Genomic DNA, 57,141 nt, shown 5'->3' with positions numbered 1-57,141 from the left:
CTTCCCACATCCTGGGCTTTCGTCTCGTACTTGGTGGTGGGGCGGACGACGGAGATCGGCAGCGCGGGGCCGGACTCGCCACGGTCCACGCGGCGCAGCCGCGGTTCGGCGTCACCGACTTCGGCGATCCACTCGGCGTACCCGGCATGGTCCGTCGCGACGTGCAGGACACCACCGGGGCGCAGCCGTTCGGTGATCAGACCGACCGTCGCCGGTTGCAGCAGCCGGCGCTTGTGGTGGCGCGCCTTCGGCCACGGATCGGGAAAGAACACCCGCACACCGCTGAGCGAAGACGCCGCGATCAGATGCTGCAGCACGTACACCGCCTCGCCGCGGATCAACCGGACGTTGGTCACCTGCTCGCGGTCTAACGCGCTCAGCAATTGCGCCAGCCCCCGCCGGTAGACCTCCACGGCGATCACGTCGATGTCAGGCTCGTCTTGCGCCATGGCCAGCGTCGATGTGCCGCTCCCGCAGCCGATCTCGAGCACTAGCGGCGCCTCGCGGCCGAACCAGGCGCGGGTGTCCAACGGCCCGATGTCTGGATAGTCCGCCCCCAGCGACATGCCCAGCTGCGGCCATAGCCGCTCCCAGGTCTCGCGCTGGGCGCTGGACAGGGCGGAACGACGTGCGCGGAACGCGGTGACCGGTCCGCCGGGTAGGGCTCCCGCGGGTAGGGCATAGCGCCCGGCGACTCCTTGCTCGGAGATCCCCACGCCGGGTTGCGAATGCATTTGTCCATCGTGGCCCATGAACCGGCGATGTAGCCGCACGTGGTCCAGATTGATACCCAACAGTTGCCTACAGCTGGTATCAGATAGACGGTTAACTCGCATCTACACGCCGCAAGTGCCACGATTCGCTTGCGAAAACGAGCCGGGTCGGGTCGGATCGACCCGGCGGGATACGAGGGGACAGGGGGCACCAGATTTTCGTCGATGAGCTGGCGCGATTTGCTGCCGCTGCCGCTGACGTGCGGGTGACGACGATCGCCGAGGTTGCTGCCGCGCCGTTGCGGGTGATGGTCCGCGGACGTGGGGGAGTTGGCTGCAGCACGGTCGCACGTGCCCTGGACCGCGCCGGCAACGTGTCGGGCATCCGCGCGGCCGAATCGCATCCCGGCGTGCCAGACGTCGTGGTTTACGTCACCACCGAGGTGGTCAAGCCCGAGGACGTCGAAGCGATCGGCGCGATCTCCGCCCAACACCCGGTGTTGACGGTGCTGAACAAAGCCGATTTGGCCGGTTTCGGCGGGGACGGGCCGATCGCCGCGGCGCGGGCCCGCTGCGCGCAATTTGCCGAAATCCCCGGGCTGACCGGGATACCCGTGGAGCCGCTGAGCGGCTTGCTCGCCGTGGCCGCGCTCGATGATCTGCACGACGCATGGGTCGCGCTGCGCGGGCTCGCCACGGGTCCTGAGGCGTTATTGAAAGACCTTTTCGACGGCTGCTTCGCCGGGTTTCTGGATGCGGACTCTCCGGTGCCGGCCGAAGACCGGTTGCGACTGTTGGACACCCTCGACCTGTTCGGCACGGCGCTTGGGGTGGCCGCGGTCCGTAACGGCTGCTCAGCCACCCAACTGCGGGTCCTGCTACGCCGAGTTAGCTGTGTCGATGCCGTCGTGGGCAGGGTCAATGCCCTCGGTGCCGAGACGCGTTACCGACGGGTGCTCGACGCCGTCGCGGCATTGGAGGCGCTGGCTGTTGCCGAAAAACGACTCGGCATCAGCGACTTCCTGGCGCACGACGACACAGTGCTGGCACGGATGGCCGACGCCGCTGACCTGGCGGACACTGCGGGGATGGCCGTCGAGCCGGAAGTCGGGGACGTTGGGGGCGGCGCCGATCCTGCCGCGCATTTGTCGCGGGCAGTGCGTTGGCAGCGGCTCGGCGTTGACGGCCCGGTTAGTGAGGTGCACCGGTCCTGCGCCGCGGACATTGTCAGGGGGTCGCTTCGGTTATGGTCGCAGGCCAGCGAGCATGGAGAGTCATGGTGACCGACGCGGCTGACGACCCGGCCAGCCAGGTGGACGCGCTGGTGGCCGCAATCGGCCCCCGGCTGGACGCGCCTGCCATCAACCGCCGCGACGTGGTGCTGGTGACGGGCCCGTGGATGGCAGGGATAAGTAGTGTCGTCGCGGCGCTACGCGAACGGCTGCCGCAGCACAAGTTCGTCGAGTCGACGGATCTGGGTCCCGGCGACGCCCCGATCGCGGTGGTGTTCGTGGTTTCCGCTGCGGCCGAGCTGACCGAATCCGACTGTGCGCTGCTCGACGCCGCCGCCGAGTACACCGATGTGGTGATCGGGGTGGTGTCCAAGATCGATGTCCACCGCACCTGGTGCGACGTGCTGAACGCCGATCGCGACAAGCTTGCCGCGCACGCGCCGCGCTATGCGCGGGTGCCCTGGGTCGGCGTGGCTGCGTTGCCCGAGGTCGGCGAGAAGCGGGTCGACGAGCTGGTCGGCGCGGTCGGGAGACAGCTCGCCGAATCGGACATCGCCCGCCGAAACAGGTTGCGGTCGTGGGAATCCCGGCTTCAGACGGTGACGAAGCGCTTCGATCGGGATGCCGACGGCGCCGGCCGTCGGGCCCGGGTTGACGCACTGCGCGAGCAGCGCAGCTGGGCCCTGCGCGAGCGGCGACAGTCAAAAACCGAACACACGATCATGCTGCGCGGCCAGATCCAGCAGGCCCGCGTGCAGTTGTCCCACTTCGCCCGCAACCGCTGCTCGTCGGTGCGCGGTGAGCTGCAAGAGGACGCCGCGGGTCTGTCGCGGCGCAACATGCCCGGCTTCGAGGAATATGTGCGCGGCAGGGTGAACGACGTGGTCGCCGAGGTCAGTGAGGGTACCGACGCGCACCTGGGCGACGTGGCGCAGGTGATGCGTGCGCCGCTGGACCTGCCGGCGCCGGAGAAGCTCCCCAGCGTCGAGGTTCCGGCCGCACCGTTGAAGTCGCGACGTCAGGAAACGTGGCTGATGGTGCTGTTGGGCGTCGGCTTCGGCCTCGGGGTGGCGCTGACGCTCAATCGCCTGCTGGCCAGCCTGGCGCCCAGGCTCGCCCCGTGGCTGGCCATAGCCGGGTTCGTGGCGTGTCTGGTGATCGGTGTGGTGGCCACGGTCTTGGTGGTGAACATCCGCGGCCTGCTGCGCGACCGGGCCGTGGTGGACCGCTGGGCGGGTGAGGCGACCGAGTCGCTGCGGTCGGTGGTGGAGGAGTTGGTCGCCACGCGTGTGCTGATGGCCGAGACGTTGCTGAACACCGCGCTGAGCGCACGGGACGAGGCCGAGAATGCGCGGGTGGCCGATCAGGTCAGCGCCATCGACACCGAATTGCGCGAGTACGCGATCGCCGCGGCGCGGGCCGCCGCGGTGCGTGACCGCGAAATGCCGACCGTGCAGTCCGCGCTCGACGCGGTACGTGCAGAACTCGGCGAAGCGGGTATATCCAAACCCAAGGACCCGTCTTAGTGGGGTAAATGGCACGATTTGCGGACGATCATGAGGCTTCTGAATCGTTGTTGTGAGCAGGCTTATACCTGCCCGTGCCTGTCTCGACAAGTTGCTCGCGATAACCTGTACGTAAAGCTTCACCGTGTGAACCAGTTGTGTGAGCCAGTGCATACGCAACGAGAAGTGCCATACGCAACGAGAAGTGTCCCGAAGTACGCAGATGAATTCAGGAGAGTTCGATGACCTCAGCGACCATTCCCGGGCTGGATACCGCGCCTACTAAACATCAGGGCCTGCTGTCCTGGATAGAGGAGGTCGCCGAGCTAACCCAGCCCGACCGGGTGGTCTTTGCCGACGGCTCCGAAGAGGAGTTCCAGCGGCTTGCCACCCACTTGGTCGACGCGGGCACATTCACGAAGCTGAACGAGAAGAAGCACCCCAACTCCTACCTCGCGTTGTCCGACCCGTCCGACGTGGCCCGGGTGGAGTCCCGGACGTTCATCTGCTCCGAGCGGGAGATCGACGCCGGCCCGACCAACAACTGGATGGAGCCCGCCGAGATGCGGGCCACCATGACCGAGCTGTACCGCGGCTGCATGCGCGGACGCACGATGTGGGTGGTGCCGTTCTGCATGGGCCCGCTCGGTGCCGACGACCCCAAGCTCGGCGTCGAGATCACCGACTCGGAATACGTCGTCGTCTCCATGCGCACCATGACCCGGATGGGCAAGGCCGCGCTGGACAAGATGGGCGACGACGGGTTCTTCGTCAAGGCGCTGCACTCCGTCGGCGCCCCGCTCGAGCCGGGGCAAGAAGACGTGCCGTGGCCCTGCAATGAGACCAAGTACATCACCCACTTCCCGGAGGCCCGCGAGATCTGGAGCTACGGCTCCGGCTACGGCGGCAACGCGCTGCTGGGCAAGAAGTGCTACTCGCTGCGCATCGCCTCGGCGATGGCGCACGACGAGGGCTGGCTCGCCGAGCACATGCTGATCCTCAAGCTGATCTCCCCGGAGAACAAGGCGTACTACTTTGCAGCGGCGTTCCCGTCGGCCTGCGGCAAGACCAACCTTGCGATGCTGCAGCCGACCATCCCGGGCTGGCGCGCCGAGACCCTCGGCGACGACATCGCCTGGATGCGGTTCGGCAAGGACGGCCGGCTCTACGCGGTCAACCCGGAGTTCGGTTTCTTCGGGGTGGCACCGGGCACCAACTGGAAGTCCAACCCCAACGCGATGCGCACCATCGCCGGGGGCAACACCGTCTTCACCAACGTCGCGCTCACCGACGACAACGACGTGTGGTGGGAAGGCCTGGAAGGCGAGCCGGATCACCTGATCGACTGGAAGGGCAACGACTGGGTCATCCGCGAGACGGAAACCAAAGCGGCGCATCCGAATTCGCGGTACTGCACGCCGATGTCGCAGTGCCCCATCCTGGCGCCGGAGTGGGACGATCCGCAGGGCGTGCCGATCTCGGGCATCCTGTTCGGCGCCCGCCGCAAGACGACGGTGCCGCTGGTGACAGAGGCCCGTGACTGGCAGCACGGTGTCTTCATGGGCGCCACCATGGGTAGCGAGCAGACCGCCGCGGCCGAGGGCAAGGTCGGTACCGTGCGACGTGACCCGATGGCCATGCTGCCGTTCCTGGGCTACCACGTCGGCGACTACTTCCAGCACTGGCTGGACCTGGGGAAGAACTCCGACGAGTCCAAGATGCCGAAGGTGTTCTTCGTCAACTGGTTCCGTCGCGGTGACGACGGCAAATTCCTGTGGCCTGGCTTCGGTGAGAACAGCCGGGTACTGAAGTGGATCGTCGATCGCATCGAGCACAAAGCCGGCGGAGAGAACACCCCGATCGGTGTTGTGCCCGCCGTCGAGGATTTGGATCTGGATGGACTCGACGTCGACGCTGACGACGTCGCCAAGGCGCTGGTGGTCAACCCCGCTGAGTGGCGCAAGGAACTGCCGTTGATCGAGGAGTGGTTCGAGTTCGTCGGCGAGAAGCTGCCAACCGGGGTCAAGGACGAGTTCGACGCCCTCAAGCAGCGTTTAGCCGAGGCCGAGTAGCGCGAGCAGACGCAAAAGCCCCCGCACGCACGGCGTGTCGGGGGCTTTTGAGTTCCCCCGCAAGCGGGAGGTGCCCCCAGCTCGGCGGGAGCTCACGCTCGCCGCAGTGAGCGCGGCAGATAGACCGCCCCTGGTCCGGCCACCGCTGCCGAGTCGGCCGGATTAGAGATGGCACACCGCTGCAACGACAGGCATCCGCAGCCGATGCACGAGTCCAGGTTGTCGCGAAGCGCCATCAGCCCGGCGATCTGGTCATCGAGGCGAACGCGCCAGTCTTTGGACAGCCGACTCCAGTCGGCGCGCGTCGGGTTGCGTCCATCTGGCAGCTTTGCCAGCGCCGCCGCCACCTCGTCCAGGCTCAAGCCGACGTTGCGGGCAGCCCGGATGAAAGCCAGGCGTCGCAACATCTGGCGTTCGAAGCGGCGCTGACCGCCGCCCGTCCGGGTTGCCGTGATCAGGCCCTGGCTCTCGTAGAACCGAATCGCCGACGCTGCGAAGCCACTGCGTTTCGCTATCTCGCTGACGGTGAACAAATCTCGTTTGTCCATGATCGGGCCTCTCGGGACTTGACTTAAAGTTGACTTTAACTACCAGTATGGCAGTATGACCCTATCCATGCACCATTCTGTAGCCATCGTCACCGGCGCATCGCGCGGTTTCGGACGAGCGGTGACTGCCGCTCTGCTCGACCTCGGCTGGACGGTCGTCGGCGATGCGCGCCGCGCCGATAAGCTGAAAACGACTGCCCGAGAGCTGAATTCAGCACGCCTGATCGCCCTTCCGGGCGACGTCAGCGATGCGTCACACCGTGCCGGACTGGTCGCCGCCGCCACCAACGCCGGCGCGCTTCGGCTGCTGGTGAACAACGCAAGCCGGCTTGGCCCCAGCCCCCAACCGGTCCTGGCCGACTACCCGGCCAGCGAGTTGGGGGCCGTCTATCAGACGAACTTGTTTGCCCCGCTTGCGCTGATCCAGGCGGCGTTGCCGGCGCTCACCGACAACGCCGGGGTGATCGTCAACCTCACGTCCGACGCTGCCGTCGAACCGTATCCAGGCTGGGGCGGCTACGGCTCGTCAAAGGCCGCACTCGATCAGCTATCGGCCATCCTGGCGGCCGAGGCATCCGCCGTGCCGGTTTACGCGTTCGACCCCGGCGACATGCGCACCGAGATGCACCAAGCCGCCTTCCCCGGCGAGGACATCTCCGATCGGGCCGAGCCGCAGTCTGTCGTACCGGCGCTGCTGCGACTGCTCGACACCCGGCCGACGTCCGGCCGCTACCGGGCGGCAGACCTGATGGCCGGAGCCCGCCGATGACACGTGCCATGACTCTGGCGAGCCCGCATACCCGCTTTCACCGGCCGGCGGGCTCCGACGCCAGCGAACCGCCGGAAGCCCGCGGCGTCGCACGGGACGCGGTCAAGCTGCTGATCGCCCGGCCGGGCGGGGTCACCCACGCCCGATTCGCCGACCTCGGCGACCACCTGCACCCGGGCGACCTCCTGGTCGTCAACAACTCCGCCACCCTGCCCGCCGCGGTCGACGGCAGTCGTGCCGGTCGGCCGATCGCCATCCATTTCTCCACCGAGCGCGCCGAGAAGCTGTGGGTGGTCGAACTCCGGCCGACCGGGACCGCGACCGGGCACTTGACCGACATCCGCCCGGACGAACGCATTGAGCTCCCCGGCGGCGCCGCGATCGTCATCCGGTCGTCCTACCCGGAGCCCGGGGTCGACGGCGGTCGGTTGTGGACGGCGCGGGTGGTCCTCGAAGGTCCCACGGGCGGCGTCGCGTCCTATCTCGCCCGCTACGGCCGGCCGATTCGGTATTCCTACGTGCCGCGACAATGGCCGTTGCGCCACTACCAGACGGTATTCGCCCGCACCGCGGGTAGTGCTGAAATGGCCAGCGCGGCACGGCCGTTCAGTACCGAATTAGTGACAACCCTGGTGGCCGCCGGTGTTGCCATCGCGCCGATCACGTTGCACGCGGGGGTCGCCTCCGCGGAGGCGGGCGAGCCACCAGCCCCCGAGCTGTTCACTGTGCCGCCGGCCACCGCGCGGCTGGTGAACCTCACGCACGCGAGCGGCGGGCGGGTGATCGCCGTCGGAACCACGGTGACCCGGGCCCTGGAGTCAGCCGCCGACCCCAATGGCGCCGTACACGAGGCGGTTGGCTGGACGGATCTGGTGCTCGGCCCCGACCGCCCGAGCCGCGTGGTCGACGGCCTGATCACCGGATGGCATGATGCCGGCGCTTCGCACCTGTTGCTGCTCGAGGCCGTCGCGGGCCCGAAGCTGGTCGCCATGGCGTACCGCGAAGCCGTCGAAGACGGTTATCTGTGGCACGAGTTCGGCGACAGCGCTCTGCTGCTGCCGGAAAAGTAGCCCACACTGTCCCGTTCCGCGCCCGCCTGGCAGGCGCCGCGAGCTCGCATCGTACAGTCGGCGCATGCAGATTCGTCAGCATGTCGGTTCCGGCAAACCCGCGGTGATCCTGCACCCTTCGGGGACGGTCCTCACGTTCGACGAGTTGGAAGCCCGGGCCAACCGCTTGGCGCACTACTTCCGACGCGCCGGTCTGACCGAGGGTAACAGCGTCGCGATCCTGATGGAGAACAACGAGCACATCCACGCCGTCATGTGGGCGGCCCGCCGCAGTGGCCTCTATTACGTGCCCATCAACACCCACCTGACCGCGGCCGAGGCCGCCTACATCGTCGACAACAGCAGCGCCAAGGCGATCATCGGCTCGGCGGCATTGCGCGAGACCTGCGAGCAGCTGGCCGAGCACTTGCCGCGCGGATTGCCGGACCTGCTGCTCATCGCCTTGGACGAGGGAGAGGCCGACCTGCCGAATTGGAAGCGCTACCCGGAATGTGTTGCCGACCAACCCGATACGCCGATCGACGACGAGATCGAGGGCGACCTGCTGCAGTACTCGTCGGGTACCACCGGCCGTCCGAAGGGCATCAAACGCGAACTGCCCCATGTTCCGCCCGCCGAGGCGCCCGGCATGATGTCAGCCCTCGTCGGTTTCTGGATGACGCCAGAGTCGATCTATCTGAGTCCGGCGCCGCTGTATCACACGGCGCCGTCGGTTTGGTCAATGAGCGCGCAGGCCGGCGGCATCACGACCGTCGTGCTGGAAAAGTTCGACCCCGAGGGCTGCCTGGACGCTATTTCCCGGCACCGGGTAACCCACGGCCAGTTCGTACCCGCCATGTTCACCCGAATGCTGAAACTTCCCGAATCAGTGCGTAATTCGTACGACATATCCAGCCTGCAGCGGGTGATGCATGCGGCCGCGCCCTGTCCGGTGGAGATCAAGCAGCAGATGATCGATTGGTGGGGGCCGATCGTCGACGAGTACTACGCCTCCTCGGAGGCCCACGGCTCGACTCTGATCAGCGCCGAGGACTGGCTGGCCCACCCGGGGTCGGTCGGCAAGCCGATGATGTGCGTGGTGCACATCCTCGACGAGAACGGCAACGAACTGCAGCCCGGCCAACCCGGTGAAATCTACTTCGAGGGCGGCAACGCCTTCGAGTACCTCAACGATGCGGAGAAGACCGCGAAGTCCCGCGACAACCACGGCTGGGTGACCGTCGGCGACGTCGGCTACCTCGACGAAGAGGGCTACCTCTATCTGACCGACCGGCGCCACCACATGATCATCTCGGGTGGGGTGAACATCTACCCACAGGAGACGGAGAACGTTCTGGTCACCCACCCAAAGGTGCTGGACGCCGCGGTTTTCGGCGTTCCCGACGACGAGATGGGCCAACGCGTTGTGGCGGCTGTGCAGACCGTCGATCCGGCCGACGCCACCGACCAGTTCGCCGACGAGCTGCTGAGCTGGCTGCGAGATCGTTTGGCGCACTACAAATGCCCGCGGTCAATCGCGTTCGAGCCGCAACTGCCGCGCACCGACACCGGCAAGCTCTACAAGAACGAGCTGGTCGAGAAGTATTCGGCGTGACGCTGCGCATCGTTGACCTGACGGAGCCGCCGCAGGTGGACGATGCCCTGGTGCCGCGCGTGCCCGGCGTGGTGGTGGCAGTCGGGCCGGTATCGGAAGGCTCCGAATATTGGCTGCAGCACGCCACTTTCACGCTCACCGAGGACCAAAGTACCGACCGGCGCGTGATCACCGTCGCCTCGGTGACTGACGCGGTGGCCGAACTGAGGCAGCGCTGTCAGCGTTGGCCGCATGCCAGCAGCGTGTGCGACGACGTGCTGCGGGCGGTCGACCCCGACGGCGCGACGCTGACCGGGGTGATGACCGAGTCGCTGGCTTACTCGACGCTGCAGGCCGGGCCGGAGTTCGCGCGCTGGCTCGACGAGCGCGGTCCGGCGCGGATGCCAGACATCGCCAATCCGGTTCAGGCCGAGCGCGACGGTAATACCTTGCGAATCAGGTTTAATCGGCCGCAGCGTCACAACGCGTTTTCCACCGATGCCCGTGCCGCGCTGCTAGAAGCACTGACGGTCGCACAGCTGGACCCGTCGGTGACCGGAATCGTGTTGAGCGGCAACGGCCCCTCGTTTTGCAGCGGCGGCGACCTTGCGGAATTCGGTAGTTTCGCCGACCCGGCGTCCGCACACCTGGCCCGCACCCGGCACAGCCCCGCGCTGGCGCTGGACGCGCTCACCGCGCGGCTCGGCCGGGCTTGCCGCGCCGAGGTGCACGGCCGGGTGCTGGGCAGCGGGCTGGAGATGGCCGCGTTCTGCGGATGGATTGAGGCACGGGATGATTCCGTGTTCGGGCTGCCGGAATTGGGGCTGGGTCTGATTCCCGGAGCCGGCGGCACCGTCAGTGTTACCCGCCGGATAGGCCGTTGGCGCACCGCGTATCTGGTGTTGTGCGGTCACACTATCGACGCGCAGACCGCGTTAGCTTGGGGCCTGGTGGATGCGCGGCTCAGTAATGGTGGTGGTAGTAGGTGGTGGTAGGCGTGGAGGGGATATGACTTGAGGCGGCGACACCAATAATCACCAGGACGAGCCAGACCACGAAGAGGCCGGCATAAAGTACGCCCATGACGGCCGCGCTGATGATCGCCCACTTTTTGGCATTGTTGGCGGCGGCCTGCGCTTCGGCGTACTGCCCCTGCATCCACAGCCCGGAGACTTTGGAAGAGTAGACGATCGATACCACCCCGAGGGGCAAGCAGCAGAAAAGTGTCGTCAGAATCGCCCAGACGAGGTGGTTGTCCGGCTGTGGTCCGGCCCCCCAACCGGGTTGCTGCCCCGGCCAACCCGGTTGCGGGCCTTGCGAACCCGGTTGTTGCCCCGGCCAACCCGGTTGCTGGCCTTGCCAACCCGGGGAGCCGCCGTACGGGTCTGGCGGATAACTCATGGCGACTGCCTTCCCTCAGGCTCGACAGATTCACGGCCGCCTTACTGGCGTCGAGGTCAGGCAAATATACAGCACGGCTTGGGTTACCGGGTCAGCGCGACCGGACAGAGATTTCCACGTCACCTGTCTCGGCGATGACGATCGCCTTGTAGTCACCCGATTCGCCGTTGCGTCCACCGGCAGTGGGTCGCTGGTTCTTGCCGGACGGTGTGACGAGCGTGGCGACCTCACACTCCCTGTTTGTCGTATGGCAATTCACGGCGAAGCCACTGCCGCCGGGGTTAGGGATGTCGACAACCGCGTACCCGCCGTCCACGTACGGTCCGATCGGCTCGACCTTGATCGTGGCGGTGTTGCCGATCTGTACCGTGGCGGCGACCTTCGCGGTTTTGGTCAGCTCGGTGGGATCAGCCTTGGTCACCGCCTTGATGATCGGCAGCTCGGCATCGCCGATCCAGCTGAGTACATCGGCCACCATGCTGTAGACCGTGCGGGTGGCACTGACCTTCCAGCCGCCGTCGGCGCGGATGGCGACCAGATAGTTCAGCCGCTCGAAGAGCGGGCTGAACGGGCCGAAGGTCGACTTGTCGCCCAGGCAATGTCGCTCGTGGCTATTCCCCTCGTCGGTCTGCAGGCAGCGTCCGTCCCAATCGGCCACAGACGTTTGGTAGTCCGATCTCGAGCTCAGGTGCAGACTCTCTGGCCGGACCCGGGCGGTGTTTCCATCCACGGAGAGCAGGCGAAACCGGCTGTTGCTGATGTCGATAGAGGTGCGGCTGCGGTTCAGTTTCTCCAGGGTCGAGTCGAACAGGCTGCGATAGGTCTGCAAAAGGCGGCCCTCGACACCTCCCGTAACCCGGCCGAACTCGGTGATGTTGCGAGTGTTGAGCGCCTTCGCCAGCCCGGCTACGTAGCCTTCGGCCGCCTTGACCGGGGAGTCGAAGCCGGGCGAGCTGACAGCCGGCGACGTTCCGCGGCCTTCTTGTTCGGAGATGTATTGGAAGACGGTAAACAGCGGGCTGACATACCAGCTGCCGTCCCGTTGGACCGTCATGACAAAGGGCGGCTGCTCGCGGCCGTCGAGACGGACTGTCTGCCGGTGACCGTCCTTCGTGATATTGGCGCCGCGAACCGTGATCGTGGTTTGTTTCGCAGCCGAATCCTTCGTTTCGAACAACTTCTTGACCGGATCGGAAGCCTTTGCCGGATCGAATGACGCTGTGATATCGACGTTTTCGATGCTGACCTTGGTCAGCTGGCTCTGTTCGTCATGTGTCTTCAGAGTGAGGTTCTTGACGCTCACCTGCACGCCGGTGTCCTTCGTGTGACCGCCGAAATCGCTTTTCTCACCGAGCGCGGACGAGATGCGCCTCGCCTGTTTCACGACGTCGGTGAGTCCGGCGACCTCGTCTGGCGGCAGCAACAAACCCAGCCGTGACAGGTCACCGCCTTCGATGGCCGCGATCGCCTGGGTAACTGCCTCTTGCGGTGTAGCCGCCCCGCCGAAAAGACGCGACAGCACGGTCCGGTGTAGTACGACGGCCCCCACCAGCAGCAGACAGACGACGACTCCTGTTGCCGCCCAACGTAATAGGGCGGACCGGGTTGGCCCCCGGCCGGGGTGTTGCGGTGCCTGGAATTGGGGTGGGACGGCGTACTGAGGCGGTGCGGCTTGCCAGTTCACGTGCGGTCCTTCGGGATTCATCTTCTCGGCGGCCTCACTGTTGACGGGCGCGCAGCGCGGCGTGGACTTCGGGATCGGCGGACTGAGCCAGCCACGCAAGCAGATCGGGCGGCGCGGCGGGATTGCGTGCGAGGTACGGCCAAAGGGCGCCGTGCTGCTGGGCCAGGCCGTACAGGACATGGGCCGGCGTGGTGGGGTCCGCCGCCAGCACAGCGGGATCTGCAGCGCCTGGCGGAGCGTACGCCGGAGCCGGCATCGGCGTCGGCGTCGGGAAGAACGCTCGGATCGGCTTTGGCAGTGTCACAAACGCGGCGGCCGCCGCAGGCAGCGCAAGCGCCGCGATTACCAGCGGGCCCGTCACCACCTCCCACGAGTTCGGGCTCAAGCCCAGCACCAGGATCGACACCAGCCCGGTAATCCCTTGGACAGCCGACGCGACCAGGACGGGAACGCGACAACGTAACGGGTTGAGAGCGACCTGTTGTCGCGCCCAGTCTGCCGCGATAGCGCCCACGCCCGCACAGATCACGGTGGTGAACACCGCAGCGGTCAGCGCGCCGGTCAGCGCCACGTCCGCGATGATCTGTGCCACTAGCAATATGTCCGCGACAACCACCAGACCCAGAACGCCGCGCGCCGCCGTCAGCCACGTCTGTGCGTCGGACTGATCGCCGGGCCGACGCAGCGCGGGCGACGACCCCACCAGCGCGGCGATCATCGTGAGGGTGCACCCGCCAAAGGGCAGATGCAGCGACTCAGGCGCGCCGAGACCCAATTGCGCCCCGCCAGCCACAAAAGCCCCGCAGATGGCCCAAATCAACGCTCCGACACCGGCGGCGACGAGCGCCAGACGCCCGGCCGCGTCACCGCGGGCAGCCCGCCGGACCACGATCCACACCGCGCTCACCCAGACCGCGAACAACACCGCCTGCACCACCGGAAGCGCGATCAAGGCGCGCAATTCGAGCACCGATGTCAGCGACCGAAAGGTACCCAGCAGCACGCCGACCAGCGCGAGTACAGCGCACAACGGAAGTGCCACAGACGTGACGGTCAGAACGGTTCCCCAAAGGCGCGTATTGCCTTGCGAGCCGCCATCGATCAGGTCCGAGCGGCGGGGCAGCGCCACCAGCACCGAAACCGCCGCCGCGATCCACGCGCCGGGGGCAGGTGCGAATTTGGTCAATCCCCCGTCGATGGCGCCGACGATCGCGTCGATGACGAAATAGGTTGCGGCGCATAGCCCGAACGGCGCAGCCGCGGCCAGCTTGGCAACCCGCAGTTTGGCCGGCGTCCACGCGGGCCCGAACAGGCCTGGCCGGCTCAGGTACGGCAGGGCGATCGCGCAGAGACCGAGCAGGCAGCCGACGATGACTTCCGGTCGGCTGTAGCCCCTTTCGGCCGCCGTCCACGGCAGCACCAGGATGACCGGCAAGGCGATGACGCTGACCGCATCCCAGGCGAGGTCGGCACGCGGCACGCCCGCGAACGGACTCGGACGCGGCATTCTCGGCGGCCTCGGTTGGACCGGTTGGACCGGTTGGACCGGTTGGAATTGTGGCGGATACGGCCCACCCGGGCCGGAGGGTCCGGGAGCGTAGGGGGGCGGCTGGCCGTATGGCTGCGGCGGGATGGCCGGATATTGCGGCCCGTAAGCGGGCCAGCCGGTTTCACCCGGCGCGTTCTGCCACATCCCTGGTTCTGTCACTGCGTTCCCTGCGAAGTGTCGGGTGCTGCGCCCGACAAACACAGACGCCTCCACCGGATGGGCAAAGTCGACTTGGATACTGCCACACCGAGTTGGCGCCCTGCGACGTCAAATCCCGCCCCGGGCCACCAATTGCCCGGCAATCACGTTGCGCTGGATCTCGTTGGTGCCTTCGCCGACGATCATCAGGGGAGCGTCGCGGAAGTAGCGTTCGACATCGTATTCGGTCGAATAGCCGTAGCCGCCATGGATTCGCACCGCATTCAGAGCGATCTCCATCGCGATCTCGGAGGCGAACAATTTGGCCATCCCGGCCTCCATATTGCAGCGCTCGCCGCTGTCGTAGCGCTCGGCGGCATATCGGGTCAGCTGACGCGCGGCGGTAAGTTTGGTCGCCATGTCAGCCAGGTAGTTGCCGATGGCCTGATGCTTCCAAATCGGCTGGCCGAAGCTTTCCCGTTGCTGGGCGTAAGCCAGGGCGTCCTCCAATGCCGCCGACGCAACGCCCAGGGACCGCGCCGCCACCTGGATGCGGCCGGTTTCGAGGCCCTTCATCATCTGCGAAAAGCCATGGCCCAGCTGGCCGCCCAAAATCGCCGACTCGGGAATCCGGTAGTCCTCGAATGACAGCTCGCAAGATTCGACGCCCTTATAGCCCAGCTTCGGCAAGTCCCGCGACACCGTCAGTCCGGGCCCATGCCCCACCAACGCGATCGAAATACCCCTATGACGCGGTGTGGCATTCGGATCGGTCTTGCACAACAGGGCGATCAGCCCGGACTGGCGTGCGTTGCTGATCCACGTCTTGGCACCGTTGATCACCAAGTCGGCAGAATCATTGCGGCCATCCGGTAGCGCCGTCGTCGTCATGTTCTGCAAGTCCGAACCGCCGCCCGGCTCGGTCAACGCCATGGTGGCCCGCAGCTCGCCGGTCGCCATCGGCGGCAGGTACGTCCGACGCTGCTCCTCGGTGCCGAACAGCGTCAGCAGCTTGGCCACCACGGTGTGTCCGCCCATCGCGCCGGCCAGACTCATCCAGCCGCGGGCCAGCTGCTCGGTGACCCGGACATAACACGGCATCGACACCGGCGAACCGCCGTACTCTTCGGGAATGGCCAGGCCGTAGATGCCGATCCGCTTCATCTGCTCGATCCACGCCTCGGGGTAGGTGTTGGCGTGCTCGACCTCGCGAACGGTCGGTTTCACATCGCGATCGATGAACGCCCGCACCGTAGCGACCAGCATGTCTTCTTCGTCGTCCACCTGAGACCGCCCTCCCGCATTGACCCTCGCTTCGACAGCCTGCCAGCATGTGGCGTTGTGGCGGTGAACGGGTACACGGGTGTGCGCGAAGGCGGGCCCTACTTCGACGACCTGTCGATTGGGCAGGTTTTCGACTGGGCGCCGGCGGCGACGCTGTCGTCGGGTCTGGCGGCCGCCCATCAGGCCATCGTGGGAGACCGGATGCGACTGGCGCTGGACGCCGGTCTGTGCGCCGCGGTGACCGGCACGCCCGGCCCGCTGGTGCATCCGGGACTGGTGTGCGACGTGGCGATCGGGCAGTCGACGCTGGTCACCCAGCGTGTCAAAGCCAACCTGTTCTACCGCGGCCTCACGTTTCATCGATTCCCGATGATCGGCGACACCATCTACACCCGCACCGAAGTGGTTGGGCTGCGGGCGAACTCGCCCAAGCCGGGCCGGGCGCCGACGGGTCTGGCGGCGCTGCGGATGATCACGATCGACCAGGCCGACCAGTTGGTGCTGGACTTCTACCGTTGCGCGATGCTGCCCGCCAGCCCGCAGTTTGATCCGTCGGGAGCTGCGGACGACGATCTGTCCGGCATCGGCGCCGACACGGTGGCGCCGGCCGCTGATCCGACCGCGCAATGGGACGGCGAGGTATTCCGAAACCGGGTGCCCGGACCGCATTTCGACGCCGGCCTTGCCGGTGCAGTGCTGCACAGTACTGCCGACGTGGTGAGCAGCGCGGCTGAGCTGGCCCGTCTCACCCTGAACATTGCTGCCACACATCATGATTCGCGTGTCAGCGGGCAGCGGTTGGTCTACGGCGGGCATACCATCGGGCTGGCTCTCGCGCAGGCCACGCGGCTGCTGCCCAATCTGGTGACGGTCCTGGGCTGGCAGTCCTGCGACCACACCGGACCCGTGCACGAGGGCGACACGCTCTACAGCGAGCTGCACGTCGAGTCCGCCGAGGCGACGGATAACGGCGGGGTGCTGGGACTGCGGTCGGTGGTCTACGCGGCCGGTGCTTCCGCGGGCGAGCCCGACCGGCCGGTGCTGGACTGGCGGTTCAGCGCGCTGCAGTTCTAGATCCGGGTTCCAGATACCGTTGACATTAAAATACCGACGGTATTTAATCAGCGCATGGCCAAGCGGTTGCGCCGTGTCGAGCAAGTCGAACGAAACAGAGAACTCGTCTTGGCGGCGGCCCAGCGGGTCTTCATTGCCCGCGGCTACGCGGGGGCCACGCTGGAGGCCATCGCCGACGAAGCCGGGTTCTCCAAGGGCGTCGTCTACTCCCAGTTCGGGAGCAAACCGGAGCTATTCTTCGCGCTGCTCGAGCAACGCATCGAGCAACGCGCGGCGCACCACCGGCAGGCGGTGGAAGGGCTCGCCGGCCTCGACGCGTTCGAGGCGCTGATCCGTGCCGGCACCGAGGATGCCGAATCCGCGCCCGGCTGGCAGTTCGTGCTCGCCGAGTTTCGAGCACAGGCCGTGCGTAATTTGGACCTCAACCGTCGCTATGCAGCGATGCATTCGCGAGCGGTCGACAATTTCGCGGCGGTGCTGATGCAGGTTTACGCAAGCGCAGAGTTGACTCCGGCGATTCCCGCCCAGTCACTGGCCGAATTCATTTTCGCGGCTACGACGGGCGTCGCTCTGGAAAGGAGCGCGAATCCATCCGCTATACCTGAGCATCTCATTGCCGAATTGCTGTTGCCTGCCTTGGGATTCACGCCTACGGCTACATCGGAGCGACGGTGATGACGACAACAGTGTCGGCCTGGGATGAGTTGCGCCAAAGGGTGCAGACCGACGTAGTGGCCGGCGCCGCGGACCATTTCGCGCGGCTGGCCTGGAGTGCGGACGCGTTACGGGCTGCCCAGCGCGAGGACCTGGCCAGGCTATTGGCGCACGCTACCGAGCATTCACCGTTCCACGCACGCCGATTGCGCGGCATCGACGTGGGTGCGGCCGACCCCGATGACATGTCGGCCTTACCGGTCATGACCAAAGCCGACATGATGGCCGAGCTCGACGACGTGTTCACCGACCGACGGTTGCGCCGCACCGATATCGAATCGGCCTTGGCACATACCGGCACCGAACCCGTTCCGCTGCTGGGCCGGTACGTCGCGCTCGCCTCCGGCGGCTGCGCGGGAACGCGGGGAATCTTTGTCCTGGACGGAAGCACGCTCGCCGCATTCGCCACTGCCGTCGCTCGTCCTCCAGCACCCGGAACGGTGGCACCGCCGTCGGGTGATGTCGTCGGGGTGATGGTGGGCGCGCCTTCGGCGGTTCATGCCACCGGACTGGTGACGGCGTTGACTGTCGGCGACAGCCCGTTCGGCCGCTTTCACCTCGTTCCCGCGACCAAGCCGCTGTCCGCGATCGTCGAAGAACTCAACACGATACGGCCCACCGTTCTGAGCGGCTACGCCTCGATGCTTGCCCGGCTGGCCGTGGAGGCGCGCGCCGGCCGGCTGCGGATCAGGCCCGCGCAGATCTCCTCGACAAGCGAGACGCTGCTCCCAGAAATGCGAACCAGCATCAAGCAGGCGTTCGTCGCCCCGATCTTCGACGGGTTCGGGTCCACCGAGGGGCTGGTCGGCAAGACCGGCGCGGACGACGACGTCTTCGCCTTCAACACCGACATGTGCATCGTCGAACTCGTCGACGCCGACAATCGGCCGGTACCGGTTGGCGCAACAGCGGCCAAGGTGTTGGTTACAAACCTGTACAACCTGACCCAACCGCTGATTCGCTACGAGTTCACCGACACATTCGTTCGCGCCGCCAACGCGCCCGATCACGGCCACCTGCGCGCACGCGTGCAGGGCCGCAACGACGAAATCTTCCACTATCGGGACGGAACGGCAGTCCACCCCATTGTGATTCGATCGGAACTCGTCGCAACCCCAGCGATTATCGACTACCAAGTCACGCAGACGGCGGCCGGAGTTGACGTATCTGCCATTGCAGCAGCAGATTTCGCTGTCGACGAGTTGGTGTCGCGGCTGGCCCGGTCGCTGGCTGACGCGGGTCTGGAAAGCCCCCGAGTCACGGTTCGCACGGTTGACCGACTGGACCGGCACCCCGTCAGTGGCAAGTTCCGCAGGTTTGCCAGGCTCTGAACCGCGGGCACAATGGGGTCGTGAGCTGCACGCAGGCCCGATCCGCTCAGAACTGGGGTAACAGCGGGCTTGCCTTTCTGACCGGTCTGCCCGACGGGCCGCCCGACTTCTCCCGGGCCAGCGTGCTCAGTCGCGCCGAACGGATCGCAACCGATGCGGCCAGCCTGCTCGCCGGGCGGGCCGGGTTGCTCGGACTGACCCGCAGCGGGCGGGTGTCGGCCGGCGGTACCACCCGGCTGCTGCAAGGACGGGACGGCTGGTGCGCGATCACGCTCTCCCGTCCCGACGACATCGTCGCCGTGCCCGCATTGCTGCAAGTCGACGATCTACCTGACGACGCCCCCTGGCCTGCGCTCGAGGCTTGGGCCGCAACACGTCTCGTCGCAGAAACCGTCGAGCGGGCGAACCTGCTCGACATCCCGGCGGCCGAACTGGGCGAGACCGCGGCCGCATCGCCGCGAATCCGGCGCATCGGCTCTCAGGCGTCTGGGCGGGAACTGGCGGGTCTGCTGGTGGCCGACCTGTCGTCGATGTGGGCCGGCCCGTTGTGTGGGAAACTGCTGGCCCGCGCCGGAGCCACCGTCGTCAAAGTCGAAAGTCCGCGCCGCCCGGACGGAACCCGAGCCGGGGATCGTGCCTTCTTCGACTGGATGAACGGCGAAAAGCTGTCCTATTGTTTGGATTTCGACGGCCAAACCGACGAGCTGCGGCAGTTGCTCGCGGTCGCCGACATCGTGATCGAAGGTTCGCGCCCTGCGGCGCTGGCTCGGCGCCGGCTCGGACCGGACCACATTGCGCCGCGGGCGGGACGAATCTGGTTGCGGATCATCGGATATGACGACGACCCGGGGCGACCGGCGTTCGGCGACGACGCCGCGGTGGCCGGCGGCCTCGTCGGTACTAGCGTGGACGGGCCCGTGTTCTGCGGCGACGCCATCGCCGACCCGCTGACCGGGCTGGAGGCGACCCTGGCGGTGACCGAATCGCTGCGTCGGGGCGGCGGCGAGCTGGTCCAAGTGGCTATGGCGGCGGTTGCCGCGAGTTACGCGAAATCACCGGCGACGGCGCCGGTCTCGACCTACCCGGCCCCACCCCCGCCGTCTCCGGAAGTGAGCAGGTCAGCGCCGGAGCTCGGCGCCGACGGCGATGCGGTACGCCGCCTGGTTTCCGAAAAGCGCTGCCTATCATGTTGATTCAAGGAGCGACGCTGCTGGACGGCAGGATGGTCGATATCCGCGCCGGCGCTTTGATCGAGGAGGTAGCCGACGGACTGGTGGCCAGGCCCCGGGAGGGTGTGCTCTACGCGGGCGGCGGAACCGTGCTGCCCGGACTGCACGACCATCATGTGCACGTGCGATCCGCGGCTTCGGCGTTGAATTCGTTTTTCGTCGGGCCACCAGGAGTCAGCACCAAAGATCAACTGGCCCAACTGCTGTCGAACGCCACACCCGGGCCCGACGGATGGATCCGTGCGGTCGGCTACCACGAATCGGTTGCCGGAGAGTTGGACCGCGTCGCTCTTGACGAGGTGGTATCCGACATTCCGGTGCGCATTCAGCACCGCAGCGGTGCGCTGTGGATGCTCAACTCTGCCGCGTTGGGCCGAGTCGGCATGGCCGAGCATTCCGATGGTCGGCTGCGCAGTGCCGACCCCGGCTGGTCGGACGCGGTGCAGCGGCGCGAAACCAACCTGGCCGAACTCAGCCGGCGGATCACCGCGACCGGCGTCACCGGCGTCACCGACGCCACCCCCGACCTCGGCGCCGACGACATGGTCTCGCTGATGGTGGCGCATCGTCGCGGCGAGTTTCGGCCACGACTGCATTTCTTGTCACCGGGCAAGAAAATCCTGCAGGACGACCGTCTGGACCTGGACTCCTTGACGACCTGGATCGCCGAGCACCACGGCGCCGGCCGGCCCGTCGCCGTGCACTGCGTGACAGCAGCCCAACTGGTGGTGACCATCGCCGCCCTGCGCGCGGCCGGTAGCCACCCGCTCGATCGCATCGAGCACGCGTCGGTGGTACCCGACGACAACCTGGCCGACCTCGCTGACCTGCAACTAACCGTGGTCACCCAGCCGAACTTCGTCGCCGAGCGCGGCGATCAGTACCTCGCCGACGTCCCCGAGGCCGAGCACAGTCAACTGTGGCGGGTCGCATCGCTGCTGAACGCCGAGGTGTCAGTGGCGCTGTCTACCGACATGCCGTTCGGCCACGGTGACCCGTGGACTGCGATGCGCGCCGCGGTATATCGCACCACGCTCAGTGGCGCCGTCCTCAATGCCGACGAATGTGTTTCGGCGCGAACAGCTTTGGAGATGTTCCTGGGCCGTTCCGATCAGCCGGGCCAGGCGCGGACCATCGAAGTCGGACAGCCCGGCGACCTCTGTGTGCTGAACGAGCCACCGGCGACGGTACTGGCCGAGCTGGACGCCGGCATGGTGGCCGCCACGGTGATTGGCGGTCAGCTCGTTTACTTCGCCATGTGACCGGCGATCAATGCGTAAGCGCCAGCCCGGACCGCAGGGCATCGCATTGACTCGCGAAGAATTGCTGTGACACTTGGGCTTTCGGAGCCACCAGGTCGAAGCCGTGAAAGACACCCGGCACCACCTCAACCTGACATGGCACGCCGGCCCGCTGCAAACGTTCGGCGTAGGCGAGATCCTCGTCGTGGAAGAGGTCGTTGCTCCCCACGCCGATCCACGCGGGTGGCAAACCGCTGAGGTCGTCGCGCCTGGCCGGTACGGCGGCCGCGGGGTCGGCGGTGCCGAGATACGCCGTCCAGCCGAACTGGTTGGAGCGCGTGTTCCACAGCCGGTAGTTCGGCTTGTCGCCCGTGGCACAACTGCGGTCGTCCAGCATCGGGTAGACGAGCAACTGGAATGCCGGCGTCACTTCGCCGCGGTCGTGGGCCAGCAGCGCCAGCGCCGCCGCCAGGCCGCCGCCGGCACTGGCGCCGCCGATCGCCACTCGCCCCGGGTCAACCGCAGGCAGCGCTGCCAACCAGGCCAACACCGCGTAGCAGTCCTCCAGCGGCGCGGGATACGGATGTTCAGGCGCCAGATGGTATTCGACCGACGCGACGGTGAGGCCCAGCTGCGAGCTGAAGCCGCGGCAGACCCGGTCGTCCTGTCGCGCGGTGCCCATCACGAATCCACCGCCGTGAATCCAGAGCAGGGCGGGTCCAGGCTCGGTGGCACCGACCGGGCGGAACAACCGCACACCGGCGCCGGACTCCAATGTGAGGACCTCGACATCACCGGATTCCCCGCGCCCCCGAATCAGTTGACTCAAGGTCCGAACTAACGGCAACGTCCGCGGGCCGAGCAGTTGTCGCGGGGCGATGCGTGCGATTCGACGCAGGTCAGGATGAACCTGCATGTTTGGGGTGGTCGCCACCGGTCCAGTATGCGTGCGCGCCGATGACGTGTGTGCACCGCATGGGAGTGATTGTGGAGTGGGAGCGCGGGGTAAAAGAACGGCAGTGGATGGGAAGGGGGGCGACGGAGTGTTGGGCCAGCTGTACGACCGGGCGCTGGACGGCGAGCGATGTTGGATCCGTCATGACGACGGCGAGGTCCGCCTGCTGCCGGCGCATCGCTGGTTGGGCAGCCGGGACGTCCAGGGGCGCGACGCGTTCGATGAAGCCTTCGACGAGGCGGTCACGCAGATGTGCCTCGGGCCGACCATCGAACTGGGCTGCGGCCCTGGGCGTTTGGTGGCACGCCTGATCCGGCGAGGGATACCCGCGCTCGGCATCGATCGGTCCCGGACGGCAATCCGCTTGGCGGGTCGCGGAGGCGCACCAGCTCTGCTGGGTGACGTCTTCGACGCGCTGCCCGGTATCGGCAGTTGGCAGACGGTATTGCTGGTCGACGGCAATGTCGGCCTGGGCGGGGACCCGCGGCGGATCCTGGGCCGCGCCGCCGAGTTGTTGGCAGCCGGCGGTTGCTGCGTGGCCGAGTTCGACGTCGAGGCCATCGGCATCCGTGCTCGCTGGGTACGGCTGGAATCGGCAAGTGGCGTGGGACCATGGTTCAGGTGGGCTTCGGTTGGTGCGGACAGCGCGGACGCGCTCGCCGCTCAAGTGGGTCTCACACTGGCAAGCATCAGGTTGATCGGCGGCCGCGTGATCGCCAACCTGGCGGCCCGGTAAGCGAATACGGCTTTCCCGCTGGGCTGTGGCGCGCGCTGGAGCATCATCCGCCGCCGGGTCTGCGGCGGTTGGCGCGGTGGCGCAGTCCGCTCCGTGGCCCGTGGCTGACCTCGGTGTTCGGGCTGGTGTTGTTGGTGACGTTGCCGATCATCACCGTCACTGGCCTGCTGTCCTATGCGGCGTACTCGCCCCAGCTCGGCCAGGCCATTCCCGCCGACGTCGGCTGGCTGCGCCTGCCCGCGTTCAGCTGGCCCATCCGTCCGTCGTGGCTGTACCGGCTGACTCAGGGTCTGCATGTGGGACTGGGTCTGGTGATCATCCCGGTGGTCCTGGCCAAGCTGTGGTCGGTGATCCCGCGGCTGTTCGTGTGGCCGCCGGCCCGCTCGGTCGCCCAGCTGCTGGAGCGGTTGTCGTTGTTGATGCTGGTCGGTGGCGTGCTGTTGGAGATCGTCACCGGTGTGCTCAACATCCAGTACGACTACATCTTCGGATTCAGCTTCTACGACGGCCATTACTTCGGGGCGTGGGTTTTCATCGCCGGCTTCCTGATGCACATCGCGCTCAAGATTCCGCACATGATCACCGGGCTGCGGTCGCTGCCGTTTCGAGAAGTGTTGCGTACCAACGTGAACAACACTCATCCGCAGTCGCCGGACCCCGCCGGTCTGGTGGCCGCCGACCCGGCCGAACCGACGATGAGTAGGCGTGGCGCATTGGCACTGGTCGGCTCCGGGGTGCTGCTGATCGCGGTACTGACTGCCGGGCAGACGCTCGGCGGGGTCGCCCGCAGTACCGCCCTGCTGCTGCCGCGGGGTCGCGGCCGCGATTTCCCGGTCAACAAGACCGCCGCCGCCGCGGGAATCAGGACGGAGAGCGTCGGCGCGAACTGGAGGTTGACGCTGCGCGGCGGGCCGTCGGAGGTGGTGCTGGATCGCGCCATGCTCAGCGACCTTCCGCAACGCACCGCGAGGCTGCCGATCGCCTGCGTGGAAGGGTGGTCGAGCGTCCAGAGCTGGAGCGGTGTGCCGCTGGCCGAGCTGGCCCGTCTGGCCGGCGTACACGCACCACGCTCGGCCCGGGTGACGTCGCTGCAACAGGGCGGCGCCTTCGGCCAAGCGATGTTGCAGGCCAACCAGATCGGTGACCCCGATGCACTGCTGGCGCTGCGGGTCAACGGCGCCGACCTGCCGATCGACCATGGCTATCCGGCTCGCGTCATCGTCCCCGCGCTACCCGGTGTGCACAACACCAAATGGGTCGCGTCGATCATGTTCGAAGCGTGAAATGCTAAAGCTACGTGCGTATTTCGCTCGTCAATACGGATCCCGTCCGTTGCATCTGCTGATCATGACGGCGGGTTTCGCGCTGTTGGGCTATGTGTTGGCCACCTTCCGGCCTGCCGCGCTGTGGAACCCAGGCAGCTGGTGGCAGTCGATTGCCGTCTGGTTCGCGGCCGCCGTGGTCGGCCACGACCTGCTGCTCTTCCCGCTCTACGCGCTGGCCGACCGGGTGATGACCACGCGCCTGCGTCACCAGCCGCGCTCCGCCCATCGACACCCGAAAGTGTCCGCCCGCAACCACATTCGGATTCCGGCCCTGGCCGCCGGACTGACGTTGCTGATTTTTCTGCCCGGGATCATCGAGCAGGGCGCCCCGACCTACCAGGCGGCGACCGGACAGACCCAGCAGCCGTTTCTCGGCAGGTGGCTGCTGCTCACCGCGGCCCTGTTCGCCACCAGCGCCATCGCCTATGCGGCGCGGCTTGCCGTGGCGCGCCGGAGGGTCGCCGGCAGCGACCACAACGCGGATCAGCCGACGAATAGCGAATAGATAAACAGCTTTAAGCAGCATAAAGCGCCAGATAGCAAATCATATGAGACAACAAATTTTCGCCGGCGCAGATTATGGTGCCCGCAAACGTAGTTTCCGCGAACCGGGTGGGGGTACGCTCCGAAACATGACGGCGAGGGGACCCCGCATGACACCCTGTATGAAATGGTTGCTGCGGGCCCGGCCCAGTGACTATTTGCTGGCCTTAAGCGTCGCGGGGGCTTCGCTACCGGTCGTCGGAAAGCGCCTTGAACCGCTGGGCACGCTCACTGCGGTGGGCGTGTGGGGGGCGCGGCACGCACCCGATTTCGCCGCTGCGGCGGCGCGCAGTTGGCGGACCCCACGCGTGGACGAGGACCGCCACCGCGACCGCGAAAACACGCACGAGGTCTCCGTCACCGCGTTGCGGGGGGTGGTGTCGTCGGCGGATCTGGACGCCGAGTGGCCGGTGGCCGAGCGCACGCCTCCAATCTGGGGTGCGCTGCGGCAGCGTCGGCACCTCTATCGCCGCGCGGTGCACTACGGGGACAGCCCCGCCCAAATGCTGGACGTCTGGCGCCGCAAGGATCTACCGACCGAGCCCGCGCCGGTGCTGATCTTCGTACCGGGCGGCGCCTGGGTGCACGGCAGCCGGACCCTGCAGGGTTCCGCGCTGATATCGCGACTGGCAGAGCAGGGTTGGGTGTGCCTGGCGATCGACTACCGCGTCTCGCCGCACCACCGCTGGCCGCGCCACATCGCCGACGTCAAGACCGCCATCGCGTGGGCCCGCGCCAACGTCGATAAATTCGGCGGTGATCGCAATTTCATTGCGGTGGCGGGTTGTTCGGCCGGTGGGCATCTGTCCGCGCTGGCCGGGCTCACCGGCAATGATCCCGATTTCCAGGCCACGCTGCCGGAAGGCTCCGACAGCTCGGTGGACGCGGTGGTCGGTATCTACGGTCGCTACGACTGGGAAGACTGCTCCACCCCGGAGCGCGTCCGGTTCGTCGACTTCCTGGAGCGGGTCGTGGTGAAGCGGTCGATCGCCCGTCATCCGGAAGTGTTCCGTGATGCGTCGCCGATCGCCCGCGTGCACCGGAATGCACCGCCGTTCTTGGTGATTCACGGCAGCAAGGACGCTGTGATTCCCGTGGAGCAGGCCCGCAGCTTCGTCGACCGGTTGCGTTCGGTGTCTACCTCATTGGTCAGCTACGTCGAACTGCCGGGTGCCGGTCACGGCTTCGACCTGCTCGACGGTCCCCGTGCGGGTGCCATGGCACACACAACGGCCCTGTTCCTCAATCAGGTGTATCGCAACCGGACTCAGTTCGCCAAACGGGTTATCTGAGCGCGCCAGCGGATTTAAGGTCACCGTATGAGTAGGGACCTGCGGTGAAGCGGCTTAGCGGCTGGGACGCGGTACTGCTGTACAGCGAGACCCCCAACGTGCACATGCACACCATCAAAGTCGCGGTGATCGAACTGGACGAGGACCATCGCGGCTTCGGTATCGACGCGTTCCGTGAAGTGATCGCCAGCCGGATGGACAAGCTTGTCCCGTTGGGCTATCAGCTGATCGACGTCCCGTTGAAGTTCCACCACCCGATGTGGCGGGAGAACTGCGAAGTCGATTTCGAGTACCACATTCGTCCCTGGCGGCTGGCCACGCCGGGCGGCCGTCGTGAACTCGACGAGGCGATCGGCCAGATCGCCAGCACGCCGCTGGACCGTGCTCACCCGCTCTGGGAGATGTACTTCGTCGAGGGCCTGGCCAACCACCGGATCGCGGTGGTGGTCAAGATCCACCACGCGCTTGCCGACGGCGTCGCCTCGGCCAACCTGATGGCCCACGGTATGGATCTGATGCCCACACCTCAGGGCGGCTCGTACACCTCGGATCCCGCGCCCGGTAAGCGGGAGTTGATGACTTCGGCGTTCGTGGACCACCTGCGCCACATCGGGCGAATTCCGGCGACGATCCGGTATACCGCGGAGGGCGTGGGCCGGGTGCGACGCAGCTCGCGCAAGTTCTCTCCGGAGCTGACCCGGCCGTTCACCCCGCCGCCGACTTTCATGAACCACATGCTCACCCCCGAACGCAGATTCGCCACCGCCACACTGGCATTCACCGATGTGAAGGAGACCGGAAAGAAGCTCGGCGCCACCATCAACGACATGGTGCTGGCCATGTCGAGCGGGGCGCTGCGCACGTTGCTGTTGCGGTATGACGGCACGGCCGAACCGCTGCTGGCCTCGGTTCCGGTGGCCTACGACTTCTCGCCGGAACGCATCTCCGGAAACCGCTTCAGCGGAATGATGGTGGCACTGCCGACCGACTGCCACGACCCGCTGGAACGGGTGCGGTCCGCTCACCAAAACGCGGTGTCCGCCAAGGAAAGCCATCAGCTGTTGGGACCGGAGCTGATCAGCCGCTGGGCCGCCTATTGGCCGCCGGTGACGACGGAAGCGATGTTCCGGTGGATGTCGGGCCGCGACGGGCAGAACAAGGTGCTCAACCTGAACATCTCGAACGTTCCCGGTCCCCGCGAGCGCGGAAAGGTGGGCGGCGCGCTGGTCACCGAGATCTATTCGGTGGGCCCGTTGACCGCCGGCAGCGGCCTGAATATCACCGTGTGGAGCTATGTCGACCAGCTCAACATCTCGGTGCTGTCCGACGGTTTAACCGTCAAGGACCCGCATGAGGTGACCGAGGCGATGGTCGCCGACTTCCTCGAAATACGCAGGGCCGCTGGGCTTTCCGAAGAGCTGTCCGTCGTCGAGGCGGCTATGGCTCCGGCTTGATGCGGGGCCTGAGCAGCTACGGCGAGCGTCTGCTCGGCAATTACACTGACCGGCCGGTTCGTCACGCGGGCCGACCGTTACCATCTGCACTGTGAGCGACGAAGCCAACACCGAGCCCGAGGTCCTGGTCGAGCAGCGGGACCGGATCCTGATCATCACCATCAACCGCCCCAAGGCCAAGAACGCGGTCAACGCAGCGGTCAGCCGTGCCCTGGCCGACGCGATGGACCGCCTCGACGGCGACAGCGGCCTTTCGGTGGGAATCCTCACCGGCGCGGGCGGCTCGTTCTGCGCGGGCATGGATCTCAAGGCGTTCGCCCGCGGCGAGAACGTCGTGGTCGAAGGCCGCGGCATGGGCTTCACCGAACGTCCACCCGCCAAGCCGCTGATTGCGGCGGTTGAGGGCTACGCGCTGGCCGGCGGGACCGAGCTGGCGCTGGCCACCGACCTCATCGTGGCGGCCAAGGACTCCGCATTCGGAATTCCCGAGGTCAAGCGCGGCCTGGTGGCCGGCGGTGGCGGACTGCTGCGGCTGCCGGAGCGCATCCCGTCCGCCATCGCCATGGAGCTGGCGCTGACCGGCGACAATCTGTCCGCCGAGCGTGCCCACGAGCTGGGGCTGGTCAACGTTCTGGCCGAGCCGGGGAAGGCGCTGGACGCGGCGATCGCGTTGGCGGAAAAGATCACCGCCAATGGGCCGCTGGCGGTGGCTGCCACCAAGCGGATCATCGTCGAGTCCGCCGGCTGGAGCCCGGAGACCAGGTTCGCCGAGCAGATCAAGATCCTGGGCCCGATCTTCATGTCCAACGACGCCAAGGAGGGAGCGATCGCGTTCGCCGAAAAGCGTCCGCCCCGCTGGACCGGGACTTAGGCCGAGCAGACGCAAAAGCCCCCATTTGTGCCGAAATGAGGAGCTTTTGCGTCTTTTCGCGGGCACTAACCCGTCAGGTACCGCTGCACGGTCGGGCCCAGCCAGGCGACCAGATCCTCGATGCTGGTCGACGCCAGCGGCTCGATCTTCAGCTGGTAACGCGCGAACGCCAGCCCGGCCAGGTGACTGGCCACCAGCTCGACGCGGAGCTCGGCGTCCGTCACCCCGAACTCCGCGGCGACCCGCTCGGCCATCGGGCCGGCGAGGCTGTCGTGCAACACTTTTCGGGCCTGGGGATGGATCGCCGCTGAGCGCCATAACGTCAGCAGTGGCTCATATTCGGCGCCTTCGTCCCAGTGCTCGAGGAAGCGGCGCACCAGCCTCGAACCGATGTCTTCGACGCCCTCCCCGAACAGCGTGGCCAGGTGGTGCAGCGGGTGCTCGGGTCCGATCAGCGCCGACGCGGTGAAAAGCTCTTCCTTGTTGCCGAAGAAGTAGTAGACCATCGCCACGTCCACCCCGGCGTCGGCGGCGATCGCGCGGACGGTGGCCCGCTCGTACCCGTCGTGCATAAAGCGCTCGCGCGCCGCGTCGAGGATCCGCTGCCGGCTCTGCTGACCGGTGCGCCACCGGCCGCTACGCCGCCTCTCTGACATGCGGGCAGCATACTTCAACACCCGTTGATCATTGTCTGCTCGCGGCGTACATTCATTCTTGAACGGAGGTTGAAGAATGACTACCAACACGCACGAACGCCGGCTTTGGTGGCGTCACCTGCTCTCGATCATGGTTGCTCCGGTCGTGATGACGGTCGTCATACCCGCGCTTATCTTGAGTCCGGGCGGTGTGCGGCGACCTGACCTGAGTTCCCCCGCGATGGTCGCGCTGGTGACCGTCGGTGGCCTGCTGATCGTCGGTGGACTGAGCCTGATGGTCTGGACGAACGTCCTGTTCGACCGGATCGGCAAGGGCACTCTCGGTGTGGGCCCGGTGCTCGGCGAGCCGGTCCACCTGGTCGTTCGCGGCCCGTACCGGCACGTCCGCAACCCGATGATCACCGGGGTGCTCTGCGTGCTGCTGGGGGAGGCGGCGGTCACCGCGTCCGGATCACTGCTCGGATGGTTCGCCATCTTTTTCGCCGCACTCGCTACCGTGATCCGGTTCTGGGAAGAGCCTCATCTCGTGCAGCGCTATGGCGCCGAATACGTCGAATACCGGCGCAACGTTCCCCGCTGGATCCCCCGGATCTCGCCCTGGCGATAAGCGGCGCCGGTAAAGGTCCCGCCACGACATGGGTTACACTACGGCCTAGATTTGTAAAGGCAGAAATCCAGGAAGATCGAGGATGAGCGTTTCGTTGCTGCTCGAGATGGCGGCCTCGAGCAACCCCGATCGCACGGCGATTGTTTCTGAGGGGTCATATGGCTCCTTGCGGTTCACGACGCAGCAGCTCAGCGACCTCGCCGATGGCGGCGCGGGCGTCATCGCGGGATCGAACGCCCAGCACGTCGCTTACGTCGGGACCGGCGGCGCGATGTTGCCGGTGCTGATATTCGCCGCGGCTCGCGCCGGTCTGCCCTTCACTCCGATCAACTACCGGCTGTCCGCCGAGGGCATCCAGACCTTGATCCGGCGGTTGCCCGAACCGCTGGTGATCGTCGACGACCGCTATCGGGACATGGTCGGCGATGCGGCGCAGCGGGTAATGCTTTCCGACGACTTCTTGACCGCCGCGCCCGACGCAGAACCCGTCACCGAATTCCCCGACCCCGACTCGGTGGCCATCGTGCTGTTCACCTCGGGCACCACGTCCGCACCCAAGGCAGTCGAACTCTCCCACAACAACCTGACCAGCTATGTCACCGGCACGGTCGAATTCGAGTCGGCCGACCCGGCCGACGCCGCGCTGATCTGCGTGCCGCCGTACCACATTGCCGGGGTCGGCGCCGCGCTGTCCAACCTGTACGCCGGCCGGAAGATGGTCTATCTGCCCAATTTCGACGCGCAGCAGTGGGTGTCGCTGATCAACGCCGAACACGTCACCACCGCGACGGTGGTGCCGACCATGCTGGACCGTATCGTCACCGTGCTCGAGAACGGCCGCCATGAATTGCCCTCGCTGCGTAACTTGGCGTACGGCGGCTCGAGGGTGGGCCTGCCGCTGGTCCGCCGGGCGCTGGAGCTGTTGCCGCATGTGGGCTTCGTCAACGCCTACGGCCTGACTGAGACGAGCTCGACGATCGCGGTGCTGACCCCCGACGACCACCGTGCCGCCCAGGCCGCGCTGGCCACGGCCGATGTCGCCGTCGCCAAGCGATTGGGATCGGTGGGCCAGCCTGTTCCCGGGATCGAGCTGCAGATCCGCGGCGACGACGGCACCGTGCTGGGGCCGGGTCAAAGCGGGGAGCTGTTCGTGCGCGGCGAGCAGGTGTCCGGCCGCTACACCGGGATCGGCTCGGTGCTCGACGAAAACGGTTGGTTCCCAACGAAGGACATCGCCGTGCTCGATGCCGACGGCTATCTGTTCATCGGCGGACGCAGCGACGACACCATCATCCGCGGCGGCGAGAACATTGCGCCGGCCGAGCTGGAGGAGGTGCTGGTCGAGCACCCCGATGTGCGCGATGTCGCCGTGGTCGGGGTCGAGGATCAACAGTGGGGCCAGGCGATCGTCGCGGTGGTGGTTCCGGCCGACGGTGTCGAGCCCGATCCCGAGCAACTGCGCGAATACGTCCGCGAAAGCTTGCGCGGATCGCGTACCCCCGACCGGGTAGTGTTTCGCCACGAGCTACCCACTACCCCTACCGGCAAGGTGCTTCGCCGGGAAATCATCGATGAGCTAGCAGGACGCTAAAAGGATGAGTGCATGATCAAGAACGGAACCCGGCTGGCCAGCCAGGTGTGTGACACCCAGGTCATCGTGGTCAGAAGCGCCGACAGCCTCGACGACTTGCGCTGCGGCGGCGTCCCGATGGTGGAGATCGGCGGCGAACGCAAGGGCGAACTCGACCCGGCCTTCGCCGACGGCACCATCATGGGCAAGCGCTACGTCGACGAGACCGGAGCCGAGGTGCTGGTGACCAAGCCCGGAACCGGAAGCCTGAGTGTCGGCCAGACCGCGCTGCAGCTCAAAGAGGTCAAGCCGCTACCGGCCAGCGACTGACCGCTATTGCCGGGGTGCGCCGGCGGTCACACCTGCCGGAACATTGCGGCGAACGAATTCCCTTGCCTTGATCAAGAATTCGAGCTGTTCGCCAACCTGGCGCAGCGGGGTGACGCTGCGCGTCGAGCGACACAACACGATGGCGCCCTCCAGCGCGGAGATCGACATCACCGCCAGCGACGCCGCATCCGCCTCGCTGAAGCCGTCGGCGACGAACGCGCGCGTCGTTGCGGTACACCAGCGGCCCAGGATGACTCCCGCCTCGGACGACAGCTCAAGTTCGTGGTCGCCGCAGCCGATCGCGGCCGCCACCACGGGGCAACCCGCGTTGAAGCCGCCGTCGGTCAGCAGGTGCTCCCAGAACTCGACATACTCGCGCAGCAACGCCTTGGCGCCACGGTCGATAGCGTGGTCGATCGTCGCTGTGATCGAGTCACCGGCGTATCGCAGCGCCTCGGCCAGAATCTGATTGCGTCCGTCGGGAAAGTGGTAGTACACCGAGCCGCGCGGGGCGCCGCTGCGGGCCAGCACCTCGTCGATCGTGACGCCGGCCGCACCGCGCTCGCGCATCACCTCGGCGGCACTGACCAGCATCTTTTCCCTGGTGTCGCAGCGCTTCGTGGAGGCGGGGCCGCGCGCGGGGTCCACAGGATTCGGCACGGTCGTACCTTGGTTGGCCGGCGTCATGCGGCCTGCGACGGCCGCACAGCGGGCCAGTGTGCGTTGCGCCGATCAAGCCAGGAGGGTCGCCGCAGGTCGGGCATTTCCCGCGTGAATTGATGGCCAGCGATGTTGAGTTCGAGGATCCACATGGCTTCTCCCGGCATGGGTGCTGCTCTCACGCGCCGGGGCCGCCGGCCCATGACTATGCAAAGCAGCATATAAGACAGACGTTCATTAAGCAAGCCTTTCTATATGAATCCCGAGTGTACTGGGTGGATTGCGGGGATTGACCTGCGGCACCATCCGACCTGTCACGAAGTATTATGGGATCTTGCATAATCGACACGCCTGATGCTTGACTTTGTCGATGACCAGCGAGACTTCGACTCCCGAGTTGCCCGTCCTGGAAACCGTGACCCTCGAGCGGGACGGACATGTCCTGCTGATCGGCCTGAACCGGGCCCACAAACGCAATTCCTTCGACCGGGCGATGCTGGCCGACCTGGCCCGCGCCTACGGGCTGCTGGAATCCGATGAGTCGGTACGAGCCGGGGTGCTGTTCGCGCACGGCGACCATTTCACGGCAGGCCTGGATCTGGTCGACGTTGCTCCGGCGATCGCGGCCGGGGAACGGCAGGTTCCTGACGATGGTCGCGACCCGTGGCGGCTGGACGGCCCGTGGAGCACACCGCTGGTCGCGGTCGCACACGGTTGGTGCATGACGCTGGGGATCGAACTGCTGCTGGCAGCGGACGTCCGGCTCGCCGCGGCCGGCACCCGCTTCACCCAACTTGAAGTCCAGCGCGGCATCTACCCCTTCGGCGGCGCGACGATCCGCCTTCCGCGGGAGGCCGGCTGGGGCAACGCCATGCGCTGGCTGCTCACCGGCGACGAGTTCGACGCCGCCGAGGCGCACCGCATCGGCCTGGTGCAAGAGGTGGCCGACGATGCGGGCGCAGCGTTGGCCCGGGCCCGCGACATCGCGCACACCATTGCCGACCGCGCGGCTCCGCTGGGCGTGCGCGCCACGCTCGCCTCAGCGCATGCAGCGCGCGACGAGGGTGAAGCCGCCGCGATCGAGGGCCTGGTCCCCGCCATTACCGCGCTGTTCGCCAGTGAGGACGCCGCCGAGGGCGTGCAATCCTTCATCGAACGACGGCAGGCCCAATTCAAGGGCCGCTAGCCCGTTCGAGCGTGACGGTGCAGTCACGCTCGCGCTCCGACGTGACTGCACCGTCACGTTGGGGACCAGGACTACTCGACGGTGTAGCCCATCGGCATCAGCACGCTCTTCTGCTGGGTGAAATGCTCGACGCCTTCCGGCCCATTTTCCCGGCCGATGCCGGAGTTCTTGTAGCCGCCGAACGGACAGCAGGGATCAAAGGCGTACCAGTTGATTGCGTAAGTGCCGGTGCGAATCTTCTCCGAGATCTCGATGCCGTGCGGCACATTGGCGGTCCATACGCTGCCTGCCAGCCCATACACCGAGTCGTTGGCGATCTTGATCGCGTCGTCCTCGGTGTCGTAGGGGATGATGCTCAGCACCGGCCCAAAGATCTCCTCCTGGGCGATCGTCATCTTGTTGTCGACGTCAGCAAAGACAGTGGGCTGCACGAAGAAGCCGTTGTCCAGCCCTTCGGGACGGCCGCCGCCACACACCAGCCGGGCGCCCTCCTCGATACCCTTGGCGATGTAGCCCTCCACCCGTGCGCGTTGCTTCTCCGAAATCAGCGAGCCGATCTGGGCGGCCGCGTCTGACGGCGGCCCGACCGGTAGGGCCTGCACGAAATTGCTTACCGCCTCCACGATTTCGTCGTAGCGCGAGCGCGGCGCCAAGATACGGGTCTGGCCCACACAGGCCTGACCGGTATTCATGATCCCGGAGAACACCATCATCGGGATCGCGGCGGCCAGGTCGACATCCTCGAGCACGATGGCCGCCGATTTCCCGCCGAGCTCCAAGGTGCACGGCTTGAGCAGATCCGCGGCGCGTCGGCCGATCTCCTTGCCGACGGTCGAGCTACCGGTGAAGGTGAACAGATCGACGTCCCGGTTGGACGTCAGCGCCTGCCCGGTCTCGATCCCGCCGGGTACCACCGACAGCACACCTTCGGGCAGGCCCGCCTCGGCGAACACCTCCGCCAATGCGTTTGCGGTCAGCGGGGTTTCGGCGGCGGGCTTGAGCACCACCGTGCAGCCGGCCAGCAACGCCGGACCCAGCTTGTTGACCGCCAAGAACAACGGCACGTTCCAGGCGATGATCGCGCCCACCACACCGACCGGCTCACGATGGACGATGGTCTGCCCGTAGGAGCCGTTGCGTATCTCCCGCCACTTGACCTGGTCTGCGGCCGGGCCGGCGAAGAAGTTCAGCGCGCCCATCGAACCCATCCAGTGCATTGTTTCGATGGTGGTCGGCGGCTGGCCGGTCTCGTCGGCGAGCAGCTTGGCGAATAGCGGTTTGCGTTCCTCCAGCAACTTCAGCGCGCTGGCGATGACGGCAGCGCGCTCCTTCGGCGGCGTCGAGGGCCAGGGGCCGTTGTCGAATGCGGCGCGGGCCGCGGCAACCGCGGCGTCCACGTCGGCCGCGGCCGCGGCCGGCACCTTGCCGACATATTCGCCGGTGGCCGGGCAGTGCACCTCGATGACCTCGGATGTCGACGGCTCCGTCCACTTGCCGCCGATGAAAAGTTTGTCGTATTCGGTCGTCTGACTGTCACTCATGGGCGCCACCCTACCCAAGCCGAAGAAGAATTAGAACATGTTCCATTATCGCGGCTGGAGCACTAGTACGAGATTGCTGACCAGAAACTCCCGCAGCACCGGCACCGAGGTCAGCCACCACGCCCATCGCGGGTGGTACCGGGGAAATGCGGCTATCGCCGCGCCGGTGCTCGCGGCCCAGTTCAGACCGTCGGCCGCGGACACCGCGAACAACGACGACCCATAGTTGTTCTTTGCTGGATGACCGTGTTTGCGCGCATACCGCGCGGCGGCGCGGTAGCCGCCGAGATAGTGGCTCAGGCCCATCTCATGCCCACCGAACGGGCCCAGCCAGACGGTGTAGGACAGCACCGCCAGCCCGCCCGGCCTGGTCACACGCAGCATCTCGTCGCCGAGCTGCCAGGGCCGCGGCACGTGTTCGGCGACATTGGACGACAAGCAGATGTCCACCGAGTCGTCGGCGAAAGGCAGCGCCATGCCTGAGGCCCGGACGAACGTGCCCCCGGAGTGCCGGGCACTGGCGAAAGCCGACCCGGTCGCGTGCATCTCGTTCGGGTCCGGTTCGACACCGATGTACCGAACACCGGCGTCGGCAAAGGCCCTCGCGAAATAGCCAGGGCCGCCGCCGATGTCGAGCAGGGTGCGGCCCATCGGATGCTCGCCGCGGGTGGCTCGCCAGAGATCACCGACCATCGCCACGGTGTCGGTTGCCAGTGCGCCGTAGAAGCGCGCCGGGTCCGGTTGCTCGTAGCGGAACTCTGCCAAGAGCCGCACTGAGCGGGCAAGCGTTGCCCGGCGCGCGAAAACGTCGGTCGCCGCCACTTGCCACACCCTACGGGCGTCGCCGGGTTAGGCTGACGAGCGATGTCTGACCTGCGCTCGGTGCTGCTGCTGTGCTGGCGCGATACCGGGCACCCACAGGGCGGCGGCAGCGAGACCTATCTGCAGCGCATCGGCGCGCAGCTGGCCGCCTCCGGTGTCGAGGTCACCTTGCGCACCGCGCGCTATCCGGGGGCGCCGCGACGTGAAGTTGTCGACGGTGTGCGCATCAGCAGGGCCGGCGGGCGGTACTCGGTGTACGTGTGGGCGTTGGTCGCGATGGTGGCCGCCCGATTCCGGCTCGGACCGCTGCGACGGGTACGACCCGACCTGGTCGTCGATACCCAGAACGGCTGGCCCTTCCTTGCCCGCCTGGTGTACGGCCGGCGGGTGGTGATGCTGGTGCACCACTGTCACCGCGAGCAATGGCCGGTGGCCGGCCCGGTGATCTCCAAGGTCGGCTGGTATGTCGAATCGACGCTGTCGCCGCGGCTGCACCGGCAGAACCAGTACCTGACGGTCTCGCTGCCGTCGGCGCGCGATTTGGTCGCTCTCGGGGTGGGAAACGAGCGGATCGCGGTGGTACGCAACGGTCTCGACGAGGCGCCGCCGCGAACGTTGTCAGGACCTCGTGCAGCCACACCACGGGTGGTCGTGCTCTCGCGATTGGTGCCACATAAGCAGATCGAGGATGCACTCGAAGCCGTCGCAGAGCTGCGGTCACGCATCCGGGGTCTACACCTCGACATCGTCGGCGACGGCTGGTGGCGGCAGCGACTGGTCGACCACGTACAGCGGCTCGGCATCGGCGACGCGGTGACCTTCCACGGCCATGTCGGCGACGTGACGAAACACCATGTGCTGCAAAGCGCATGGGTCCACGTGCTGCCGTCGCGCAAGGAGGGCTGGGGGCTGGCGGTTGTCGAGGCGGCCCAGCACCGGGTGCCGACCATCGGCTACCGGTCGTCGGGCGGATTGTCCGACTCGATCGTCGACGGAGTGACCGGGGTGTTGGTGGACGACCGCGTCCAGCTGGTGGATCGACTCGAACAACTGCTGTCCGATCCGGTGCTGCGTGACCAGCTCGGCACCAAGGCGCAGATACGCAGCATCGAGTTCTCCTGGCGGCAAAGCGCCGACGCGATACGCAGCGTGCTGGAAGCGGCGCAAGCCGGCGACTTCGTCAGCGGCGTGGTGTAGAGCGCGAGCAGACACAAAATCGCCCAATTCCGTGCCGAAATGGGCGATTTTGCGTCTGCTCGCTAACGGTCTCGGCGCCGCCAACTGGCGAGCACTGCCCCGGCCCCGCCCAGGACGAGCAGCGCCAGCCACGCCCAATGCGCGATGAGGGTCGCGCGGACGCGTGCCGCAGGCACACCCGCAGTGTGGCCGCCGATCCAGTAGAGAGCGATGTGGCCGTCCTGATACGTCGGTCTCAGCGCGTCGAGGGTGCGGGCGGCGTCACCCATGTCGCCGGCGGTGTCTGATTCGACCACCAGCCATGCCACTCCCGCGGAGGCCAACGCAGCGGGATCCCGCCCATTCAGGAGCAGCTCCTGCACCTGACGGGCGTGCGTCCCCTCCCCGGGGATCGTCACCCTGGAAATGGTCAGATCACCGGTGGTCAGCACGTCGGCGTGCACCCAGCGGGGTAGCGGATCGAGTACCGGTGCCGGGCCCGACCAGAAGAACATCCGCATACTGCCGGCGGGCAACACCGCCACCGCCCCCGGCCGCGCATTGACCGCGGCCGCCACCGCGCTCCACCCGGGCGGGTAGCGCACCGGCTGAACCTTGCCCCAGACGCCCCAGGCCAGATCGGGCAGCGCCAGAATCAGCGCAGTGCAGCAGACCATCGCCGTCACTCCCGGCGGCGACAGTCGTCGCAACGTCACCACCGCCCCCGCGCCTGCGAGTGCGTATCCCGGCATCGCCAGCGCCACCCACTTCTGCCCGTCGCGCAGCACCCCGAAGCCGGGCATGGCGTCAACCACCATCCGCAGGACGTGCAGGCCCGGGCCCGTTGCCAAAGCGGCCGGCACCACCACCGCAACCGCCGCCAGTACCAGCAGCGGCACCGCCGCCGGGCGGCGCGCGACTGCCGGCAATCCGACCGCCACCACACCCACCAGCACCACGGCCGACGAGACAGCCAAAAGCGTTGTCCGCGAATTGGGTACGGCTTCGCCGTTCCAGATGCCGCCGAGGCTGGCCACGCTTCCAAGCGTGCCCAGCCCCGGTTCGGCGCGAGGCGCGAAGGCGGTCACCCCGAGTGCGTTCGCCGGCGTATGAGCCGGCAACGACGGGCCCAGCGCCGACGCCACGAGCCAGGGCAGCGCCGCGACAACCGCGGCGCCCAAAGCGACCGCCGAGCACAGCCAGCGCGGCCTGGACCCACCGGAGCCATCAACCGGAACCGCAACGCAGACCAGTGCCACCGTCGCGGCGAGCAGCAGCCCGGTCGGGGTCAGCCCAGCCAACGCGATCCAAAAGGCCAACGCGAAAAACCCGCACCACGCGCTGCCGGGAGTCGATCGCAGGGTCAGCATCACCGCCGCTACCCATGGCAGGCAGCCGTAGCCGAGCAGCAGGCTCCAATGCCCCTGCAGCAGCCGCTCGGCGACATAGGGGTTCCAGATCGCCAGCGTGATCGCAACGAACTGACCACCGGCGCCGCCCGCGGGCAGTGCCACGGCGACCAATCGTGCCGCACCCCAGCCCGCCAGCCACAGACCCAGGACGAGCAGTGCCTTCACGACGACGCCGCCGTCGATGACATGCGAGGCCAGCGCCACCGCGAAATCTTGCGGTGTGGCCCGCGGCGCCGCGGTCAACCCCAAGGCGGTGTCGGATAGATACGACCGCGGGGTGGAGACCGCGTCGCGCAGCAGTAGATACCCAGGCCGCAGCACCGGCCCCGCCACAAGCAGCGCGAGGAGCAGTGCGTAGCCCGGTTGAGAGCAGCGGGCCATTCTGGCCCGCATTGTCGCCGAGCTAGGCCTGGACGGTTGGGGCACCTGGGTCGGGCGGATCAGACGGTCTCGACCCAGGCGGCTCACCCGAACTCAACTGGGGCGGACTCGAAGCGGGCGGCCCCGGATCCGGATGCAGATCGGGCCGCTGGGTGGGCAACTTCTCGGTCTCGGCTTCAGCACCGGGCACCGGTTCGTCGAACCCGCGGCCGTAGTAGTCGTGGTCGCCACGATCCAGGCCGGGGTCGATCAACGCGCTCTCGGTCCGCAGGCTGAATGAGGCGAGCAATCCGCCGCCGACCAGCGCGATCAACCCAACCGCGGTGAACGTGATCGGCAGCACCCGCGACCACAGCGCCAGCCGGTCACGCTCGTCGCGGGCGGCGTTGACCTGGGATTCGACGGTGTCTTCGGTGGACGTGACCGAGTAGTCGGCCAGCCGTACTTCGGGCTTCATCTTGTTGCGGGCGAAGTAGTGGTTCGCGTGCTCGGTTTGTTTGACGATGGTGCCCGTCACCGGGTCCACCCAGAAAGTCCGCTGCGCGGCGTAGTAGCGGGTCATCGTGATCTGTTCGTCCGGCTCGCCACCCACGCCCCACATCGTCGCGGAGGCCTTGATTTGGCCGTCCTCTCGGTTGGCCAACAGTGACGGGTACTCGATGGGGTCGGTCAGCGCGCCGTCGGCGTTGTAGCCGACGTTCTGCTTGAACCGGTACGTGGTCAATCCGTTGACGTCGTCTTCGGCGTCAAAGGTGGCATCAAAAGGCTTCTGCGCGATCGGGTCGAAATATTGATAGGTCTTCTTCTGGGTGTTGAACGGGAACCGGTACGACAACCCGGTGTGGCGCAGCGGCGCGGTGGTGGGCGGGTTCTCGTCGTTGAAGGCCCGCGGTCGCTGGACAAACCCGCCGGTGTGAGTGTCGTCGGAAACCGCCATCGCAGTCTTGCGGTTGAGCGTGACGATGTCGACGATCGCCAGCAGCAGCCCGCTGTCTTTCTGCTTGTCGGTGCGCCGAACGGAGGTGCCGGCTTGAAGGGTCACCACATCGGCAGTCGCGGGGTTCTCGACGGTGATCTGCTGCTGGGACACCAGCCGCACGTTCTGGTTGGTGATGACGTGGTCACCCGACAACGACGCCGCGTCGAGGGCCGTGCCGCTGCCGTCACTGACCAACGTGGCGTCGACGTTCAGCGGGATCTTGGTGATCCTGCTGCTGGTGTACGTCGACAACAGCAGCGCGGCGATCAGTAGAGCGGCTCCGAGTCCGATGATTCCGCATGCGGCGAATCGCAACATGACTGCTCGGTTCACGTTGCTGTGTCCTCCTTGTGGTCCATTGGACTCGTCGGTCGCGACCCGCTCCGACCTGACCAAGCAGCGAGGCAAACCCGTTTGACCCTAACAGCAGAATCTGGGGCCTTCGCCTGCGAACCCATCGCCGCATCACTACGTATTCGGGTGTACCCGATTGTCGTGCGCCGCATCACGGGCAAACTGTGACCGTGAGCGATGCGCAGCAGGTCGGCGGGGTCCGCAGTTTTCTGCCCGCCGTGGAGGGAATGCGCGCATGCGCGGCCATCGGCGTCGTCGTCACGCACGTCGCGTTTCAGACCGGCCACACCGGCGGGGTGTTCGGCCGGCTGTTCGGCCGGTTCGATCTGGCCGTCGCGGTGTTCTTCGCCTTGTCCGGATTCCTACTGTGGCGCGGCCATGCCGCGGCCGCACGCGAGCTGGGGGCACTGCCGCTGACCGGCCACTACTTGCGGTCGCGGGTGGTCCGCATCATGCCGGCCTATCTGGTGGCGGTCGTGGTGATCCTGAGCCTGCTGCCCGACGCGGACCACCCCAGCCTGACGGTGTGGCTGGCGAACCTGACGCTCACCCAGATCTATGTGCCGCTGACCCTCACCGGCGGCCTGACCCAGATGTGGAGCCTGTCCGTCGAGGTCACCTTCTACCTCGCGCTGCCCATTCTGGCGCTTCTTGCCCGCCGGGTTCCGGTTGCCGCCCGGGTGCCGACGATTGCGGCTCTGGGCGCGTTGAGCTGGGCGTGGGGCTGGGTGCCGCTGAACGGCGGTCCTGGAATCACCCCGTTGAACTGGCCCCCGGCGTTTTTCTCCTGGTTCGCCGCGGGCATGCTGCTGGCGGAGTGGATCTACTGCCCGCTGGGATTGCCACACCGGATCGCGCGCCGTCGGGTGCCGATGGCCGTCATCGCGGTGCTGGCGTATCTGGTGGCGGCCTCCCCGCTGGCAGGTCCGGAGGGGTTGGTTCCGAGCACGGCCGTCCAATTCGCGGTGAAGACGGCGATGGGGTCGCTGGTCGCTTTCGCGCTCGTGGCGCCCTTGGTGCTGGACCGGCCGGACACCTCGCACCGGCTGCTGGGCAGCACGACAATGGTGACCCTGGGACGGTGGTCCTACGGCCTTTTCATCTGGCACTTGGCCGCACTGGCGATGGTCTTCCCGGTGATCGGGACGTTCCCGTTCACCGGACGGATGCCCACGGTGCTGGTGCTGACGGTGATTTTCGGTTTCGCGATCGCCGCGGTGAGTTATGCCCTGGTCGAGTCGCCCTGTCGCGAAGCACTGCGTACCTGGGAACGTCGCAGGCACGCACCGAGTCCCGGACGGGTCGAACCGCAGGAGGAGGCAATCGCTCCGTGACGTGCCCGGCTTGGCCGATCTTGACGTCACCGGAGCAGTCGCTGGTCCTGCGCCGCCTGATCGAAAGCCTCGAGGCGATCAACGTTCACCTCGACAACCCGAGCGCATGGCGCGCGGCGGATGTCGCTGACCAATACATCCGGATCGAAGCCGACGACAGTCTGGTGTTTCCGGCGCCGCAGCGACGCGAATATGCGGTCGCCGTACACATTTTCGCCAGACCGATCAACGGCGATCTGCACGATCACCGCTGGCCGTTTGCGGTCTACCCGTTCGCCGCGGCACTGCCCGACGGGACGCCGCTCTATGAGATGCCGTGGGAGCACGGCCAGCAGTCCGGCGTGATGACAGTCGGCTCGCGGCACCCGTACGCCATCGAGGAATGTGCGGTGCGGCACGCGGTCCACGGATTGCGCCCGCACATGTCGCTGACGGTCACCGACATCACCGACCCGGCGACGCGGCCCAATCGGTTGTCCGCCGTGCCGCTTTCGGCGCATGTCACCGATGTTGTTCTCGCGCATGCCCGAAACGCGTTCAGGATGACTGTCAGTCGGTGATGTTCAACTCAGCGCGGCGGCTTCGGGGTATCCATGTCGGCGGAGTGTCGGCGATGGGTTGCGGCGGGTAGGGGGGCACGGGGCCGAGCGGGAAATCGGTCGCAGTCGGGCCGCGTCCAGGCGGAATAGGACCATAGTGCGGCTGGGGCGGAGGCGGCGGCGACGGGCGGCGCGACACGCGAAACAGCGCTATCCCGCTCATCACGAGGGCGGCGACTGACATCGTCGTGATTACCAACAGCCACAGGCCAAGCAGTGTCATCGCGCTACTGCCCGACGACGTCGATGACGATGGTGGTGATGTTGTCCGGCCCGCCGCCGTTGTTGGCTGCTTCGATCAGTGCCGCACAGGCATTCCCGGGAGTGGGCTGGGAGCCGAGGATCTGGGCCAGCGACGCATCGTCGACGACTCCGTGCAGCCCGTCGCTGCACAGCAGGACGCGGTCGCGAGGCTGCAAATCGACTGCGGCGACGTCGGGATGCGCCGGCGGATTCATGCCCACATGCCGGGTGATGACGCTGCGTGACGGATGCTGGCGCGCGTCCTGCGGCTCGACTTCGCCCGCGTCGACCAGCGCCTGGACCAGGCTGTGATCGCGAGTCAGGCGGTGCAGTTGTTGGTCGCGGTACAGGTAGGCGCGGCTGTCACCCAGATGACCGACCAACGCCCGCAGACCCGCGACGACGACGGCCACCACCGTGGTGCTGGCTCCGGCGAGCTCGGGATCGTTGGCCCCGCTGGTGCGCAGGTCCGTCGATATTTCGGCGATCGCGGCGCCGAACCGTTCGGGAGCGGTCGGGTCGTCGAGACCGACCGAGTCGAGGTGGCGTTGCAGGTATTGCGGCAGCAATTCCACCACCATTTGAGCGGCCCGGTCGCCATGGCTGCTGGAAGCGACGCCGTCGGCGACTATGAATAGGCCCTGCTCGGCATTGACACCCCAACGATCCTGATTGCTGGTTCGTTGTCGGCCTGTGTCGCTGAGGCCCTCGTAATCAACGGCGTGCATTGGCATTCGCCACCAGCCTCCCCGCTCATGGTCGTTTCCGATGGTCTGGCCCCGCGATCGGCTTGGCCAGTTCGAAAGAATTGCCGAGGAACTCAGAAATATAGTCTCAATCCAACACCGATGCTTGAGATTGCGCGACTCACCCGACGTGTTCAACGAACTTCTGATCGCAAGCGCGCAATGACCTCGTCCCGCACTGCCGATCGGCGTGCTTTGCCTGCGTCGTCGCGCAGCGGGGTGCTGACGAACTCGACGATATGGGGCACCTTGTAGGCCTCGATACGTTCGCACAGGAACTGCTGCACGGCCGCGGCGTCCAGCGCGGACCCGTCGGCGGTGTGCACCAGCGCGTACGGCACCTGGCCCAGATCACCGTCATTCGGGTCCGGGACACCGACGACGAGGCAGGACAGCACTTCCGGGTGGGCCGACAGCGCGCCCTCGATCTCGGCGGGGTAGACATTGCGGCCACCGACGGTGAACATGTCGACCCGGCGGTCCGACAGATACAAGAACCCGTCGGCGTCGAAGTAGCCCAGGTCGCCCAGCGAGTCCCAGCCGTCGCGGGATTTCGCCTTGACGCCGACGTACCTGTAGGTAGGTGCGCTGCCGGCGTTGGGCCGCATGTAGATCTCGCCGACCACGCCCGGCGGGCAGGGGTGGCCGTCGTCGTCGAGCACCCTCATCTCACCGGCGACCACCGTGCCGACCGAGCCTGGGTGGGTCAACCACTGGTCGCCGGAGATGAAGGTCAGCGCCTGTAATTCGGTGCCGCCGTACAGCTCCCACACCGCTTCGGGGCCGAGCAGGTCGATCCACGCCTGCTTGACGGCGGGCGGGCAGGGTGCTCCGAGGTGCCAGAACCGCCGGATCGAGGACAGGTCGTACGAGTCCCGATCAGCGTGGTAGACGGGCAGCACGCGCTGCATGATCGTCGGCACCGTCGTCAGGAACGTGACCCGATAATCGGTGATCAGCCGCAGGAATTCATGCGGGTCGAACCGGCTCATCAGCACCAGGTGGTGGCGCATCAGCAAGGCGATCACCGCTGTGGTGCAGCCGGTGTTGTGGCTCAACGGCACTGGGACCAGCGTGGTGTCGCCCTGCTGCGCGCCCAGCGGATACCCGATCAGCGGCGGGACCCGGCTGTCGCCGCCGGCCTCGATGAGCTTCGGCCGGCCAGTGCTGCCGCCCGACGCCAAGGACTTCCAGCACGGCGACACCGCTTCCGGTAACGGGGCATCGGACAAACTCGGGTCGGGAACGAAACCCGCTGGAACACTTGGGATTCCGGGGCTGGAACGGCCAACCAGCAGGGCGCGGGGCTTGAGTTGCAGCAGGCCTTCGAACTCCGCGTCCGGCAACCGCGGGGACAGCGGCTGTGGCACCGCTCCCAGCTTCCAGCACGCCACCGCGGCCTGTACCCAGTCGATGGAGTTGGGCAGCGCGATGGTCACGTAGTCGCCGAGCCCGACGCCACGCTCGGCGTAGGCGCGCGCCAGCCGATTGGTCGAAGAGTCCAGTTCGGCACGGGTGATGGTGCGCCCGTCGCTGCTGACCGCCGGTTCGTCGGGTGCGATTCGGGCCAGCTCCGAAATCTGCACGCCGATCGGCGGGATCGGGGCCGTCACTGATAGGCACCCTGCCGCTCGAAGATGCGGCGTGGGTTGTCGACGAGCATGGTCTGCAGCTGCTCGTCGGTGACCCCGCGTTCCTTCAGCGCCGGAATCACGTCGTTGTGGATGTGCAGGTAATGCCAATTGGGCGCCATCTGCGGCACCAGGTCTTCGGGCAGCGCGTCGAAGTAACAGTTGGCGTCGTGCGACAACACCATCTTGTCGGCGTGCCCGCGCTCGCACATCGTCGCGACGATGCCCACCCGCTCCTCGAACGGCAGGATCACGTCGATGCCGAACCGGTCCATCCCCAGATAGGAGCCGGCGGAGATGAGCTCCTCGAGGTAGCCGACGTCGGTACTGTCGCCCGAGTGCCCGATGACCACCCGGCTCAGGTCCACGCCCTCCTCTTCGAAGATGCGCTGCTGCTCGAGCCCGCGGCGCAGCCCGGCGTGGGTGTGTGTGGAGATCGGCACGCCGGTGCGTTTGTGCGCCTGGGCGACGGCGCGCAGCACCCGCTCGACGCCGGGCGTGATGCCGGGCTCGTCGGTGGCGCACTTGAGGATGCCGGCCTTGATGCCGGTGTCGGCAATGCCCTGCTCGATATCGCGGACGAACATCTCGGTCATGATCTCCGGGCCGTCCAGCATTCCGCCCGGACCCTCGTAATGGAACCGGAATGGCACGTCGTTGTAGGTGTAAAGACCAGTTGCGACAACGATATTCAACTCAGTGGCCGCCGCGACGCGGGCGATGCGTGGAATGTAGCGGCCCAGCCCTATGACCGTGAGGTCGACAATGGTGTCCACTCCGCGGGCCTTGAGTTCGTTGAGCCGGTTGATGGCGTCAGCCACCCGCTTTTCTTCGTCGCCCCAGGCTTCCGGATAGTTCAGCGCGATTTCGGTGGTCATGATGAACACGTGCTCGTGCATGAGCGTGACGCCGAGATCGGCCGTATCGATGAGTCCGCGAGCGGTATTCAGTTCTGAGGCAATTCCGCGTTCTGACACGTAACCGATGCTAGGTCGCGTTAGCCGGTTTTTATATGGGTTGTCCAATGAGTTGCAGTACCGTCTAGCCGTTGTTAGTCGAACCGGCGGGAGCCATCGTCATGCTGCTGAATCCGAACAACCTGGTACGTCGTTACCCCGACTCACGGTCGGGGGAAATCATGGCCGCGACCGTGGACTTTTTCGAGTCCCGCGGAAAAGCGCGGCTGAAGCACGACGACCACGAGCGTGTCTGGTACTCCGAGTTTCTCGACCATGTCGGACGACAGCGCCTGTTCGCCTCCCTGCTGACGCCGGCCGAGTACGGGGCCGACGATTGCCGTTGGGACACTTACCGGATCAGCGAGTTCGCCGAGATCCTCGGCTTTTACGGGCTGAACTACTGGTATCCGTTCCAGGTGACCGCCCTGGGCCTCGGTCCGATCTGGATGAGCGACAACGAGGACGCGAAGCGCAAGGCCGCCGCTCAGCTGGAGCAGGGCGAGGTGTTCGGCTTCGGTCTGTCCGAGCAGACCCACGGAGCCGACGTCTACAAGACCGACATGATCCTCACGCCGTCGGAGCATGGGTGGACCGCCAGCGGCGAGAAGTACTACATCGGCAACGCCAACGTCGCTAGAATGGTCTCCACCTTCGGCAAGATCGCCGGCGACACCCCCGATAAGGACGAGTACGTTTTCTTCGCCGCCGATTCTCAGCACGACCGCTACGACCTGATCAAGAACGTCGTCAACTCGCAGAACTACGTGGCGAACTACGCACTGCGCGACTACCCGGTGACCGAGGCCGACCTGCTGCACCGCGGCATGGGCGCGTTTCACGCCGCGCTCAACACCGTCAACGTCTGCAAGTACAACCTGGGATGGGGCGCCATCGGCATGTGCACCCACGCCATGTACGAGGCGGTCACCCACGCGGCCAACCGCCACTTGTACGGCACCCTCGTCACCGACTTCAGCCACGTGCGGCGGTTGCTGACCGACGCCTACGTCCGACTGGTGGCCATGCGGCTGGTGGCCAGCCGCGCGTCGGACTACATGCGCAGCGCATCGGCCGACGACCGGCGCTACCTGCTGTACAGCCCGCTCACCAAGGCCAAGATCACCAGCGAGGGCGAGCGGGTCATCATCGCGCTGTGGGACGTCATCGCCGCCAAGGGTGTGGAGAAGGACACCTTCTTCGAGACGGTAGCCCGCGAGATCGGACTGCTGCCGAGGCTGGAAGGAACCGTCCACATCAACATCGGGCTGCTCGCCAAGTTCATGCCCAACTATCTGTTCGCGCCCGACGTCGCGCTGCCGCTGATCCCGCGCCGTGACGACGCGGCCGACGACTCGTTCCTGTTCGCGCAGGGGCCGACGGGCGGGCTGGGCAAGGTGCGCTTCCACAATTGGCGCGCGCCGTTCGACAGCTACGCGCACCTGCCAAATGTCGCGCTGCTGCGCGACCAGATCGACGTGCTCGCCGAGATGCTGGCCGCCGCGACCCCGGATGCGAAGCAGCGCCAGGACCCGAAAGACACAGACTTCGCGTTCGGCGTAGGGCAGATCTTTGCCCTGGTGCCCTACGCGCAACTCATCCTCGAGGAGGCTGCGCTTTCCCGCGTGGGCGAGCCGCTGATCGACGAGATCTTCGCTTTATTGGTCAGGGACTTCAACACCTATGCCGTCGAACTGCACGACAAGTCGGCGACGACGGACGAACAGGCGCGATTTGCCATGCGAATGGTCCGGCGTCCGGTCAATGACCCGGGTCGCTACGAGCAGGTGTGGAAGGAAGACGTGTTGCCGCTCAACGGCGCCTACGCCATGCGGCCGTGAGCGAGATAGCGGGCTTGGGTGTGAACTCACGGCGTCGACTGTGAATCGTAGGCTTTGCGAGTGCAGCTAGGGCGGAAATCCGCGCCGGATCCCACCCCACGCTCGCACTGAACGCCCTGAGTACACACTCAAGGCCGTCAGTTCACGCTGAAGCCGCCGAACCCCCGAGTACACACCGAATCGCAGCCACCCCGTCGTCATGCCGGCCTAATCCTCGGCATCCGCGCTTCTTGACTGTGAGCTAGCTCACCGTAGAATGACCAGTGGTCATCCAAGCTAGGAGGCGCAATGCCGACGGTGACTTGGGCGCGAGTCGATCCGGCCCGCCGCGCGGCCATTGTGAAAGCCGCGGAAGACGAATTCGGCGCGCACGGGTTCTCCCAGGGCAGCCTGAACGTCATCGCGCGCCGCGCGGGCGTAGCCAAGGGCAGTCTGTTCCAGTACTTCGCGGACAAGCGCGACCTTTACGCGTTCATCGCCGACATCGGCAGCCAGCGGGTGCGGTCCTACATCGAGACTCGCATCCGCGAACTTGACCCGAGCAGGCCGTTTTTCGAATTTCTCACCGACCTGCTCGACGACTGGGTGGCTTACTTCGCCGACCATCCACGCGAACGTGCGCTTCATGCTGCAGCGAGCCTCGAGGTCGACACCGACGCCCGCATCAGCGTGCGGTCCGTCATTCACCGGCACTATCTGGAAGTGTTGCGGCCCCTGGTGCGCGACGCGCAGGCGCGGGATGACCTGCGCGCGGACTCCGATATTGACGCGTTGCTGTCGTTGCTGCTGTTGATCTTTCCGCATCTGGCGCTGGCGCCCTATATGCGTGGTCTGGACCCCATTCTCGGGCTGGACGAGCCCTCGCCGGAACAGCCCGCATTGGCGGTGCGCAGGCTGGTCGCGGTGTTGGCTGCCGCGTATTCGCCTGTCCCGCAACATATTCAGACCTGAAACGATCTAAGGAGGTCAACATGACACGCACGAGTTCAGGCTCAATGGTCAGAGGCGGACTCAACTGGGATAGCTTGCCGCTCAAGCTGTTTGCCGGCGGCAATGCCAAGTTCTGGAATCCGGCCGACATCGACTTCTCCCGCGACCGCGCGGACTGGGACCGGCTCACCGACGATGAACGCCACTACGCCACCCGGCTGTGCGCCGAGTTCATCGCCGGAGAGGAAGCGGTGACCGAGGACATCCAGCCCTTCATGGCCGCAATGCGCGCCGAGGGACGGCTCGGCGACGAGATGTATCTGACGCAGTTCGCGTTCGAGGAAGCCAAGCACGTGCAGGTGTTCCGGATGTGGCTCGACGCCGTCGGCGTCACCGACGATCTGCACCAATACCTCGACGACATCCCCACCTACCGCACGATTTTCTACGAGGAGTTGCCGAACTGCCTCAACGCCTTGACCACTGATCCGTCACCGGCCGCCCAGATCCGGGCGTCCGTCACCTACAACCACATGGTGGAAGGCATGCTGGCGCTGACCGGCTACTTCGGCTGGCACAAGATCTGCGTAGAACGCGGCATCCTTCCCGGCATGCAGGAACTGGTCAGGCGCATCGGTGACGACGAACGGCGTCACATGGCCTGGGGCACCTTCACCTGCCGGCGTCACGTCGCCGCCGACGACGCCAATTGGGAGGTCTTCGAAACGCGTATGAACGAGCTCATGCCGCTCGGGCTGCGCCTCATCGAAGAAGGCTTCGCCCTCTACGACCCGATGCCCTTCGACCTTTCGACCGAGGAGTTCATGCAGTACGCCGCCGACAAGGGGATGCGGCGCTTCGGCACCATCGCCAGCGCCCGCGGCCGCCCGGTCGGCGAGATCGACCTGGACTACTCGCCGGTGCAGCTGGAGGACACGTTCGCCGACGAGGACGCCCGGGTCCTGGCGGCCGTTTAGGACCGGCGAGCAGACGCAGAGTCGCACGTTCGCGCGCGAATTTGTGCGATTCTGCGTCTGCTCGCCAGGGAACCGTCACCCCACCCAGACGGTCTTGGCGTTGCAGAATTCGCGGATGCCCAGACCCGCCAGCTCGCGGCCGTAGCCCGAACGCTTGACACCGCCGAACGGCAACTCCGGGTGGGACACCGTCATCCCGTTGATGAAGACCTGGCCGGCCTCGATACCGTCGGCGAAAGCCTGCTGCTCCGCCTCGTCATTGGTCCAGGCATTAGACCCGAGCCCAAACGTGGTGGCGTTGGCGATCTCGATGGCTTCGTCGACGCCGGCGGCTCGATATACCGAAGCGACCGGACCGAACACCTCCTCGGTGTACAGCGCCATGTCCTTGGTGATGTCGGTGATCACCGTCGGGGGGTAAAACCACCCTGGCCGGTCGAGACCTGAACCGCCGCAACGGATCACCGCGCCGGCGGCGGCGGCGTCCTCGACTTGCTTGGCGATCTCGTCGCGACCCGATTCGGTGGCCAACGGGCCGACGTCGGTGTCCGGGTCGGTCGGATCGCCCACCCGCAGCGCCTCCATCCGCTCGACGAACTTGTCGACGAACGCGTCGTAGACGTCGTCGTGGACGATAAACCGCTTGGCGGCGATACAGGATTGGCCGTTGTTCTGCACCCGCGCGGTGACCGCGGTCTTGACCGCCTCGTCGAGGTCCGCCGACGGCATCACGATGAACGGGTCGCTGCCGCCGAGCTCGAGCACCGTGGGTTTGATCTCGTCGCCGGCGATGGCGCCGACGGATTGACCGGCCGGCTCGCTGCCGGTGAGCGTTGCCGCCGCGACCCGCGGATCGCGCAGAATGGTCTCCACGGCGCTGGAGGGAACGAGCAGCGTCTGGAAGCAGCCGTCGGGAAAGCCGCCACGAGAAATGACGTCGGCCAGGTACAGCGCGCACTGCGGCACATTCGACGCGTGCTTAAGGATGCCGACATTGCCGGCCATCAGCGCGGGCGCGGCGAACCGGACGGCCTGCCACAGCGGGAAGTTCCACGGCATCACGGCCAGTACCACCCCGAGGGGCTGGTAGCGGGTGTAGGCCTTCTTGGCGCCGACCTTCGCCGCATCGGCCGGCTCGTCGGCGAGCAGTTGCTCGGCGTTCTCGGCGTAGTAGCGAAAACCCTTGGCGCACTTTATGGCTTCGGCCTTGGCCGACGCCAGCGTCTTTCCCATCTCCAGGGTCATCATGGCGGCGGTCTGGTCCGCCTCGGCCTCCAGCAGGTCGGCGGTGGCGTTCGCCCACTCGGCACGCTGCGCGAAGTTGGTGTTGCGCCGGTAGTCGAGGAACCGCTCATGGGCGCGGGCAATTGCCGCTTCGACTTCCTGGTCGGTCGCGGGGGTGAAGGTCTTTACTGTCTCGCCGGTGGCCGGGTTGATGGTGGCGATGGGCACTGTGACATCCTCTGCTGCTTGTCTAGCGGAAGGTTTCCCAGCCCAGCCTGCCACTATCGTGGCCAGTGTGACTACAGCCGCGCAATTGATGGTCAAGTGCCTGGAAAACGAGGGTGTGTCCGTCGTCTTCGGACTGCCCGGCGAGGAGAACATCCGCTTCGTGCAGGCGCTGGCATCCTCGGACATCCGCTATGTGCTCACCCGGCACGAGCAGGCGGCGGCGTTCATGGCGGAGATGTACGGGCGCGTCACTGGTCGCGCGGCGGTGGTGTCGGCCACCCTGGGACCTGGTGCGATCAACATGCAGCTCGGCGTGGCCGACGCCACCACCAACAGCACGCCGATGGTCGCGGTCTCGGCGCAGGTCGGCCAGGATCGCCAGTTCAAAGAGTCGCATCAGTACGTCGACCTGGTGTCGATGTTCGCCCCGATCACCCGCTGGGCGGCCGGCATCCCGACGGTGCACGCCATACCGGAGATGTTCCGCAAGGCGTTCAAGGTCGCCGAGGCCGAGCGACCGGCCGCCGTGTACCTGGCGGTGCCCGAACACATCGATGCAGATGATGCCGACTACGACCTGACAGCCTTGCCGCGCAATGTGGTCCGCGCCGACGCGCCGGCGTTCCGCCAGGTGGCGCGGGCCGTCGACATTCTGCGCGAGGCGAAGTGCCCGGTGGTGCTGGCGGGGCATGGCGCTGCCCGCGGCGGCGCGACCGAGGCCCTGGTCCGCTTCTCCGAGGAGTTAGGGATCCAGGTCGCCAACACCTTCCACGGCAAGGGTGTCATGCCCGACGACCATCCCAACAGCATCGGGACCCTGGGGTTCATGCGACACGACTATGTCAACTTCGGATTCGACAACGCCGACGTGATCATCGCGGTCGGTTACGAGCTACAGGAGTTCGACCCGGTGCGGATTAACCCGAACTCCGACAAGAAGATCATCCATATCCATCGCTTCCCGGCCGAGGTCGACATGCACTATTCGGTCGATGTCGGGATCATCGGCGACATCAGCGCTTCGCTCGACGCGCTCACCGAAGCACTCGCCGGCAACCGCTTCGGCGGTGAGGACGATATCCCGGGGTCCGGGCTGCTTGCGGAGGAATTCGCTCGGGGACAACAGGATTCGCGCTTCCCGCTGGCTCCCGCGCGGGTGGTCGCCGACACCCGCGCCGCCCTTGGGCGCAGCGACGTCGTGTTGGTGGACACCGGCGCCACCAAGATGTGGATGGCCCGGCTGTATCCTACCTACGAACGGAATACCTGTCTGGTTTCAAACGGATTGTCCACCATGGGTTTTGCCCTGCCGGGGGCGCTCGGCGTCAAGCTGGCCAGGCCCGAGGCCAAGGTGCTGGCCGTGGTGGGTGACGGCGCATTCCTGATGAACTCGCAGGAGATCGAGACCGCGGTGCGCGAGCGGATACCGCTGGTGGTGCTGATCTGGGACGACGGCGGCTACGGTCTTATCGAGTGGAAGATGGATCTCGAACTCGGCGAACACCACTACGTGAAGTTCGGCAATCCCGACGTGGTGGGCTACGCGGAAAGCTTCGGCGCCAAGGGCTATCGCATCAGTAGCGCCGAGGAGTTGTTGCCGACGCTGAAGGCCGCCCTAGACGACGACGGCGTGTCGGTGATCTCCTGTCCGGTCGACTACTCCGAGAATCTGCGGTTGACCGAGCGGCTCGGCGAACTGGACGAGACGTTGTAATCATGCAGTTTCGTCAGCTCGAGTACTTCGTAGCGCTGGCTCGAGAGCGTCACTTCGCCCGTGCCGCAAGCGCGTGTTACGTCTCGCAGCCGGCGCTGTCGGAGGCTATCCGCAAGCTCGAACACGAGCTGAAGGTACCGCTGGTCCGGCGTGGGAAGAAATTTGAAGGTCTGACGCCCGAAGGTGAACGGCTCGTGTTGTGGGCGCGACGCATCTTGGCCGACCACGATGCGCTCAAACACGAAGTCACGGCATTGCAGACCGGTCTCACCGGCGAGCTGCGTCTTGGGGTGATCCCGGCTGCCTCGACCATCGTTGCGCTGCTTACCGATCCGTTCTGTGCCGCCCACCCGCTGGTGCGGGTACGGCTGGAAGCGAGTTTGCGATCGAGTGAAATCATGGACAGGGTACGTCAATTCGAATTGGATGCCGGGGTCATCTACCCCGATGGACGAGACACCGCCGACCTGGTGGTCACTCCGCTCTATCGGGAACAGCAGGTTCTTATCGCCGGCAGTGAGTTGCTCATCGGCCAATCTGAGACGATCGAGTGGTCCGACGCGCTGGAACTGCCGATGTGCTTGCTGAATCAGGGCATGCGTGGTCGTAAACTCATTGACGATGCGCTGGCCGCACAGCAGCTCACGGTGACACCGCAGCTCGAAACTGATTCCGTGGCGGCGCTACTCGCACATGTCGGTACCGGGCATTGGGCAAGCATCATCCCGCAAACCTGGATTTATGCACTGCGCCCTCCAGCCGGCGCGCGCATACTGCGGCTGGAAAACCCGTCGGTTACCGCGCTGATCGCGCTCGTCACCACTGCGGTCGAGCCCGGCTCGGTGCTGACCCGCGCCTTCCTACAGACCGCGCAGAACGTCGGCATCGAAGACGTGCTGCATAAACCGATCGCGCCTGCGACCAGCTGACGACCAACGGCCAATGTGTGATCGGCAGCGCCTATCACACGGTCGGAATTCCGTCTTGGACACCCTCGGCAACGTCACGCGAAACTGAAAGTGCTTCGAAGCGACGAATCCACCGGCCGCGAGGCCAATTCACCGAGGAGAGATCATGACCAAGAGTCGGTGCACCCTGTACCGCGACTCGGTGGTCGCCGCTGACATCCGAGACGGCACCACCTTGACCAAAAGTCGAACGCCGTGATGCAGCGTTTCGGACCTTCGATCAACGGCGGGCACGGCATAAACCCAAGCGACGGAGAGGCTTTCAATAGCCTGCGTTCTATATCCGTCGCATCGCCCAAACCGCAACGCTCCCAACGAATCCAGTCCGACACAGACTCGACTTGGGACGTCCTCGTCGGCGCGTTGCTCGACGACCATGCCGACGTTGCCAGCCGTGTCCGCGAGGCGATCTCGGCCCGGCTTCCGGCCTATCACGCACTTCCCCGTAAGACCCTCGACGCTGAGGTGAGGCTGGAGGTTGAGCGGGTCTTGCGGTCCGCCCGTGGCGGCCGTGCCGGGCTGGACGAGCGCGAACTTGATGAGCTTGCCGCGATCGGCGAGGCGCGGGCGCGCGACGGCATATCTGTCGACGACATGCTGCGCGCGTGGCGTATCGGTGTCGAGGTTGTCGTGGGTTGCGCGCGTGAGGCGGCACAACATGTAGACGTCGACGACGCTTCAGTGCTGGAGTTCGTTCAGTCGGTATTGGCGTGGTCGGATGTCGCCATGGTCACCACTGCCCGGGCCCACCGGCGCGCTGAATTGGCGCTGGCGCTGGCGGCGGACGAGAGTCGCGCGGCATTTGTCCGGGGCGCATTGTTAGGAGCGCTACCGGCCGCCGAGTTGCGGATGCACGCCGAGGTGCACGGGCTAGACCCCGAGGCGGAGTATGTCGCTGTCCGCGCCCGACTGGGTGACGACGGGCCGCAATTCCGGATCGAACAGGCATTGGGTTTTCAGGACCCGACGCGAAGCCGGCGTGGTCTGTGTGCCCTGGTCGACGGCGACCTCGCTGGTTTCTTGATCGAGGCGCCGCGTCACGTCGACAGCATCGTGGGTTTTGGGCCGCCGCGGCCACTGGTGCATCTCAACGAGTCGTACCGGATGGCTACGCGCGCACTGGCGACGGCGGAAGCTTGCGGCTTGCGGGGGGCCTTCGACCTCGCCACGCTGGGCCTGCGCACAGCCGTGGTGATGGATACCGATCTTGGTGAATTGCTACGCAAGCGCTACTTGCAACCCCTGTCCGTAAGCGGTTCGGGGCGCGATCTGATTGCGACACTTCGGACGTACCTGGCGTGTGGGATGCATGTAGAGCGCACGGCGGCAAGGTTATTCGTCCATCAGAACACGGTGCGGTATCGGCTCGCGCGCTTCGAAGAACTGACCGGGGCCAGCCTGCGCGATACCGAGGTACTCACCGAAGTGTGGTGGGTTCTCGAACTTTCGGCGATGCGTCTGTAGTGGTCGCCAGAAGGTTCACGGGCCTTCTCGCACGACGAGGCGAAGGCCTGCATCGAGGGCGGCGAGATCCAGGAATTCTCGGTGTCGGGTCTGCCAGTCGCCGGTGTCGAGATCTCGGCGCAGGTGCTTCAGCCCAGGTTCAAGGTCCCTCGCGGGAAGTCGTGCCAGTCCAGAGATGCAACCGCGCACGTCGGGGTCAAGATAGGCGGCCGGCCGACGCCAATAGGCCGGTCCGAAGCCGTCGGTGCAATCGTGGGGTACGGGAATGGTCTCGACTCGGTCAGCGCCAATGATCTCTGCTACCTGTGCGATAGGCATTTCAGAGGCAGCCGAGGTGCTGGCGGCGGCTGGGAAGTACTCCTGCCAAAGCCAGAACGTCCGGTGGATAGCCGGCTCGTAGGCGAAGAGGACGACTCGCCGAGCAACGCGGACCAGTTCGCGTAACCCTCGGACGGGGTCCGACCAGTGGTGGATCGTCAAGATCCCCATGGCCGCATCGAAGCTCTGGTCGGCCAGTGGTAGGCGCTCAGCGGCTGCCCGGATGCACGGCGCTGTGCGGGGGGACCGTTGCTTGACCATCTCCGCTGAAGGCTCCACTGCGACGACGACACGATCGGTGGGCTCATACGAACCGGTCCCGGCGCCGACGTTCACCACGGTCCGAGAATCGCCGAGAGCAGCCATGAGCTGTGCCCCGATTCGGGGATCGGGCTTGCGAAAACGTGCATAACCTCGGCCAATGCGGTCATACGAGTCATCAGAAGCCGAATCATCGAAATCACCGACAACAGCAACGTTCAACCGATCTGTCATCCGTCTTTCTCCCGCGTCGAAGCCCTGTAAGTTTCGCACTTCTCTGTCGGTGCAGACGACGTGACTACCGTGGATGTCATGCGCCGCCTGGACTACGTCATCCAATACGTCGAATCGCTCGAGCGGTCGGTGACGTTCTACCGCGACGTGATCGGGCTCAAGGTGCGCATCGAGGGCGACGGCTACGTCGAGTTCGAGATGCTCAACACTAAGTTCTCGCTTTTCGAACGCTCGAAACTGGTGGAACTCATCGGTCGCGAAGGCGGCAATGCGCCGTGCGGCGAGATCGGTTTTCTGATCGACAACGTAGATGAGGAAGCGGAGCGGTTGAAAGGGCTCGGTGTCGAGCTCCTCAGCGGACCGGTGGATCGACCATGGCGGGAAAGGACGCTCCACATTGCCGATCCGGACGGCAACATTATCGAATTCGCGCAGAAGCTACTGTGATTCGCGGACGCGGGATCTGCAAAATACCGCGCGATCAAGGAAACACGTCTTACGCAGACATGCCACGGTGTGGGGCGCCGGACGAAGCCCGCTAACAGTTCGTGATTAGTTCTGCAAAGAGATATCGCCCGTGATATCGATTTGAAGACGGCAACATGGCCCACGTTCTGATACCTGAGTGGCAGGTGTGACCAGATCGCCCGCGTGATCGCGCGCCGGCGCGTGCCCCCTGAAACCGTCAGCCCGTCACGGACATAATCGCCACACCGGGTTAACCGATCAGAGAACTGCTACTCAGCTCAAAAAGTTGTCGCAAACTTCGGTTTAGCGTCCACAATGGGAATATGACCACCGATCGGAAATTCATGGAGCACTGGCTTCAAGACTGTGTGGTAGAGCGGATTTCGTTCCGCGATGGCCTCATATTGGACTTCGATGACCATAACGAGCTGATCATCTCGGTACCGCTGCGCCTAATCCTTCCCGCGACAGACGCCTTGCCCGCCGAGGTTGTCACCATCGATCCCGAGGACGCATCGGCGTGGGAGCGACCACTCTTCGATTTTGCTGGCTCGATCTGCACCGACGTCGTCTGGGATGATCATGGATACCTGCATCTGAACTTCTCTTCGGGCCACGAGATCGACGTGTCCCCGGATGAACGACTCACCGCATGGGAATTATTTGGCGAGTACCACGGCTATGCGGCCTGCCTACCGCACGGCGAGGTGCAAAACGTGCGGCTCGATAGGGCAACAGTCGAAGTGATGAGGAGGCGACTTGGGCGCCGCCAACAACCCGTTCGCGTCCTCGCAACGGCTAGCAGCTCGGACGAAACGGACAAGCATGACCAGGGCTTGCCGGACACGCAGGAGCCGAGTAAAGAGCGACGTTAGACGGATTCCGCTCACGGGCGCGGGTTTCCCGCTGATGGGTACAAAAGTGTCCATCGGCGCGCTCTTGTAGTGACCACCAAAGCAGCGCGAGAAATCGACGGCATGCCTTGGAATCGACTCCGTAGATATCCGAGAGCACTGAGCAGACAGTGG

51 protein-coding genes and 2 pseudogenes (1 of these 53 only partly in view) are annotated in these 57,141 nt (G+C 66.1%); 33 read left to right on the top strand and 20 right to left on the bottom strand.

Annotation, left to right across the window (positions count from 1 at the left end; translation table 11 throughout):
* On the bottom strand, positions 1-752 hold the 5' portion of the coding sequence (trmB, locus tag AC5Y21_RS06970) for a tRNA (guanosine(46)-N7)-methyltransferase TrmB (protein ID WP_499910936.1). It extends 40 nt beyond the left edge of the window; the window shows 752 of its 792 coding nt (coding positions 1-752); the start codon lies at positions 750-752; its stop codon lies off the left edge, out of view.
* 152 nt (positions 753-904) lie between these two features.
* Here trmB and AC5Y21_RS06965 point away from each other — a divergent pair, with 152 nt between their 5' ends.
* From AC5Y21_RS06965 to AC5Y21_RS06955, 3 genes are all read left to right on the top strand, one after another.
* Entirely contained in the window at positions 905-1,996 is a 1,092-nt protein-coding gene (locus AC5Y21_RS06965; RefSeq protein ID WP_499910935.1) for a hypothetical protein, read from the top strand.
* Entirely contained in the window at positions 1,990-3,471 is a 1,482-nt protein-coding gene (locus AC5Y21_RS06960; RefSeq protein ID WP_499910702.1) for a hypothetical protein, read from the top strand. The genes AC5Y21_RS06965 and AC5Y21_RS06960 overlap by 7 nt, the downstream gene beginning before the upstream one ends.
* Before the next feature lie 221 nt (positions 3,472-3,692).
* Entirely contained in the window at positions 3,693-5,522 is a 1,830-nt protein-coding gene (locus AC5Y21_RS06955) for a phosphoenolpyruvate carboxykinase (GTP) (protein ID WP_499910701.1), read from the top strand.
* A 92-nt stretch (positions 5,523-5,614) separates the two neighbouring features.
* Here AC5Y21_RS06955 and soxR read toward each other — a convergent pair whose 3' ends face one another.
* Positions 5,615-6,070 (bottom strand): redox-sensitive transcriptional activator SoxR, encoded by a 456-nt coding sequence (gene soxR, locus AC5Y21_RS06950; protein ID WP_499910700.1) that lies wholly within the window; start codon positions 6,068-6,070, stop codon positions 5,615-5,617.
* Between the two features lie 67 nt (positions 6,071-6,137).
* Between soxR and AC5Y21_RS06945 the strand changes: the two genes are divergently transcribed.
* The 4 genes from AC5Y21_RS06945 (at position 6,138) to AC5Y21_RS06930 (ending at position 10,477) form a co-directional block, all read left to right on the top strand.
* Positions 6,138-6,839, top strand: a complete 702-nt coding sequence (locus AC5Y21_RS06945) for an SDR family NAD(P)-dependent oxidoreductase (RefSeq protein WP_499910698.1) — start codon at positions 6,138-6,140, stop codon at positions 6,837-6,839.
* Between the two features lie 8 nt (positions 6,840-6,847).
* Positions 6,848-7,909: an S-adenosylmethionine:tRNA ribosyltransferase-isomerase gene (locus tag AC5Y21_RS06940; RefSeq protein WP_499910697.1), complete on the top strand. Its 1,062-nt coding sequence runs from the start codon at positions 6,848-6,850 to the stop codon at positions 7,907-7,909.
* Positions 7,910-7,973: 64 nt separating this feature from the next.
* Positions 7,974-9,503, top strand: coding sequence for a fatty-acid--CoA ligase FadD4 (fadD4, locus tag AC5Y21_RS06935; RefSeq protein ID WP_499910696.1), 1,530 nt, complete (start codon positions 7,974-7,976; stop codon positions 9,501-9,503).
* A gap of 2 nt (positions 9,504-9,505) precedes the next feature.
* Positions 9,506-10,477 (top strand): enoyl-CoA hydratase/isomerase family protein, encoded by a 972-nt coding sequence (locus AC5Y21_RS06930; protein WP_499910933.1) that lies wholly within the window; start codon positions 9,506-9,508, stop codon positions 10,475-10,477.
* Here the strand turns inward: AC5Y21_RS06930 and AC5Y21_RS06925 are convergent.
* The 4 genes from AC5Y21_RS06925 to AC5Y21_RS06910 form a co-directional block, all read right to left on the bottom strand.
* Positions 10,446-10,883 carry a CD225/dispanin family protein gene (locus tag AC5Y21_RS06925; protein WP_499910694.1) on the bottom strand — a complete coding sequence of 146 codons (438 nt, stop codon included), beginning with the start codon at positions 10,881-10,883 and terminating at the stop codon, positions 10,446-10,448. The two genes, AC5Y21_RS06930 and AC5Y21_RS06925, sit on opposite strands and share 32 nt — an antisense overlap.
* A 91-nt stretch (positions 10,884-10,974) precedes the next feature.
* Positions 10,975-12,567, bottom strand: coding sequence for a hypothetical protein (locus AC5Y21_RS06920; RefSeq protein WP_499910692.1), 1,593 nt, complete (start codon positions 12,565-12,567; stop codon positions 10,975-10,977).
* A gap of 34 nt (positions 12,568-12,601) precedes the next feature.
* On the bottom strand, positions 12,602-14,074 hold the full coding sequence (locus AC5Y21_RS06915) for a DUF7937 domain-containing protein (RefSeq protein WP_499910690.1): 1,473 nt from the start codon (positions 14,072-14,074) through the stop codon (positions 12,602-12,604).
* 309 nt (positions 14,075-14,383) lie between these two features.
* Positions 14,384-15,538 (bottom strand): acyl-CoA dehydrogenase family protein, encoded by a 1,155-nt coding sequence (locus AC5Y21_RS06910; RefSeq protein ID WP_499910688.1) that lies wholly within the window; start codon positions 15,536-15,538, stop codon positions 14,384-14,386.
* Positions 15,539-15,601: 63 nt separating this feature from the next.
* Between AC5Y21_RS06910 and AC5Y21_RS06905 the strand changes: the two genes are divergently transcribed.
* Genes AC5Y21_RS06905 through AC5Y21_RS06885 form a run of 5 tightly spaced genes read left to right on the top strand, consistent with a single transcriptional unit; the run spans position 15,602 to position 21,148 of the window.
* Positions 15,602-16,612 (top strand): MaoC family dehydratase, encoded by a 1,011-nt coding sequence (locus tag AC5Y21_RS06905; protein ID WP_499910687.1) that lies wholly within the window; start codon positions 15,602-15,604, stop codon positions 16,610-16,612.
* A 54-nt stretch (positions 16,613-16,666) separates the two neighbouring features.
* Positions 16,667-17,287, top strand: a complete 621-nt coding sequence (locus AC5Y21_RS06900) for a TetR/AcrR family transcriptional regulator (protein WP_499910685.1) — start codon at positions 16,667-16,669, stop codon at positions 17,285-17,287.
* Positions 17,287-18,657 (top strand): phenylacetate--CoA ligase family protein, encoded by a 1,371-nt coding sequence (locus AC5Y21_RS06895; protein WP_499910683.1) that lies wholly within the window; start codon positions 17,287-17,289, stop codon positions 18,655-18,657. Before AC5Y21_RS06900 ends, AC5Y21_RS06895 begins: the two co-directional genes overlap by 1 nt.
* 20 nt (positions 18,658-18,677) lie before the next feature.
* The gene (locus AC5Y21_RS06890) at positions 18,678-19,850 is read left to right on the top strand and encodes a CoA transferase (protein ID WP_499910681.1); all 1,173 of its coding nucleotides are present in this window, start codon (positions 18,678-18,680) and stop codon (positions 19,848-19,850) included.
* On the top strand, positions 19,844-21,148 hold the full coding sequence (locus tag AC5Y21_RS06885) for an amidohydrolase family protein (protein ID WP_499910679.1): 1,305 nt from the start codon (positions 19,844-19,846) through the stop codon (positions 21,146-21,148). The genes AC5Y21_RS06890 and AC5Y21_RS06885 overlap by 7 nt, the downstream gene beginning before the upstream one ends.
* A 7-nt stretch (positions 21,149-21,155) precedes the next feature.
* Here the strand turns inward: AC5Y21_RS06885 and AC5Y21_RS06880 are convergent, their stop codons facing one another.
* On the bottom strand, positions 21,156-22,043 hold the full coding sequence (locus tag AC5Y21_RS06880) for an alpha/beta hydrolase (protein WP_499910932.1): 888 nt from the start codon (positions 22,041-22,043) through the stop codon (positions 21,156-21,158).
* A gap of 127 nt (positions 22,044-22,170) precedes the next feature.
* Between AC5Y21_RS06880 and AC5Y21_RS06875 the strand changes: the two genes are divergently transcribed.
* The 6 genes from AC5Y21_RS06875 (at position 22,171) to AC5Y21_RS06850 (ending at position 28,303) form a co-directional block, all read left to right on the top strand.
* Complete coding sequence (locus tag AC5Y21_RS06875) at positions 22,171-22,818, top strand: class I SAM-dependent methyltransferase (protein WP_499910930.1); 648 nt, start codon at positions 22,171-22,173, stop codon at positions 22,816-22,818.
* 23 nt (positions 22,819-22,841) lie between these two features.
* Positions 22,842-24,101 (top strand): molybdopterin-dependent oxidoreductase, encoded by a 1,260-nt coding sequence (locus AC5Y21_RS06870; RefSeq protein ID WP_499910928.1) that lies wholly within the window; start codon positions 22,842-22,844, stop codon positions 24,099-24,101.
* 1 nt (position 24,102) lies between these two features.
* Positions 24,103-24,648: a hypothetical protein gene (locus AC5Y21_RS06865; protein ID WP_499910677.1), complete on the top strand. Its 546-nt coding sequence runs from the start codon at positions 24,103-24,105 to the stop codon at positions 24,646-24,648.
* 127 nt (positions 24,649-24,775) lie between these two features.
* Positions 24,776-25,978: an alpha/beta hydrolase fold domain-containing protein gene (locus AC5Y21_RS06860; protein WP_499910675.1), complete on the top strand. Its 1,203-nt coding sequence runs from the start codon at positions 24,776-24,778 to the stop codon at positions 25,976-25,978.
* Between the two features lie 44 nt (positions 25,979-26,022).
* Entirely contained in the window at positions 26,023-27,432 is a 1,410-nt protein-coding gene (locus tag AC5Y21_RS06855; protein WP_499910673.1) for a WS/DGAT/MGAT family O-acyltransferase, read from the top strand.
* 91 nt (positions 27,433-27,523) lie between these two features.
* Entirely contained in the window at positions 27,524-28,303 is a 780-nt protein-coding gene (locus tag AC5Y21_RS06850; RefSeq protein WP_499910672.1) for a crotonase/enoyl-CoA hydratase family protein, read from the top strand.
* Between the two features lie 65 nt (positions 28,304-28,368).
* Here the strand turns inward: AC5Y21_RS06850 and AC5Y21_RS06845 are convergent, their stop codons facing one another.
* Entirely contained in the window at positions 28,369-28,959 is a 591-nt protein-coding gene (locus AC5Y21_RS06845; protein ID WP_499910670.1) for a TetR/AcrR family transcriptional regulator, read from the bottom strand.
* Between the two features lie 76 nt (positions 28,960-29,035).
* Here AC5Y21_RS06845 and AC5Y21_RS06840 point away from each other — a divergent pair, with 76 nt between their 5' ends.
* The 3 genes from AC5Y21_RS06840 (at position 29,036) to AC5Y21_RS06830 (ending at position 31,466) form a co-directional block, all read left to right on the top strand.
* Positions 29,036-29,566 carry a methyltransferase family protein gene (locus AC5Y21_RS06840; RefSeq protein WP_499910668.1) on the top strand — a complete coding sequence of 177 codons (531 nt, stop codon included), beginning with the start codon at positions 29,036-29,038 and terminating at the stop codon, positions 29,564-29,566.
* 82 nt (positions 29,567-29,648) lie between these two features.
* On the top strand, positions 29,649-31,157 hold the full coding sequence (locus tag AC5Y21_RS06835; RefSeq protein ID WP_499910666.1) for a class I adenylate-forming enzyme family protein: 1,509 nt from the start codon (positions 29,649-29,651) through the stop codon (positions 31,155-31,157).
* A gap of 12 nt (positions 31,158-31,169) precedes the next feature.
* Positions 31,170-31,466, top strand: coding sequence for a hypothetical protein (locus tag AC5Y21_RS06830; RefSeq protein WP_499910664.1), 297 nt, complete (start codon positions 31,170-31,172; stop codon positions 31,464-31,466).
* Positions 31,467-31,469: 3 nt separating this feature from the next.
* On the opposite strand, the gene AC5Y21_RS06825 is transcribed toward AC5Y21_RS06830, so the two are convergent.
* The gene (locus AC5Y21_RS06825) at positions 31,470-32,060 is read right to left on the bottom strand and encodes a TetR/AcrR family transcriptional regulator (RefSeq protein WP_499910927.1); all 591 of its coding nucleotides are present in this window, start codon (positions 32,058-32,060) and stop codon (positions 31,470-31,472) included.
* A gap of 89 nt (positions 32,061-32,149) precedes the next feature.
* Positions 32,150-32,293, bottom strand: a complete 144-nt coding sequence (locus AC5Y21_RS06820) for a hypothetical protein (protein ID WP_499910981.1) — start codon at positions 32,291-32,293, stop codon at positions 32,150-32,152.
* Positions 32,294-32,496: 203 nt separating this feature from the next.
* On the opposite strand from AC5Y21_RS06820, the gene AC5Y21_RS06815 reads away from it, so the two are divergent.
* A complete protein-coding gene (locus AC5Y21_RS06815) occupies positions 32,497-33,312 on the top strand; it encodes a crotonase/enoyl-CoA hydratase family protein (protein WP_499910662.1) in 816 nt (271 codons plus the stop codon).
* A 71-nt stretch (positions 33,313-33,383) separates the two neighbouring features.
* On the opposite strand, the gene AC5Y21_RS06810 is transcribed toward AC5Y21_RS06815, so the two are convergent.
* On the bottom strand, positions 33,384-34,853 hold the full coding sequence (locus tag AC5Y21_RS06810; RefSeq protein ID WP_499910661.1) for an aldehyde dehydrogenase: 1,470 nt from the start codon (positions 34,851-34,853) through the stop codon (positions 33,384-33,386).
* A gap of 45 nt (positions 34,854-34,898) precedes the next feature.
* Positions 34,899-35,675, bottom strand: coding sequence for a class I SAM-dependent methyltransferase (locus tag AC5Y21_RS06805; protein ID WP_499910660.1), 777 nt, complete (start codon positions 35,673-35,675; stop codon positions 34,899-34,901).
* 42 nt (positions 35,676-35,717) lie between these two features.
* On the opposite strand from AC5Y21_RS06805, the gene AC5Y21_RS06800 reads away from it, so the two are divergent.
* A complete protein-coding gene (locus AC5Y21_RS06800; RefSeq protein WP_499910659.1) occupies positions 35,718-36,872 on the top strand; it encodes a glycosyltransferase family 4 protein in 1,155 nt (384 codons plus the stop codon).
* 62 nt (positions 36,873-36,934) lie between these two features.
* On the opposite strand, the gene AC5Y21_RS06795 is transcribed toward AC5Y21_RS06800, so the two are convergent.
* Entirely contained in the window at positions 36,935-38,644 is a 1,710-nt protein-coding gene (locus AC5Y21_RS06795; protein WP_499910925.1) for an MmpA family trehalose lipid delivery protein, read from the bottom strand.
* A gap of 22 nt (positions 38,645-38,666) precedes the next feature.
* Positions 38,667-39,956 carry a cell envelope lipid trafficking protein PgfA gene (gene pgfA, locus AC5Y21_RS06790; RefSeq protein ID WP_499910657.1) on the bottom strand — a complete coding sequence of 430 codons (1,290 nt, stop codon included), beginning with the start codon at positions 39,954-39,956 and terminating at the stop codon, positions 38,667-38,669.
* Between the two features lie 185 nt (positions 39,957-40,141).
* On the opposite strand from pgfA, the gene AC5Y21_RS06785 reads away from it, so the two are divergent.
* On the top strand, positions 40,142-41,311 hold the full coding sequence (locus AC5Y21_RS06785) for an acyltransferase family protein (protein WP_499910656.1): 1,170 nt from the start codon (positions 40,142-40,144) through the stop codon (positions 41,309-41,311).
* Complete coding sequence (locus AC5Y21_RS06780) at positions 41,308-41,871, top strand: hypothetical protein (RefSeq protein WP_499910655.1); 564 nt, start codon at positions 41,308-41,310, stop codon at positions 41,869-41,871. Before AC5Y21_RS06785 ends, AC5Y21_RS06780 begins: the two co-directional genes overlap by 4 nt.
* Here the strand turns inward: AC5Y21_RS06780 and AC5Y21_RS06775 are convergent.
* The 4 genes from AC5Y21_RS06775 to AC5Y21_RS06760 all read right to left on the bottom strand — a co-directional run bounded on the left by AC5Y21_RS06775 (position 41,861) and on the right by AC5Y21_RS06760 (position 45,492).
* Positions 41,861-42,133, bottom strand: coding sequence for a hypothetical protein (locus tag AC5Y21_RS06775; protein ID WP_499910653.1), 273 nt, complete (start codon positions 42,131-42,133; stop codon positions 41,861-41,863). The two genes, AC5Y21_RS06780 and AC5Y21_RS06775, sit on opposite strands and share 11 nt — an antisense overlap.
* Before the next feature lie 4 nt (positions 42,134-42,137).
* The gene (locus AC5Y21_RS06770) at positions 42,138-42,887 is read right to left on the bottom strand and encodes a PP2C family protein-serine/threonine phosphatase (protein ID WP_499910652.1); all 750 of its coding nucleotides are present in this window, start codon (positions 42,885-42,887) and stop codon (positions 42,138-42,140) included.
* 146 nt (positions 42,888-43,033) lie between these two features.
* Positions 43,034-44,512 carry an AMP-binding protein gene (locus tag AC5Y21_RS06765; RefSeq protein ID WP_499910651.1) on the bottom strand — a complete coding sequence of 493 codons (1,479 nt, stop codon included), beginning with the start codon at positions 44,510-44,512 and terminating at the stop codon, positions 43,034-43,036.
* Positions 44,509-45,492 (bottom strand): phosphotriesterase family protein, encoded by a 984-nt coding sequence (locus tag AC5Y21_RS06760; RefSeq protein WP_499910924.1) that lies wholly within the window; start codon positions 45,490-45,492, stop codon positions 44,509-44,511. The genes AC5Y21_RS06765 and AC5Y21_RS06760 overlap by 4 nt, the downstream gene beginning before the upstream one ends.
* Before the next feature lie 116 nt (positions 45,493-45,608).
* Here AC5Y21_RS06760 and AC5Y21_RS06755 point away from each other — a divergent pair, with 116 nt between their 5' ends.
* The 3 genes and pseudogenes from AC5Y21_RS06755 to AC5Y21_RS06745 all read left to right on the top strand — a co-directional run bounded on the left by AC5Y21_RS06755 (position 45,609) and on the right by AC5Y21_RS06745 (position 49,234).
* Positions 45,609-47,327, top strand: coding sequence for an acyl-CoA dehydrogenase family protein (locus AC5Y21_RS06755; protein WP_499910922.1), 1,719 nt, complete (start codon positions 45,609-45,611; stop codon positions 47,325-47,327).
* A 288-nt stretch (positions 47,328-47,615) separates the two neighbouring features.
* Positions 47,616-48,298 (top strand): annotated as a pseudogene (locus AC5Y21_RS06750) (TetR/AcrR family transcriptional regulator); the annotation flags it as partial.
* Complete coding sequence (locus tag AC5Y21_RS06745; protein ID WP_499910921.1) at positions 48,299-49,234, top strand: R2-like ligand-binding oxidase; 936 nt, start codon at positions 48,299-48,301, stop codon at positions 49,232-49,234.
* Between the two features lie 75 nt (positions 49,235-49,309).
* Here AC5Y21_RS06745 and AC5Y21_RS06740 read toward each other — a convergent pair whose 3' ends face one another.
* Positions 49,310-50,686: an NADP-dependent succinic semialdehyde dehydrogenase gene (locus tag AC5Y21_RS06740; protein WP_499910650.1), complete on the bottom strand. Its 1,377-nt coding sequence runs from the start codon at positions 50,684-50,686 to the stop codon at positions 49,310-49,312.
* Positions 50,687-50,753: 67 nt separating this feature from the next.
* On the opposite strand from AC5Y21_RS06740, the gene AC5Y21_RS06735 reads away from it, so the two are divergent.
* The 3 genes from AC5Y21_RS06735 (at position 50,754) to AC5Y21_RS06725 (ending at position 54,832) form a co-directional block, all read left to right on the top strand.
* Positions 50,754-52,400 carry an acetolactate synthase large subunit gene (locus tag AC5Y21_RS06735; RefSeq protein ID WP_499910648.1) on the top strand — a complete coding sequence of 549 codons (1,647 nt, stop codon included), beginning with the start codon at positions 50,754-50,756 and terminating at the stop codon, positions 52,398-52,400.
* A 2-nt stretch (positions 52,401-52,402) separates the two neighbouring features.
* On the top strand, positions 52,403-53,329 hold the full coding sequence (locus AC5Y21_RS06730; protein WP_499910646.1) for a LysR family transcriptional regulator: 927 nt from the start codon (positions 52,403-52,405) through the stop codon (positions 53,327-53,329).
* Between the two features lie 237 nt (positions 53,330-53,566).
* On the top strand, positions 53,567-54,832 hold the full coding sequence (locus tag AC5Y21_RS06725) for a PucR family transcriptional regulator (protein ID WP_499910920.1): 1,266 nt from the start codon (positions 53,567-53,569) through the stop codon (positions 54,830-54,832).
* 15 nt (positions 54,833-54,847) lie between these two features.
* Here the strand turns inward: AC5Y21_RS06725 and AC5Y21_RS06720 are convergent, their stop codons facing one another.
* A complete protein-coding gene (locus AC5Y21_RS06720; RefSeq protein ID WP_499910644.1) occupies positions 54,848-55,645 on the bottom strand; it encodes a class I SAM-dependent methyltransferase in 798 nt (265 codons plus the stop codon).
* A gap of 78 nt (positions 55,646-55,723) precedes the next feature.
* Between AC5Y21_RS06720 and AC5Y21_RS06715 the strand changes: the two genes are divergently transcribed.
* Together AC5Y21_RS06715 and AC5Y21_RS06710 are read left to right on the top strand one after the other, a co-directional pair.
* Positions 55,724-56,092 carry a VOC family protein gene (locus AC5Y21_RS06715; protein WP_499910642.1) on the top strand — a complete coding sequence of 123 codons (369 nt, stop codon included), beginning with the start codon at positions 55,724-55,726 and terminating at the stop codon, positions 56,090-56,092.
* 344 nt (positions 56,093-56,436) lie between these two features.
* A pseudogene (locus tag AC5Y21_RS06710) lies at positions 56,437-56,847 on the top strand (DUF6188 family protein); the annotation flags it as partial.
* Between the last annotated feature and the right edge of the window lie 294 nt (positions 56,848-57,141).

This window comes from Mycobacterium sp. NGS41, from assembly GCF_059812725.1.
Note: the sequence above shows the minus strand (reverse complement) of the source record. Positions and strands in the feature narration are given on the sequence as shown.

What these genes read in the sequence shown, in the direction of transcription:
- fadD4 (WP_499910696.1), top strand. Translation starts at nt 7,974, where the DNA reads ATGCAGATTCGTCAGCATGTCGGTTCCGGCAAACCCGCGGTGATCCTG.
- AC5Y21_RS06840 (WP_499910668.1), top strand. Translation starts at nt 29,036, where the DNA reads ATGACTACCAACACGCACGAACGCCGGCTTTGGTGGCGTCACCTGCTC.
- AC5Y21_RS06770 (WP_499910652.1), bottom strand. Translation starts at nt 42,887, where the DNA reads ATGCCAATGCACGCCGTTGATTACGAGGGCCTCAGCGACACAGGCCGA.
- AC5Y21_RS06755 (WP_499910922.1), top strand. Translation starts at nt 45,609, where the DNA reads ATGCTGCTGAATCCGAACAACCTGGTACGTCGTTACCCCGACTCACGG.
- AC5Y21_RS06900 (WP_499910685.1), top strand. Translation starts at nt 16,667, where the DNA reads ATGGCCAAGCGGTTGCGCCGTGTCGAGCAAGTCGAACGAAACAGAGAA.
- AC5Y21_RS06895 (WP_499910683.1), top strand. Translation starts at nt 17,287, where the DNA reads ATGACGACAACAGTGTCGGCCTGGGATGAGTTGCGCCAAAGGGTGCAG.
- AC5Y21_RS06955 (WP_499910701.1), top strand. Translation starts at nt 3,693, where the DNA reads ATGACCTCAGCGACCATTCCCGGGCTGGATACCGCGCCTACTAAACAT.
- AC5Y21_RS06825 (WP_499910927.1), bottom strand. Translation starts at nt 32,060, where the DNA reads ATGCTGGTCAGTGCCGCCGAGGTGATGCGCGAGCGCGGTGCGGCCGGC.
- AC5Y21_RS06715 (WP_499910642.1), top strand. Translation starts at nt 55,724, where the DNA reads ATGCGCCGCCTGGACTACGTCATCCAATACGTCGAATCGCTCGAGCGG.
- AC5Y21_RS06830 (WP_499910664.1), top strand. Translation starts at nt 31,170, where the DNA reads ATGATCAAGAACGGAACCCGGCTGGCCAGCCAGGTGTGTGACACCCAG.
- AC5Y21_RS06810 (WP_499910661.1), bottom strand. Translation starts at nt 34,853, where the DNA reads ATGAGTGACAGTCAGACGACCGAATACGACAAACTTTTCATCGGCGGC.
- AC5Y21_RS06865 (WP_499910677.1), top strand. Translation starts at nt 24,103, where the DNA reads ATGCTAAAGCTACGTGCGTATTTCGCTCGTCAATACGGATCCCGTCCG.
- AC5Y21_RS06745 (WP_499910921.1), top strand. Translation starts at nt 48,299, where the DNA reads ATGACACGCACGAGTTCAGGCTCAATGGTCAGAGGCGGACTCAACTGG.
- AC5Y21_RS06775 (WP_499910653.1), bottom strand. Translation starts at nt 42,133, where the DNA reads ATGACACTGCTTGGCCTGTGGCTGTTGGTAATCACGACGATGTCAGTC.
- AC5Y21_RS06885 (WP_499910679.1), top strand. Translation starts at nt 19,844, where the DNA reads ATGTTGATTCAAGGAGCGACGCTGCTGGACGGCAGGATGGTCGATATC.
- AC5Y21_RS06725 (WP_499910920.1), top strand. Translation starts at nt 53,567, where the DNA reads ATGCAGCGTTTCGGACCTTCGATCAACGGCGGGCACGGCATAAACCCA.
- AC5Y21_RS06730 (WP_499910646.1), top strand. Translation starts at nt 52,403, where the DNA reads ATGCAGTTTCGTCAGCTCGAGTACTTCGTAGCGCTGGCTCGAGAGCGT.
- soxR (WP_499910700.1), bottom strand. Translation starts at nt 6,070, where the DNA reads ATGGACAAACGAGATTTGTTCACCGTCAGCGAGATAGCGAAACGCAGT.
- AC5Y21_RS06835 (WP_499910666.1), top strand. Translation starts at nt 29,649, where the DNA reads ATGAGCGTTTCGTTGCTGCTCGAGATGGCGGCCTCGAGCAACCCCGAT.
- AC5Y21_RS06925 (WP_499910694.1), bottom strand. Translation starts at nt 10,883, where the DNA reads ATGAGTTATCCGCCAGACCCGTACGGCGGCTCCCCGGGTTGGCAAGGC.
- AC5Y21_RS06815 (WP_499910662.1), top strand. Translation starts at nt 32,497, where the DNA reads ATGACCAGCGAGACTTCGACTCCCGAGTTGCCCGTCCTGGAAACCGTG.
- AC5Y21_RS06860 (WP_499910675.1), top strand. Translation starts at nt 24,776, where the DNA reads ATGACGGCGAGGGGACCCCGCATGACACCCTGTATGAAATGGTTGCTG.
- AC5Y21_RS06915 (WP_499910690.1), bottom strand. Translation starts at nt 14,074, where the DNA reads ATGCCGCGTCCGAGTCCGTTCGCGGGCGTGCCGCGTGCCGACCTCGCC.
- AC5Y21_RS06795 (WP_499910925.1), bottom strand. Translation starts at nt 38,644, where the DNA reads ATGGCCCGCTGCTCTCAACCGGGCTACGCACTGCTCCTCGCGCTGCTT.
- AC5Y21_RS06720 (WP_499910644.1), bottom strand. Translation starts at nt 55,645, where the DNA reads ATGACAGATCGGTTGAACGTTGCTGTTGTCGGTGATTTCGATGATTCG.
- AC5Y21_RS06940 (WP_499910697.1), top strand. Translation starts at nt 6,848, where the DNA reads ATGACTCTGGCGAGCCCGCATACCCGCTTTCACCGGCCGGCGGGCTCC.
- AC5Y21_RS06800 (WP_499910659.1), top strand. Translation starts at nt 35,718, where the DNA reads ATGTCTGACCTGCGCTCGGTGCTGCTGCTGTGCTGGCGCGATACCGGG.
- AC5Y21_RS06845 (WP_499910670.1), bottom strand. Translation starts at nt 28,959, where the DNA reads ATGTCAGAGAGGCGGCGTAGCGGCCGGTGGCGCACCGGTCAGCAGAGC.
- AC5Y21_RS06945 (WP_499910698.1), top strand. Translation starts at nt 6,138, where the DNA reads ATGCACCATTCTGTAGCCATCGTCACCGGCGCATCGCGCGGTTTCGGA.
- AC5Y21_RS06820 (WP_499910981.1), bottom strand. Translation starts at nt 32,293, where the DNA reads ATGCCGGGAGAAGCCATGTGGATCCTCGAACTCAACATCGCTGGCCAT.
- AC5Y21_RS06960 (WP_499910702.1), top strand. Translation starts at nt 1,990, where the DNA reads ATGGTGACCGACGCGGCTGACGACCCGGCCAGCCAGGTGGACGCGCTG.
- AC5Y21_RS06880 (WP_499910932.1), bottom strand. Translation starts at nt 22,043, where the DNA reads ATGCAGGTTCATCCTGACCTGCGTCGAATCGCACGCATCGCCCCGCGA.